Raw genomic sequence first — 56,747 nt, 5'->3', positions numbered from 1 at the left:
TAGCTGGCCCAGTCGAAGCCGCCACCGCCGCCGAAATGGTCTTCGCCGTCGGACATGACCATGATGTCGTCGCCGCCTTCGCCGTCGACTTCGTCGAAGCCGCCGCCGGTGATGAAAACATCGTGGCCGATGACGGTGCCCGCCTCCTGCGGGTCGAAATTGTCGCCGCCCGCGCCATCGGATGTGCCGATCTCGATCCAGTCATCGCCCTCATTGCCGAATGTCGGCAGGTTCATCTGGGCGCCCAGGATGAAGTCGTTGCCGGTGCCGCCGAAGGTCTCGGAAACGTCCTCGCCGGTGATGATGAAGTCGCTGCCACCCCCGCCGAGGATCAGATTGAAGCCATTGCCGCCGTGAATGACGTCATCGCCGTCATTGCCCTTGAGGACGTCATCGCCGCCCAGGTCGGTAATGATGTCGTCGCCGGCGCCGCCTTCGATATTGTCGACACCGTCGCCACCCTCGATCCGGTCATTGCCACCGTCGCCCAGGAGCGTGTCATCGCCAATGCCCGAAATGATAATGTCATCGCCCTCGGTGCCGCCGAGAACCACGTGATCCTCGCCGGTGTAGTGGAGGAAATTCGTATCGACGACCGCAGTCGCCGGGTTGTCGCGAATGACGAGCGGAATGAGGGCAGTGCCGCCGAGAGGATCAGAATTGCCGGAAATCCCGTCCAGGCCGGCGACATCGTCATCCGTACCCTGAATTCCGTCGGCCCCGGGTTCGTTCAGTTCGGTGAACTGCCGGGTCTGGTCGACCTCAAGAATAAAGGTAGGCGTCGAGAACACGTCGGCAGGCAGATGCGTGGCATTGGTGTTGGCCATAATCAATTTGGCGAAGGAGTTGTTCTCCAGCTCGGTGAGGAAATGCATGCCGGCGGTGCGGGCAAGGTAGTAGAAGCGATCGCCATTCTGCAACGCCTCCAACTGCGTCTCGAAGACGAAGTTGAAGGTCGAGCCCAGCAGGCCACCGAACGGCATCTGCTTTTCGGCGAGGCCGCCAACCCACAGGTCGATTGCATCGACACCGGTGGTCGTCACCCCGGTCGGGGAGTTGGCGTAGATGCCGGTGCTGTTGAGGAAGGCAAGCCGGTCGGCCTCGTCCGCAATGAATGTCCTTTCGGCAATGCTACCGGCGTTGATCACCGCGCTTCCGCCCAGAACCAGAGCTGAGGCAATGGCGCGTTTTTCCGCAAGCGTGTCGACGTCGGCCGCCGTCAGGGCGGCATGCGTGCCGTAGGCGGCGATGAAATTGATGACCGACTCGGGATGCTTCAGGTTCTGCACCAAGTCGACCCAGCTCGTATAAGGCTTGAGCTGACTGTCGGAAGTCATTTCGTAGAATTCACGGCGCGCGGCATTCAACGATGGCACGCCGGTATCACGACCACGCGCAAGGTTGATGGTCGGCAGATCAAGCGGCAGGCCAAGAAGGTTGTTGCGCAGCGCTTCCGTGACGAACTCGTCGATCTCGTTGCCGGCCTGGCGCGTTACGCCGCGCACGATGGCGCCGGTCGCCTCTTCCGGCGTTGGACCGCTTGCGGCAAAGGCGAGCGGGTTGAGGAAGGCCGCGATCAGGCCAATTTCGCTTGATACGAAATTGGGATCGAGGCGGTCGATTGTCTCGGTCAGCATCGAGTGCCCGAAGCGGTAGACCGTATGTGCGAACTCGGCAACAATCGCGGGATCGATCGTCGTGTCGAAACCTTCAGGCGCAAGAAACGCATCGACCTGCGGCTGGATCTTACGCGCGAACTCCTCGAACACCAGGTGCTGGTACTGCATTTCGGTGCCGAATTTCGCCGCCTGGAACAGGCGTTCGCCATCCCACTGGAGCGTGGCGATGTCCGCAAGCGCCGGGACCGTCAGCACGTCGACCACCAGCCATTGATTGAGGAAGGCAACCGCCTCAGCCTGCGTCGCGCCACCGGCAAGCAGCGCCTGGGCATCGCTGACAAGGACTTCCATGGTATGATCGGCCAGCCGGTTGTGTTCGGCATGGAAGATCGAATGCACGGCGGTGAGGCCGATATTCTCGTTCACGCGGCCGTCGCCGGCGATGTAGTGCGCGTCGAGCAGCTCGTCATCGTAAAATCCCTGTCCCGGAGGTGTGCCACCTGCGACAAGGTCGACGTCCGGGGTCAATGCCTGAGGGGGGGTTGCCGGATTGCCGTCATGGTCGCCGAAGGGGTTGGCGGCATGCGCGATGTCATCGAGGAAGCCGTGTCCTGTGCTGATCGCCTGGGACGCGTTGACCGGCGATGCCGGATTGCCTTCGACAAGAACCGGGGGAGGGCCGGCCGCGACGACGAGTTGTGGAAAGCCGTTCTGGCCCCTGATGAAGTTGCCATAAGCATCCGTGGCAAGCAGCGGCACGCGAAGCGCGTCGGTGTCTGTCAGGTTGATGCCGAGGATGTCGCGCGCCTGCGCCTTCACGACGGCCCAGGTGGCCATGCCACCGATTTCTACGTCATCGTCCGTGCCGTATATGCCGTCGATTCCGAGGTCGCGATTGGTGATCAGCTTGCCGGTAGGCACCGGCCTGCCATTGGCATCCAGTTCATAGGCGCGCAGGAAAACCTGATGCGAGGGATGCGAGGAATAGGTCTGGTTCTGGTCGACAAACGGCGATGTCGTATTCATCGCTTCGTGGGTTGTGTTGTCGGCGGACTCGTCAACTGCCGTCGTCGGGTCATTGTTAAGAATGCCGTCGGCGCCCGGCCCGGCAAACTGGGTCGCCCGCGTCAGCACCATGAAGTTTGTCGGGCTGCCCACGACAAAGAGCGGATCATCCGGCTGCAGCGGGATGAACACGACATCATTCCCCCCCTTGGTCACGAGGTCGAGACCATGGTCGAAGAACTGGCCGAAAAAGGTGAACCAGGAATTGAATGGTGCGGACAGGCCTTCATCCGGCGTGCTATTGGGAATGAAGAAGACGGGCTTGTCGTCGCCCGTGCCAAACTGGCCATCCAGCCCAGGGCTGGTAACGATATTCAGGCCAAGATTCGTTACCGTTTGATCGAACGCCTGCTGGGCGGCTATCACAGCCGGGTCTGACGTATTGCCGCCGGCATTGGCCTTGGCCGTCTCCAAAGCCTGGAGGGCAGTGAGGAAGGAGGCGCTGTCTCCGGTAATGTCCACAGATCCGGCATTCTGGAGGGCGGCCGCAATCGCCGCCGGATTGTTCAACGACTGGTCGACGATCAAATTGCTGATCGTTCGCGGCTGCGAGTCGATGACCGTGCCACTTGTCTGCGCATATGAGGTTCCAGCTTGGGCATCACGGAACACCGGGTCCGTCAGGCGCGGGAAGATGTTGTCGGCCGCGCCGAATTCGCTCTGATCCGCAAAAAGATTGTTGAATGATCCATCAACCGTCCGCAGACCGAAGGGGACGAACGAGTTCGGGACCAGGGTCCTCGGATCAGATCCGGCCGCGTGGGCCTCCGCGAGGAGAATTTGCTGCAGGATGAATTCCAGGTCCGAGCGAATATACTGTACCATGCCACCCTCCCAATGATTGCCTTCACCTTGGACAAAGCTTCGCCTTCGCACCAAACGAAGTGCGCTGCCGGCTGAACACGCCGCCGAAGCCATGGTTGCGACAGTTGTTAGGCCCTCCACGGACCAATCGCCGATGACTATGCAAGCTTGAGCATCTGTATGCGAGGGTCCTTAGTGTAGCGATTGCTTGGACCAAGGTGCTTAGACCAAGGTCCTCAGACCAAGGTCCTCAGACCAGGGCCCAAGTTTGGATCCCTTTAATTTCAGAGGCCCAATCATCGATGAAAGCTACGGATATCCGGTCCAACCGTTCAATCCCCTTACCGACGCAGTATCTCGCCCACCGTGCTCCTTTCATGGGATGACGCCGACTTGCCCATTTCCAGAGTATTTGCCAGATGTGCGCGTCTATCGATGAGAAGCTCGCTTTCGCCACGGCATGACGGTGATACATAGCCCATCCCCGGATGACTGGGTTCAGTTTCTGTATCAACGCCTCCTGAGTGACGCTCGCGTTGCCTTGGATGATTTCCCTGACCTTGTCGAGGAGCGCCTTAACACTCTTCCTTGACTATCATCAGGCTCGGTGGTGCTGGACCAACGACGCCCACCGCCAAGCATCGTTTCGAGATGATGGAGAGCTGATCAAGGCGATCGCAGAAGCTGGAGGCCGAGACGAAAAGAGCACTGTTCTCGGCGACTGCCAGAGCCACCGCAAGGTCATCATTGAAACCATCACTCATGAGGACCGGCAGCTTTAGCCGCCACGATCATGCGCGCTGGCAGCGGGAGCAGGCATTGGGGCGTCTGACGAATCGAGCTGGCTAGTCGCTAAACGCCGCTGTGCTATCCTCACGTCATTGGACGGGGGCGCAAGATGAATTTCCGACGCGGTTTCTTTCGATTGTGGCTGATCGTCTCTGCACTTTGGGTGCTGACGCTAGTCGTCTACGTCGAAATTGAAGGACGGCGGCGAGACGTGACAGATGGAGGCTCCATCTTCGTCAGGGGCTGGGTAGTGATCACCGACGGCTGGAAAGCCGAGAAAGAGGTAGCCGCCATGAGGGAAAGGGCTGCTGCATCTGGAAGCCCGAGCATTGTCGTGCCGGACGAGATTGGGAGCAGACTTCGAGCCGGCAGGGAGGTACAGAAAGCGGCTTTGCTTTTCGGCGGCATGCTGCTAGGCACACCCCTTGTCCTGCTTGTGCTAGGGGCTTGGGTCATCCGTGGTTAGGGCTCGTCTCCCGCAAACGCCGCCTCTGTGCCAAGCGCGGCTTTGACCTTGCCGCCGAATGAAAGAAAGTATGGCGTTGGTCTCGCGCCAAGCGCTTGCAAACAGGGCGGCGTCTGCCGCCATTGTGATACATTTCATTTTACTCGCATATTTGCGAGAGTTAGCTCCCCCTAGCCTGGCGATTACCGGTGACAGGCTCGCACGGCGGCGCCAGATCGCAAACGCACTCCCTCCGCGCCCGCGCGAACCCTAGCTGGCAAGCGCCGGCTAAGCCGATTGGACGGCGTATGCTCCACGGCTGCCGTCATTTTGGAACAGACGCACCGGGTAGATCGGAATACTCCATCCTTGCGCAGACCGACGGAGCGCAGAAGCCAGCCTTCTCGATCCAGGCCAACCTAGCAAGAGTTCAAAGGCGGTCGCACGCGAACAGTAGATCTGCACCGAAACCACCGGGGATCTGATTGGATTCCATCATCTGAGAACGACAATCTTGCACCAATGCAAGTGCTTTGACGGGACACGCATTATCCACCTCCTAGCCACGGGCGATTTGTCCGGCTAGCTATCAATGGAATGAACGTTCCATTTATAGCTAGTAACAAATCCAACCTGGAGGAGACATTCCCATGACTACCCTGCCCTTCGCGCTTAATCACATGACGACGCCCGCCTTGTCAGTCGGCGCTTTCTTTGCCCTTGCACGATCGCTCGGCATGACTTCCGTCGAGATCCGCAACGACCTGACTGGCAATGCAATCCTGGACGGCAGTCCCGCCGCAGAAGTGGCGGCACTTGCCGTGGAGCATGGAGTGACGATCATCTCCATCAACGCTCTGCAGCGCTTCAATGAATGGAATGAAACCCGCGCAGCCGAGGCCGCGCACCTGATTTCCTACGCGCGAGACTGCGGCGCCAAGGCGCTCGTCCTTGTTCCGGTCAATGATGGCAGCGGCCAGGCCGATGGCGAACGCCAGGCCAATCTGAAGCAAGCTCTTAAGGCACTGAAGCCGATGCTCGATGCTGCCGGCATCATTGGCCTTGTCGAGCCGCTCGGCTTCGAGATCTGCTCGCTTCGCTCCAAGACGGAAGCTGTTGACGGCATTCAGGCCGTGGACGGTGAGGCGACTTTCCGCGTTGTCCATGACACCTTCCACCACCATCTCGCCGGCGAGCCGGCGATCTACCCCGAGATGACCGGCCTCGTGCATATCTCCGGCGTTACCGACCGCAGTGTGGCGATCGCCGATCTGCGCGACTCGCATCGTGTTCTGGTCGACGAAAACGACACCCTCGACAATATCGGGCAGATTCGCCACCTGAGAGCTGCGGGCTATTCCGGCCCCTTCTCCTTCGAGCCCTTTGCCGATGAAGTGCACGGCCTCACCGACCCGGCGACAGCCATCAAATCAAGCACAGCCTACGTCGAAGCCCACGTCTGACTGGCAAAGCCGACCGAGCATTGGAAAACGAAGCGAGGCGTCGAAAGACACCCTTGACGGCGCCCGCATAAAATGGAATACATATTCCGTAATTGCAAATCACTGGTTCTTTTATTCCGTTTTGATTGGAGCGTAGCGGGAGTACCGCTTCCGATCAGAGATGGGCGCGACCCGATGTGGTCAGCGTTTCCGGCTGGAGAAGGTGTGGCCGGGCACCAAATGTGGAGGAGAAAGACAATGAAAAAGTTCCTGCTGGGTACAGCCATGGCCGTGATGATGTCGACGGCAGCGCATGCCGAAACCATCGGCGTGTCCATGGCGCTGTTCGACGACAACTTCCTGACGGTCCTGCGTAACGGCATGTCCGACTATGCAAAGACGCTCGATGGCGTCGATCTGCAGATCGAAGACGCACAGAACGACGTCTCGAAGCAGCAGAGCCAGATCCAGAACTTCATCGCCGCCGGCGTCACCGCCATCATCGTCAACCCGGTCGATACGGATGCCACGGCCGCCATGTCGAAGATCGCCGCTGACGCGGGCATTCCGCTGGTCTACGTCAACCGCGAACCTGTTAACGTCGACACCCTGCCGGAAAAGCAGGCCTTCGTCGCCTCGAACGAGCAGGAATCCGGTACGCTGCAGACCCAGGAAGTCTGCAAGATGCTGGGCGGCAAGGGCAAAGCCGTCGTCATGATGGGCGAGCTTTCCAACCAGGCTGCCCGCATGCGCACGAAGGACATCCATGACGTGCTCGCCACCGAAGCGTGCAAGGGCATCGAGATCGTCGAAGAGCAGACCGCCAACTGGTCGCGTACCCAAGGCTCGGACCTCTTGACCAACTGGCTTTCTGCCGGCCTCGAGTTCGATGCCGTGATTTCCAACAACGACGAAATGGCGATCGGCGCCATCCAGGCACTGAAGGCGGCTGGCCGCTCGATGGACAGCGTTGTTATTGGCGGCATCGATGCCACCCAGGATGCGCTTGCCGCACTGGCCGCCGGCGACCTCGACGTCACCGTGTTCCAGAACGCTGCCGGCCAGGGCAAGGGTTCTGTCGACGCGGCGCTGAAGCTCGCCAAGGGCGAAGCCATCGAGAAGAAGGTCTACATCCCCTTCGAACTCGTGACCAAGGACAACCTTGCCGAATATCAGGCAAAGAACTGATCCGTTGCAACGAGAGCGCGGGATAATCCCGCGCTCCCATTCAAAAACAGTCCCGCTGCAGATGCGCTGATCCCATAGACGAGTGCCTGCGAGGAGAATGGCTGGTTGACCCACCAGTTGCGAGGACTTTTCCGCGAAAGCCGGAATTGACGGGGAGGCAATGATAATGACGCTCAGTCCGACAACGATGGCCGCCGTGCGCGCCAGCGGCGCCGTACCCAACGCCGAGTACCTTCTCAACGTCGAAGGCATTCGCAAGGAATTTCCGGGCGTCGTCGCGCTCGACGACGTGTCCTTCCGCCTGAAGCGCGGCACGGTCCATGCGCTTATGGGCGAAAATGGCGCCGGCAAATCGACACTGATGAAGATCCTTGCCGGGATCTATACGCCCGACAGGGGCGAGGTCCGGCTGAAAGGCGCCGACATCAGACTGAAGTCGCCGCTCGACGCGCTCGAAAATGGCATCGCCATGATCCATCAGGAACTGAACCTGATGCCGTTCATGACGGTCGCCGAAAACATCTGGATCAGGCGCGAACCGAAGAACCGCTTCGGCTTCGTCGATCATGGCGAGATGCGGCGCATCACCGCCCGACTGTTCGATCGCCTGAACATCAAGCTCGACCCGGATATCGAGGTCCGGCACCTCTCGGTCGCCAACCGCCAGATGGTCGAGATCGCCAAGGCGGTCTCCTACGAATCCGACGTGCTGATCATGGACGAACCGACCTCGGCCTTGACGGAGCGCGAGGTCGCGCACCTGTTCGAGATTATCCGCGATCTGCGCTCGCAGGGCATCGGCATCGTCTACATCACTCACAAGATGAACGAGCTGTTCGAGATCGCCGACGAGTTCTCGGTCTTCCGTGACGGCAAATATATCGGCACGCATGCCTCGAGCGATGTCACCCGCGACGACATCATTCGCATGATGGTCGGCCGCGAAATCACCCAGATGTTCCCGAAGGAAGAGGTGCCGATCGGCGACGTCATGCTTTCGGTCAACAATCTGACGCTTGACGGCGTGTTCCGCGATGTTTCCTTCGACGTGCGCGCCGGTGAAATCCTGGGGATCGCCGGGCTGGTCGGCTCCGGCCGCTCGAATGTCGCCGAGACGCTCTTTGGCGTGACGCCGGCAAGTTCCGGCACCATCGCCATCGACGGCAAGACCGTTTCGATCGACAGTCCCAATACCGCAATCCGCAACCGGATGGCGTTCCTGACGGAAGACCGCAAGGACACCGGCTGTCTCTTGATCCTTGACGTGCTCGAAAACATGCAGATCGCCGTCCTGCAGGACCGCTTCGTCAAGGGCGGTTTCGTGACGGAAAGGGACATCACCGCCGCCTGCGAAGAGATGAGCCGCAAGCTTCGGGTCAAGACGCCCAATCTGCAGGAGCGCATCGAGAACCTGTCGGGTGGCAATCAGCAGAAGGTGCTGATTGGCCGTTGGCTGCTCACCAACCCGCGCATCCTGATCCTCGACGAGCCGACACGCGGCATCGACGTCGGGGCCAAGGCGGAAATCCACCGTCTCGTCACCGAACTCGCCCGCAACGGCGTCGCCGTCATCATGATTTCTTCGGAAATGCCGGAAGTACTGGGCATGAGCGATCGCATCATGGTCATGCACGAAGGTCGTGTCACAGGCATCCTCGACCGCGCCGAAGCAACCCAGATCAAGGTCATGGAACTCGCCGCCAGCTAAGCGCGAACCGAACGGACCACAGGGAGGAACGAACAATGGAAACCAATGTCGCAGCACAAGGCACCGGCGCGGCCCTTCCGGGTGCGAAGCGTCGGATGCCGCCCGAATTCAGCATCTTCCTGGTGCTGATCGGTATCGCGCTTGTATACGAAATCCTTGGCTGGATCTTCGTCGGGCAGAGTTTCTTGATGAACCCGCAGCGCCTGACCATCATGATCCTGCAGGTCGCCGTCATCGGCATCATCGCCGTCGGCGTGACCCAGGTCATCATCACCGGGGGGATCGATCTGTCCTCCGGCTCGGTCGTCGGAATGACCGCCATGTTCTCGGCAAGCGTGGCCCAGGCCTCCACCTGGCCACGTGCGCTCTATCCGTCGCTGACGGACCTGCCCGCTATCGTGCCGATCGGGCTCGGCGTCGGCGTCGGCCTACTTGCCGGCTTCATCAACGGTCAGCTGATCGCCCGAACCAAGATCCCACCCTTCATCGCCACACTCGGCATGATGGTCTCGGCGCGCGGCATCTCGAAGTGGTACACCAAGGGCCAGCCGGTTTCCGGCCTCACCGACCAGTTCAATTTCATCGGCACCGGCATCTGGCCCGTGATCGTCTTCCTGGTCGTCGCGATCATCTTCCACATTGCCCTGCGCTACACCCGCTACGGCAAGTTCACCTATGCGATCGGCGCCAATGTTCAGGCAGCCCGCGTCTCGGGCATCAATGTCGAGGCCCATCTGATCAAGGTCTATGCCATTGCCGGCATGCTGGCAGGTCTTGCCGGCGTGGTCACTGCCGCTCGCGCACAGACCGCACAGGCCGGCATGGGCGTCATGTACGAACTCGACGCGATCGCCGCGACCGTCATTGGCGGCACGTCGCTGACCGGTGGTGTCGGGCGTATCACCGGCACGGTAATCGGCACCATTATTCTCGGCGTCATGACCTCCGGCTTCACGTTCCTAAGGGTGGACGCCTACTACCAGGAAATCGTCAAGGGCCTGATCATCGTCGCCGCCGTCGTGATCGACGTCTATCGACAGAAGAACCGCAAGAAAGCCTGATCCTCCAAAGAAGACCTGTTCTCCCGGTGAGCCAACTGGCCGGGATGATGAAAATCATCCCGGCCTTTTTTGTATCCGTGGTGCTACCGGCGCCATTTGGAAGCTGGCAGGCAACCTCGCTCTTGGTGTTTGACAGAAGTGATCGGCAAACCATTTGCCAAACGTGTGTATCACGGTGAATTTCGCGGACACTGCCCCGGCTTGATGCCAGCAAAGCCGTTGGCCCCATCAGGGACGAACAGCGCCTCGACTTAATCGTATTTAATCACTATGATTAAGTCCGATAGGTCGGAGATGTTCGATGGAAACCAAAGTACTGACAGCGCATGTTCCGCTGCCGCTTGCGGAGAGGGTAGATCAGCTGGCTAGCCGGCTGGAACGTTCGCGCGGCTGGATCATCAAGCAGGCACTCACGGCCTGGGTGGACCAAGAGGATGAACGACGCCTGCTCACACTTGAGGCGCTCGCGGACGTGGACGCCGGTCAAGTCATTGACCATCAGGCCGTGCAAGCCTGGGCCGATAGTCTGGACAACGACAAGCCGCTCTCTGTTCCGCTCTGATGCAGGCTAAATGGACAAGCAAGGCCCTCGGTGATCTCGCACGCCTCTTCGAGTTTCTCGCTCCTGTTAATCGGCGGGCGGCCGCACGCACGGTTCTATCGTTGACGACTGCACCGACGCGCCTGATTGAACAGCCGCGACTTGGAGAGAAGCTCGAAGAGTTTGCGCCTCGCGAAGTCCGCCGAATCCTCGTTGGGCATTATGAGATCCGCTACGAGATTCAACAGTCGACAATCTATGTTCTGCGCGTATGGCATACCCGCGAGGATCGTTGAACCAGGGCCAGCTTTGGTTCTTGCACGATAAAAGTGGACGAAGCTCGCGGCGCCGGAACAGATGTTCCGGCCCGACTTGCATAGCCAACGTTCTTGCACACCCGCCTTTCGACGCTTCACCAGCGCATTGCGTTGATCGCCGCTGCCCGTGGCATCCCCGGCATTCTCAACGTCATCCGGCTTCAACTTCCTGCAGATCGACGCCTACTATCAGGAGATCGTCAAGGGCCTGATCATCGTCGCCGCCGTCGTGATCGACGTCTATCGACAGAAGAACCGCAAGAAAGCCTGATCCTCCAAAGAAGACCTGTTCTCCCAATGAGCCAACTGGCCGGGATGATGAAAATCATCCCGGCATTTTATTGTCGGCGCCCACACATTTCACCGTCCCCGGTAGCATTTCGACATATGCTTGCCGCGCAGGGCTGCCACGGCGTCACCGCTCTGGCAATTGCATCTGCGATCGACTATATGTCCGCCATCCAAAACTATCGGAGATTTATCATGTTGTCGCAGCGCAAGCTTGCGAGCCAGTTCCAGCCGCGTTTCGTTCTTCAGCTTTGGAACGCGATGCTTCGGGTCCAGACCCGCGAAACAGCTTCCCTCTTCGGCCAGCGCAGCCGCTAAAGCGCTATTCCAGTCCTTGTCCGGCCTGCCCTATTTTGTCTGCGCTGGATAAGGACTGACCGGCCCGCCTTGCTCATCCGGCCGGAAACAGGATGGCAACCTTAAGCCCACGTCCACCCGCTCCATCGGTCAGACTGGTTCGGGCTCCGTAAAGGGCAGCAATTTCCTCGACGATGGGCAGACCGAGCCCCGTTCCTGGAGCCTCGCTGGCGCCGCGCTGAAAACGTCTCAGCACGCTCTCGCGCAATTCCGGCCTGATGCCTGGTCCGCTGTCCTCGACCTCCAGGGATACGACGCCTTCCTTTTCGCTCACCCGCGTCGTCACCTCCGCGCCCCGCCCCGCGTAGAGCAGCGCGTTGCCGATCAGGTTCTTCAGCATCTCGCCGATCAGCAAAGGCTCGGCGCGGACGAAGGCTTCGCCCTCGCCATCGAACCCCAGATCGATGCCCGCGTCTCCGGCGGCGGGAACATGTTCGGCCGTGATGCCGCGCGTCAATTCGACCAGATCGATACGCTCCAATTTTCGCGCCTCATCCTTGCCGGCGGCGTCGATCTTCGCCATCAGCAGGAGCTGCGCCAGGATGCGCTCGGCGTTCGCCACGGCCTCGTCAGCCTTTTTCACTGCTTTCTTCGTGTCCTCGATCGAGCCTGCGCGCTGCGCCAGTGCCAGCTGCGTGCGGATGATTGCGAGCGGCGTGCGCAACTGGTGACTTGCGTTTCCGGTAAAATTGCGCAGCGCGTCGAGCGCCGACTGCAGACGCCCCATGAACGAGTTGACCGTATCGACAAGGCCCTGGACTTCGTTGGGCACGCGTTCGCCGATCGGATGCAGGTCGTCGGGGCTCCGCTCCGCGATCGCATCACCCAACCGGTAGAGCGGCCTAAGCGAAAAGGTAACGGCAATCCAGACGATGACGGCCGCACCGGCGATCATCAGGCCGAGACGCAGGGCAGATCTGACCAGAATCGTCTGCGCCAGTTGTCGGCGGGCGATCGTCGTTTCAGCCACCGTCACGACGAAGGGAACCGAGTTGATGCCGGTCGAGGCCGAGCGGCGAAGGGCGGCGATCCGGATCGGCTCGCCGCGGAACGAGGAGTCGGCAAAGCTCGTCGAGCTGCCGGGGGCTTCCTCAAGGGAAGGCAGGGTCTGGTAGCCGGTGATGAATTGCCCCGGCGGCCCGTCGACACGGTAGAAGACGCGATCCTGTGCCGCCGATGTCAGCATCTCGAGCGCCACATAGGGGATGTCGACCTCGAGCGAACCGTCCTCGGCCACAACCACGCGCTCGGCGATGGCGAGAGCCGAACCGGCGAGAACGCGATCCGACACGACATTGGCTGTCGCCACCGCCTCGCGGTAGGTATCCGTCAGCGCGATGACGCCGATGACGGCGGTTGAGATCAACAGCCAGCCGAGCAGCCTGCGGCGAAGGGAATAGACCGCCGCCCTCATTCGGGGCCGGCCGTCTTGTCGAGATAGTAGCCGATACCGCGTGCGGTTCTGACCGTCAGGCCATGTGGAGCCAATCGCTTTCTGAGGCGGCTGACATATTGTTCGATTGCATTCGGGCTCAGATCGTCGTCAAAGCCGGTCAGCGATTGCATGATCGCCTCCTTCGCAACCACCTTGCCAGCGCGCATGAACAGAAGCTCGAGCAGGCCCAGTTCGCGCGCCGGGATTTCAATCGGCGCACCGGCGGAGGAAAAGCTGCGCGCATTGAGGTCGAGCGAGACGTTGCCGTAGCTGACGGTCGACGCCCGCAATCCCGCCTGCCGGCGCAGCAGCACGCGCACGCGCGCTTCGAACTCGCCGATATCGAACGGCTTGATCATGTAATCGTCGGCGCCGAGATCGAGGCCTTTCACGCGCTCCTCCGGCGTGCCGCGCGCTGTCAGGATCAACACCGCCGCGCTGTTCTGCCGGGCACGCATCGCCCTCAGCACGTCGAGCCCGTCCATCTCGGGCAAGTTCAGGTCGAGGATCACCAGATCAAACGTCTCGGCGGCGGCAACCGCATGGGCAGACGCGCCGTCACTGACGACGTCGACCGCGTAGCCGCTACCACGCAGGATGGTCGACAGGCCTTCGGCAAGGACCTGATTGTCTTCAACAAGCAAAATGCGCAATTGTCTCTACTCCCCGCTCCACTCTATCCGCCGTTGGCTTGCTTGTGAACGGCGACGCGCTGAGGCATTGTGGATTTATGCGGTACTTGATTTCTCTTCTCTTTTTCGTCCTCTGTCCGCGGCTGCTTCTAGCCGCACCGGTCATTTTCCCCTCTCTTTCGGGCACCCCCGACGCCAGGACGCTCGTCGTCTATTCCTCGCTCGACGAACCGCTCGCCAAGCCGATGATCCTCGGCTTTCAAAAAGCCAATCCGGATGTCGCGGTGCGCTATGAGGATATGCTGACGGGTGAGATCTACGACCGGATCGTCAAGGAAACCGACGCCGGCTTGAAGACCGCAGATTTTGCCTTCTCGTCTGCCATGGACCTGCAAGTCAAGCTGAGCAACGACGGTTATGCCCAGCGCAGCGACCTGCCGATGAGCGGCCGCTGGCCGGCCTGGGCCAACTGGCGCAACACCGCCTATGCGCTGACCTTCGAGCCGGCGGTCTTCGTCTATCACAAGCCGAGCTTTACCAAGGAAGCACCGCCTTCGACGCGCGCCGAATTCGTCGCCTACCTCAAGCGCCAGGGCGCCGATGTCTTCGGCCGGATCGGCACCTATGACATCGAGCGTTCCGGCGTTGGCTTTCTCTTCATGTCGCGCGACCAGGAACAGTTCGGCGACATCTGGGATGTCATCCAGGCCATGGGTGCTGCCGGCGTCAAACTCTATTCCACCAGCCAGGCCATTCTGGAGCGTGTCGCCGACGGGCGGTTCGTGCTCGGCTACAACATCCTCGGCTCCTACGCGGCCGATTGGGCAGCCCGACACCCGGATGTCGGCATCATGCTGCCCAAGGACTACACCGTCGTGATGTCACGGATCGGCCTCGTGCCGCAAGCATCCGCCTCGCCCGACCTCGGCCGCCGCTACCTGGAATTTTTCATGTCCAAGGAGGGCCAGACGATCATGGCGCGGCAACTGCAGATCCCCGCGGTCAGCCCTGAAGTCGCGGGTGAAAACACCGCCAACACCATGCAGGAAATGCTCGGCGCGCAACTGCGTCCGGTGCCCGTCAGCCCCGGACTGATGGTCTATCTCGATCAGGTCAAGCGATCCAGGCTGATTGCCCGCTGGAACGAGGTTCTGCGGCTCCATTAGATCAAGCGTTTCGACCCGGTGAAATGTGTTTCGCTGGCCTCAGCCGACGCGGGATCGCTCAAACGTCCCTGACGACCATGACCGGTCGCACATCGGCGCAACGCCAGTCACTCAAGGCCCGGAATGTCGCTGATCCGCTCGGCAAAAAAATCGACAAGCAACCTCACCCGGGTAATGCCCGCACGCTCCGGCACGATCAGCATGCTCAGCGGCACGGCTGGCAGGAAATAGTCCGGAAAGATCGCCTTTAACCGGCCGGAGGCAAGCAGGTCGTCGACAAGCCATCGGTGGGCGGGGGCGATGCCTCGGCCGGCGACGAGCGCCTCGCGTGCCGCCAGCCCGTGGTCTACGCGTAGACGCCCGTGGAAAGGCACCAAATGTCGCTCACCGGTCTTCCCGTGAAGCTCCAGCAGGTCGCTGCCCGCCACGTTCGACATGCGGACGCCTTCATGCTCCGAGAGGTCCCGAGGAACGATCGGCGTTCCTCGCTTGGCGAGATAGTCCGGCGCGGCAACCAGCAGACGCTGGCTTTGCCCCAGTGCCCGCAATTTCATCGAGCTGTCGGTGAGCGGCCCCAGCCGAAGCGCAATATCGATGCCCTCCCGCACCAGATCGATGCGCTCGTCCGTCAGGCTGAGATCGACGCCGATATCCGGGTATCGCTCCTGAAAGGCAAAGATCAGTCGCGTGGCGTGCAGAACACCGAGGGCCGCGGTGCAGGAGACCCGGATTGTGCCAGCCGAGGCACCACCGGTGGCGCGTGCCTCATCACCCGCCTGCTCCACCAAGCGCAGGATCTGGACGCTGTTGGCATAGTAACGGTTGCCCTCGTCGGTCATCGTCACGCGCCGGGTCGTTCGGCTGACGAGAGGCACACCCAGCGCCTCCTCCAGTTCGCGCAATTGCCGCGTGACCGTAGACTGACCGACCCCAAGCTCCCGCGCAACGGCTGACAGGCTGCCGCGCTCGGCAACGCGCACGAATGTCCGCATGCGTTCGAGCGTGATATCGGATTTATCCATTTTTCGGCGCAATCATATGCATTTCCAAGATGTAGTGAAGCAATTGGCCGTTGTCTACATCAGGGGTCGGTTTCTCATCACAGGAATGCTGACCATGAAAGTTCTGCTTGTTTTCGCCCATCCGGAATCACGTTCGCTGAACGGTGCGCTGCGCGACGTCGCCATCCGCGAACTCGAGGCCCAGGGCCACGAAGTCCAGGTCTCTGACCTCTATGCCGACAAATGGAAATCCGAAGTCGATCGGGCCGACTTCCCTTCGCTTGCAGCCGACACCCAGTTCAAGCCGAGTCGCGCATCGAAAGAGGCCTTCGTGGCCGGCATGCTGACCGAGGATGTGAAGGCGGAACACGAGAAGCTTCTGTGGGCGGACACACTCATCCTGCAGTTTCCGCTCTGGTGGTACACGATGCCGGCGATCCTGAAGGGCTGGGTGGATCGGGTCTATGCCTACGGATTTGCCTATGGTGTCGGCGAGCACAACGACACCTATTGGGGCGACCGGTTTGGCGAAGGCGCGTTCAAGGGCAAGCGGGCGATGTTGATCGTCACCACCGGCGGCTGGCAGGAGCACTACTCCGCCCGCGGGGTCAACGGACCGATCGACGACCTGCTGTTCCCCATCAACCACGGCATCCTCTACTATCCGGGATATGATGTGCTGCCGCCTTTTGTGGCCTACCGGGTCGATCGCATCGACGCGGCCGGCTTCGAGGTGGTTGCGGAGCGCCTGCGCGAGCGGATGCGCTCCCTTTCGACCACGCCGCCTATCCCCTACCGGCGTCAGAACGGCGGCGACTATCTCATCCCCAGCCTTGAGCTCCGTCCAGACCTCGCCAATCCGAGTGATCGCGGCTTCGCCCTCCACATCGATCGGCAAGATGCAGCCGAGTAGCCGTGCAGCGTTGCAGATGAAATTTGCAGAAGCGGCTTCACTAGCTCTTGCGCTTCGCCATTGAACCGTTTCCCGGTCTGACCGGGAAACGGTTGGCGGACGGAACTCCGGCCTCAGCCTTGTGGCGCCGAACGGCCACACGCCGCGTTGCATTCCGGCGACGGTGCCGGGTTCAGGACGCTGGCTGCTATTCAGGACAAGGTATTGGTCAGCTGTCTACGGCTTGGCGTCGTCCCGGCTGGCGATCTCAGGCAACATCGATATCTGTCCGGGAAAAGTCATCGCCTTTGAACAGAAGCGGCACATGCTGGGACTTCGCACAAGCATAAGCGAAACAATCGCCGAAATTCAGCCGCGCCGGATGGCCGACAAAGCGACCATAGTTGCGTGCCGCCTCAATTGCTGCGCGGTGCAGGGATCCGCTGATAGTCATTTCTTGCCCATCGATTGCTTCAAGGAATTGCGCAACACTCTCCTGCGCCAGTTCGATGATATCCGGTGGCGTTGGAGCCTGGTCGCCGTTGTGCGAGATGGCAATGATACGTGCCAGGCTGATCACCGCTTCGAACACAGCAAGTGACGAATAAAAGATTGGCGTCTTTGACATCTCGATTTTGGAGAGATGATAACCAGCATCTTCCTCGCCGGCCAACACCGCCACGATCACAGAGGCGTCCAGAAACATCAGAGTTCCCACATCTCGTCGGTGAAGCGCTTCATGTCAAAGTTGGGCTTGTTCGACCCCATACGCGCTCTGAACTTGTCTTGAATTTTTGCGACGCGCTCGCGTAACGGCACTTCTTGCCGGATGCGATCGAGTTCATGCTGCAAGGCGCGCCGAACGGCCTCTGTCTTGTTAGGAGCCTTGGACAGTTTCTGGAGCTCGGAAGCGAGATCGTCGACTGTATCGTCACGAATATAGAGCGCCATGGCTTTCTACCGAATATGCAGCAAGGAATATTCGAATATTCTATTCCGAATATTCAAGCAACACAAGACAGAACAGTTGGCTTACTATGCGCCATAAAACGAAGAGAATTTGAGCTTCTCGACCCACATCACCGCCGGCGCTCACTTCTTAGTTGGCAAATGACGCGAGAACGTTCGCGATTCGCGCACCAACGGAAACGGCAGGGGCGCTTGCCCCATGGCGAGGCCATTCGCGCCGCAAGCGGCAAGCAACAGCCTAAGATTTCGTAAACACTGCGCTTCATTTTCGCATTGAGGACTTGATGTCAGCTTAATGTCAGCTTTCTATGATGGCTTAGCAGTCGCTGGCGCCCCGTGGAGGCGGGCCCGCCGGTTGCGCACTGGGAGGAAGTCACCAATCCGGTCAGCGACAAGGGTCCTTTGGGCACCGTCGCGTCTTCCCGTTCGCACGCAGAAACAACGTGCGCGTGGAAAATCGCGCCTCATGGAGGACTGACCTTGAAACACTTTTTCCTGGCATCCATTCTCGCCGGCGCAATGGCGCTGCCGGCCTATGCGGCTGACTACACCATCATCGCTCCGGCAAATCCGGGCGGCGGCTGGGACCAGACGGCCCGCTCGCTCCAGACCGTCCTGCAGCAGGAAGGCATCTCCGGCAACGTTCAGGTCCAGAACGTACCGGGCGCCGGCGGCACCATCGGTCTCGCTCAATTCGCAAGCCAGCAGAAGGGCAACCCGAACGCCCTGATCGTCGGCGGTTACGTCATGGTCGGCGCGATCCTGACCAACAAGTCGCCGGTCACGCTCAAGGATGTCACCCCGATCGCGCGGCTCACCGGCGAATATGAAGCGATCGTCGTTCCGGCCGCTTCCGAGATCAAGACGATGGCTGACCTCGTCGAAGCCCTCAAGAAGGATCCGGGTGCTGTGTCCTGGGCTGGCGGCTCTGCCGGCGGTACCGACCACATCGCCGTTGGCCTGATCGCCAAGGCAGCCGGCGTCGACCCGACCAAGATCAACTACATCGCCTACTCCGGCGGCGGCGAAGCCCTTGCAGCCATCCTCGGCAGCCAGGTTACGGCCGGCATCTCCGGCTACGGCGAGTTCGAAGCCCAGGTCAAGGCCGGCACGCTGCGCCTGATCGCGGTTTCGAGCGGCGAGCGCATCGCCGGCATCGACGCTCCGACGCTGAAGGAATCCGGCCTCGATGTCGTCGTTGAAAACTGGCGCATGGTTGCAGCGGCTCCTGGCCTCACCGACGAGCAGAAGGCGGCCGTTTCGGCCGACGTCGAAAAGCTTGCCAAGTCGGCCGGCTGGCAGGAAGTCCTGAAGACCAAGGGCTGGCAGGATAGCTACCTTGCAGGCGACGCATTCGCCGCCCAGCTCGACAAGGACGTTGCGGCCACCGAAGGCGTCCTCAAGGACATTGGACTGGTGAAATGACCAAGGGGCTCAACCCTTCCACCACAACGCGTCGCCCGGATCGGGCGGCGCTCTTCATCGCGGCCGTGCTGGCCGCCATCGCTGGCCTCATTTTCTGGGACGTGTCGCGCCTGGCAGGCGCTGCCGGTTACTCCCAGGTCGGACCGACGACGGTCCCCTATGCGATCGCCTTCTGTCTCGCCGGCCTTTCGGTCTGGACGGTCTTCGAAGCCCTCCGGAACGACTTTCCCGAGCGCGAGCGTCAGGAGTTCGGTCCAGTATTCTGGATCGTCGCTGGCCTTGTCGCACAGATGCTGCTGTTGAACGTCGCCGGCTTTTCCATCGCCACCGGCATTCTCTTTGCGCTCACCGCGCGCGGGTTTGGCAAGCGCAAGCTCTGGTTCTCCCTGCCAGTCGGCATCGCGCTCTGTTTTGCCGTCTGGGTGATATTCGCCAAGCTTCTGCAGTTGTCGCTGCCCGCAGGGCCGCTTGAACACCTGTTCTTCTAAGAGGGCCGTCGACCATGGCTACTTTTGAATTCCTGTTGCAGGGACTGTGGGTTGCTGCCCAGCCGATGAACCTGCTTTACGCGCTGATCGGCGTGACGCTCGGGACCGCCGTCGGCGTGCTTCCCGGCATCGGCCCCGCCCTGACCGTCGCCCTGTTGCTGCCCGTTACCTACCGGCTCGATCCCGCCGGTTCGCTGATTATGTTCGCCGGCATCTATTATGGCGGCATGTATGGCGGCTCGACCACCTCGATCCTGCTCAACACACCGGGTGAAAGCGCCTCGATCGTCACCGCGCTCGAGGGCAACAAGATGGCCCGCGCCGGACGTGGCGGACCTGCGCTTGCGACCGCCGCCATCGGCTCATTCGTTGCCGGACTGATCGCAACGCTCGGCCTTGCGTTCATCGCGCCCTATATCGTCAAGCTGGCCCTGGTCTTTGGCCCACGCGAATACTTCGCGCTGATGGTACTCGCCTTCGTGACAGTTTCCTCGGCTTTTGGCGACTCTACCCTTCGCGGCTTGACGTCGCTCTTCGTCGGCCTGGCGCTGTCCGTCGTTGGCATCGACCAGCTGACCGGTCAGACGCGTCTCTCCTTCGGCGTCCCGGAATTGCTCGATGGTATCGAAGTGACGACACTTGCTGTCGCCATGTTCGCGATCGGCGAAACGCTGTTCATTGCGGCGCAAGGCGACAAGGGGCCGGACAAGGTCGAGGCCGTCCGCGGCTCGGTCTGGATGAGCAAACTCGACTGGGCACGCTCGTGGAAACCCTGGCTGCGCGGCACCTTCATCGGTTTTCCGATCGGCGCCATGCCGGCCGGTGGCGCTGAAATCGGCACTTTCCTGTCCTATGCGACAGAAAAGCGCCTGGCGAAGCATCCGGAAGAATTCGGCAACGGCGCCATCGAAGGCGTCGCAGGTCCGGAAGCTGCCAACAATGCATCGGCTGCCGGCACGCTCGTTCCACTGTTGACGCTCGGCCTGCCGACGACCGCGACCGCAGCGATCATGCTTGCCGGTTTCCAGCAATATGGCCTGCAGCCCGGCCCGCTGTTGTTTGCCACCAACCCGCAGCTCGTCTGGGGTCTGATCGCCAGCCTGTTGATTGCCAACTTCATGTTGCTGGTCCTGAACCTGCCGCTGATCGGCCTGTGGGTTAAGCTGCTGACCATCCCGAAGCCATGGCTCTATGCAGGCATCCTCCTGTTCGCGACGCTCGGCACCATCGGTGCCAACCCGTCGGTCTATGAGCTCGGCATGCTGCTCGCCTTCGGTCTGCTCGGCTATGCCATGCGGGTGTTCGGCTTTCCGATCGCGCCAGTCGTCGTCGGCCTCATCCTTGGGCCGCTCGCTGAGCAGCAGCTCCGCCGGGCACTGGCAATCAGCCAGGGGGACGTGAGCGTGCTCTTCACCTCGCCGATCGCCGCCGTACTGCTGGCCATCGCTGCGGCTGCGCTAATCGTTCCGCTGATCCTGCGGGCGCGCGGACGCGGCCAAGTGCTGGCGCAGCTCGCAGCCAACGAAGACTAAAAAAGCCTTGCAGCGCCGCGCGCCTGCGTCGGCGCCCCGCGCTGCAACCTTTGTTCTTCTGCATAATTTATCCCTAGATCGAGTCCGACTTGGGAATTATGCAGGAGCCTCCCAAGGCTCAACTAGCAGGCTCGGTCGATCGATAGTCGACCGGGCCTGCTTCCTTTGCATGGCTGGAGTGTCCAATTGTGCATTGCAAAAAAACCCGGCAAACCCCATCTTTTGCTCATCAGAGAGAAAACGAAAGCGAGCAAAGAGATGGCTACCACAACTTACCGCAAGGGTTTCATCGGCCGCGCATTCGCAGTTCTCGGCGCCGCTAGCGCCGCTGCCGCTGCTGTCGAGGGCCACCGCCGCCCGAAGGCAAGCGACTTGCGCACCCTCGGCATCGATCCGGCCAACTTCCCGGACGCACGCCGCAGCTAACAGAGATTTCCAGCGCCCGTCACGACAGGGCGCCTTATCCTCCCAAGGATGAAACGGCTCGACCTCGAGAGAGGACGGGCCGTTATTTTTTTGGCCAATTGCGCCTACAGCGCCGCGCATCAAATATGATGCGCAAAGGACGCTGTAACGCTTTAAACTTGCTGGATAATTTTATCCTTAGATCGATTCCGATTTAAGGAATTATGCAGTAGCGCCCCGTAGCCACCCGCACCAAGTCGCGCATGCGTTGCCGCAGGATGCGTCCCCATGGCACCTCGGCATCGATTGCCCGGTAGCCGGCCTGTGTCAGCGAAAAGCGGACGCTGCCGCCGATCTCGCGTCTTGTGATGTACTGCATGTTCAAGGCACGGAAGACCGCCGCGTGAAGCTCCTGCGGCCAATCGATATCATCGGCCGGCACCCGGTGAGCGCCTGCTCGGTAAACCTCTTCCAAAACCCGCTGCAGATCGCCTGAAATCATCAACCTGTTGTCCCTGGATAACCTGTCGTCCCTGGATAACCCGTTATCCAGGGACAACAGCCGTTTGGCAACGCCGGCGGCCGTCGTTGCTGGCCTTCGGCTGCAAAAAGGCCCCGGCGCGATCTGAACTGACCCCCGAAGTTGGAGATCCAACTTTCGGGGGTCAGTTCAGATCGCGCCGGGGCCTTTCAAGAAGTATGCGTGGTCGAGCTGCTTATGCCTCGACGTGGGCCCGCTGATGGCTCACTTCCCCGCTGAGTTCTGCCTCGCGTTCCCGCTTGTTGTAGCGGATCGAGGACCAGAGCGAGATACCGATCAGGGCAGCGCCGCCGAGGCCGGTGACCACCTCAGGAATGTGCACCAGCGTCTGGAAGTACATCACCACCGAGAGGATCAGGATCGCGTAGAACGCGCCGTGTTCCAGGTAGCGGTACTCGTTGAGCGTGCCCTTCTCCACCAGCATGATTGTCATCGAGCGTACATACATCGCGCCGATGCCAAGGCCGATCGCGATGACGAAGAGGTTCTGCGTCAAGGCGAAGGCGCCGATGACGCCGTCGAACGAGAAGCTCGCATCAAGCACTTCCAGGTAAAGGAAGGCACCGAAGCCGCCCTTTGCCGCAGCACTCATCGTCTGCTGCGACGCGTCGAGCAAACCTCCGACCACCTCGACGGCGAGGAAGGTCAACAGGCCGTAGATACCCGAATAGACGAAGGTATGTGCCTCGGCGGGATCGAGCAGGGTTGAGAAACCAAGGATGAGCGCCAGCACGAAGGCAATTTCGATGCCCTTGATCGTGGCGAAACGCGCCATCTTGCTTTCGACCCAGGTGATCCAGTGCACGTCCTTCTCATGGTCGAAGAAGTAGGTGAGGCCCACCATCATCAGGAAGGTGCCGCCGAAGGCGGCGATCGGCAGGTGCGCATCATTCATGATGCGGGCATATTCTTCGGGCTTGGTCGCTGCCAGAACGATCGCATCGATCGGCCCGATGCTCGCCGCGATAACGACGATGAGCAGCGGAAAGACGATGCGCATGCCGAAGACGGCGATGATGATACCCCAGGTCAGGAAGCGGTGCTGCCATTGCGGGGTCATGTCCTTCAGCTTGTTAGCATTGACGATCGCGTTGTCGAAGGACAGCGAGATTTCGAGAACGGCCAGAACGGTGCAGATGAAGAACACCGTGGCCATGCCGCCGAGCGTGCCGGTCGACTGCCAGCCGAGCCAGGCGCCGAGCACAAGGCCGATCGCCGTGACGATGAAGGCCCACTTGAAATAACCAATGGCGGTTGTGTGCGTTTGAGGCTGCGTCATCGACGGACCTCCTTCGCGCGCACGACACCCGGTTCGCAGAAAAAGTGAGGTTTGGAAACGAAAACACGCACGGCCGAAAGGGCACATGCGTTAGGCATGAGATCAGTTTTCATGGTAGCTAATCCGCCGGCTAATTTGCTGGCGGTACCGACATCACGAGAGCGCCGTAAAAACTCTCGCCAGAGGGGCCCGGCACCAGTGTTCATCCCGCGGTCCGATGTCTGGACGGCAGGATCACCCCTTAAGTAGCAGCGCCGCGCGTTACGTCAAGAGGCAACACTACCGCCCACAGATGATCTCGCATCCTCTCGGCAAAAGCCTTGATGGCAGTAAGGTTGTCTGCTCGGCGAGAATCATTCGTAAAACTTATCGTCCCATACGAAGAGCGCGATGGATCGGCGCGCTGGAATGTGTAAAAGGCGCGGGAACACGTTTGAAAGCCGCTCCCATGACCATACTGACCGCCTCTGCAACCGCTCCGAACGCTGCTCGGACAGGTGTCATCATCATGCTTCTCGGCATGCTGATGTTCTCGCTGAACGACGTTATGGGCAAATGGCTGGTGGCGACCTATTCCGTCAGCCAGTTGATGGTGATCCGCAGCATCGCGGCATTGCTCGTGCTTTCGCCCTTCATCCTGAAACGCGGGCTGCGCTCGATGTTGCGCGTCGAACGTCCCTGGCTCCAGGCGCTGCGCTCGCTGCTTTTTGCCGTAGATGCATCGGCGTTCTATTTCGCCGTCGCCTACATGCCGCTCGCCGACACCATGACCTATTGGCTGGCAGCGCCGATTTATGTTGCCGCGGCCTCGCCGTTCCTGCTCGGCGAGAAGGTCGGCTGGCGGCGATGGACGGCGATCCTCGTCGGTTTTGCCGGCGTCGTGATCGCGCTGGAGCCGTCGAAGGACACCTTCAGCCTGCCGGCCCTGATTGCCCTTGTCGGCAGCGCCGCCTTTGCCTTTGCGCTGATGCTCGGCCGAACGCTGCGCTCGACCCCGGATACGACACTGGTCTTCTGGCAGGTCGTCGGCGCGCTCATATTTTCGCTGGTCGGCGTTGCCGCCAACCCTGCCGGCTGGGCGCCCGTCGATGGCGAGGCCGTGCTTCAGCTCGGCATGCTGGGCATCGTTGCGATGCTGGCGCACATTCTGGTCAACCGAGCGCTGAAACTCGCCGATGCGGCGACTGTGGTGCCGCTGCAATACACGCTCCTCCTTTGGGCCGTCGTCTTCGGCTGGTGGTTCTTCGGCGACATGCCGCGCCCGACCGTCATCATCGGCGCCGGGCTGATCGTCGCTTCGGGCCTCTTTATTTTCTTCCGCGAACAGCAGTTGAAGAAGCGGGGCCGAAGCGTCTAGCCGCCGGCAAGCGATCGGAACCTTGGGAGGAGGGTTCCCACCTCCCTTGCCCTCTGATACTTCGCACGCGTCTCAAAGCTGAAGGAGGCCCACTTGGCCAAAGCGATCCATTCGATGATCCGGGTTCTCGACGAGCAGAAAACCATCGATTTCTACGGCGCAGCATTCGGGCTTTCCGTTGCCGAGCGGCTCGATTTCGAAACCTTCACGCTCGTCTATCTCAGCAATGAAGAGAGCGAATTCGAACTCGAGCTGACAATCAACAAGAATCGCACCGAACCCTATGCGCTCGGCGACGGTTATGGCCACCTCGCTTTGTCGGTGAGCGATCTCGACGGCGAGCACAAGCGATTGACCGAGGCCGGGCTTGGCCCGAACAAGATCGTCGAGTTCAATCGCGACGGCGCACTTCTGGCGCGGTTCTTCTTCATCACCGATCCGGACGGCTACAAGATCGAAGTGTTGCAGCGCCATGGCCGCTACAAGTGATCGTCTGACGGCGATCATAATCAATCGAAACAATACCGATTATCGCGACTATCTATTTCGCTTATAGGTGGACCGGACTTAGTGTTCTCCGGAAGCATCAAGAACGATGCGCCAACAAGGGGAACACGGATGAAGACGCAGATTGCAGCAATCATGCTGGCCGTCATGGCGACGGTAACGTCGGCCGGGGCCGCAGACAAGATCAAGATCGGCACCGAAGGCGCCTATCCTCCTTTCAACTTCGTCGATTCCGCCGGCAAGATCGGCGGCTTCGATGTCGATATCGGGCTGGCGCTCTGCGAACGCATGGAGGCGGACTGCGAGGTTGTTGCACAGGACTGGGACGGCATCATTCCCGGCCTACTCGCCAAGAAATACGATCTCATCATCGCGTCGATGTTCATCACCGAAGAGCGCAAGAAGCAGGTCGCATTCACCAATCCCTATTATCTCGCGGCCATGACGCATGTGGCACCGAACGGAGCCGGCATCACCGCCTTCACCAACGACGCCCTCAAGGGCAAGGTGATCGGAGCCCAGTCGGGCACCACGCAGGCGGACTTCATCGCGGCCACCTATCCGGACGCCGAAATCAAGCTCTATCCGACCCAGGATGAAGCCAATCTCGACATGGTCAACGGCCGTCTCGACCTGCAGGTCGGCGACATGCTGCCGCTGCTGGATTGGGTGACGAAGAACGACGACGGCAAGGCTTGCTGCGAAATCATCGGCGAACCGATCACCGACAAGAAGTTCGTCGGCGATGGCGTCGGCATCGCGGTCCGCCAGGACGACAACGACCTGCGCGAAAAGCTCAACAAGGCGCTCGAGGAAATCCGCGCCGACGGCACCTACAAGAAGATCAACGACAAGTACTTCACCGTCGACGTCTATACGATGAAGTAGACGGATCGGCTGCGACCGCCACCAGGGCGGTCGCAGCCAGGCTCCGGGACGCCAGACCAACAGCCATAACTCCTTGTCGTCCTCCCCGCGGCCTCGGCGAAGTCGCACCGTAGGCAACAGGCGAGACTTACGACATTGTCGAGTGCACGGCCACGCTCCCCAATCAGAGCCCGGGCACCGGCCGCATCGAAACGATACCAGCCGATATTCTCGCCGGCTCGACCGTCATCGCGGATGGCGCTCGGACTGAGCCGAATGCGACGATTTCGAAGAGCCTGCGGATCGGGCGAAACGCGAAGGTGACGTTGCGAGCCGTTGTCACACGCGACGTTCCCGACGGCGGACACGTAACCGGCAATTTCGCCGTTCCACACGAGTGCTTCCTTGACCAGCTTCGGCAGGTGCGCTGACCCACTCTTCTGCTCGACGCATTCCGCAGCTTCAATCGGTCACGACGTCCCCAGCGATACGCGCTGGCGTTCCCCACGCCTTCGTTCCGGCCGGGATGTCGCTGTTGACGAAGGACATTGCGCCAATGACAGCGCGATCACCGATCGTCACACCCTTGGCGATGATGGCGTTCGGACCGATATACACGCCGTGGCCAATGGTCGTCGGAGCATAATCGATCGGTGCCCGACCAAGCGTGACGCTCCTTTGAACAGTGTCATGCGAGTAGATCTGAACGCCGGCCGAGATGGAACAATGGTCTCCGATCGCCAGGCCGCCGGAACCATCAAGAATGGTGTTCGGGCCGATCCAGGTGTGGGCGCCGACTTTGACGTCGCCAAGTATCAAAACATTGTCGTAACAGGATGTCCCCTCGCCGAAGCCATACTCACGTGCGTTCTCCCAGCGATCGGTAAGGAGATCCCCGAGAGAGACACGCCGTTTGAACTTTTCGAGCTTCTCCTTCTGCAAGGCCGCTTGCAGCACTCTTAGAGCATTGAACACCAGGCTCCCCCTGACCAATCCGCAATACCTGCACCCTAAATTCCCTTCGGTGGAAACAACAGGCAAGAGTGCCCAGCTCGGAGAGTTATACCCACGTCAGGCCCAAGCAAGCTTTCCTCGCAATATGAACCTACGCGGTTGCTTGAGAGGAATCAGCATGATCAGGGTCGCACTTTGCGGGATGGGGTATTGGGGACGGAATCTTTTTCGGGTGCTGTCGAGCAACCCCGGCATCGAACTCGTCGCCGTCGTCGATCCGAAACCGGAGCTCGCAGACAGGCTCCGCCAATCGCACCCGCAGATCGTGGTTCACGCTGACGCCTGCGCCGTCATGGCCGATCCGACGATCGACGCAGTGGTCATCGCGACGCCGGTGTTTTCACATTACGACCTGGCTCGCGCAGCCCTGGAAGCCCGCAAGCATGTCATGGTCGAGAAGCCGATGTGCGCGTCGAGCGCCGAGGCGAGTGACCTTGTCGCACGCGCCGAGGCTTACGGGTTGACGCTGATGGTTGACCACACCTTCCTCTTCCACCCAGCGGTCCTGAAGCTGGCGGATCTCGTCCACTCCGGCGCGCTCGGCCATGTTTCCTATTTCGACTCACAGCGCATCAATCTCGGCCTTTTCCAGCCGGATGTGAACGTTCTCTGGGACCTCGCGCCGCACGATCTGTCGATCCTCGATTTCCTCTTCGGCATCGAACCGGTCGATGTCGAGGCGACCGGTTACTGCCACGTCAACCAGGGCTCGCCTGATATCAGCTATCTGACGCTGCACTATCCCAATTCGATGGTGGCTCACCTCAATCTGAGCTGGATGTCCCCGGTGAAGCTTCGCCGCGTCGCGATCGGCGGCAGCGAGCAGATGGTCGTCTGGGATGATCTCAATAGAGACGAGCCGCTGAAAATCTACGATTCCGGCATCACCTTCCATTCGAAGCAGGAGCGGGATCTTATCCTGCCGAACTACCGGATTGGATCCGTTTCCTCGCCCCGGCTTGCAGCGTCCGAGCCGCTTGTCGATGTCGTCGAACACTTCCGACAATCCGTCACGAAACAAGTCGCCTGCAGGACAGACGGGCGCCTTGGCCTGCGCGTCGTGCGCACCCTTGAGCGCGCGCAAGCCGCACTTGACCTGAGCCTTCGGCGCGTCCGTGGGTTCATGCCCGCTTCAATCAACGCTGTAGCCGCGGAATAGACCAATGCAGAACACATCATCGCCTAAGACCGTCAACGCCTTGAATGGCAAGCGCATCTTGGTCACTGGAGGAGCCGGTTTTGTCGGCTCGCATATCGTCGATCAGTTGATGCAGCAAGATGTGACAAAGGTCGTCGTCATCGACAACATGGTGCGCGGCAGGTTCGCCAACCTTGCATCGGTTCCCCACCCCGATCGCCTCGAGGTCATCAACGCGGATATTCGCGACCGTGACCTGCTCGACAGCTTGATCGGCAACAGCGACGTTGTTTTCCATCAGGCCGCCCTTCGCATCACCCATTGCGCTGCCGAACCGCGGCACGCCTTCGAAGTGATGGGCCAGTCGACATTCGAACTCATCGAAGCCTGCGTGAAGCACCGCGTCGAAAAGCTCATCGCCGCCTCCTCGGCCTCGATCTACGGCCTTGCACCGGAGTTCCCGACGACCGAAGCCGCAGCGCCCTATGCTGACCGGACCCTATATGGCGGCCTCAAGCTTCTCAACGAAAGCCTGCTCCGTTCGTTCAACGATATGTTCGGCCTCAACTACTGCGCCCTACGCTATTTCAACGTCTATGGCACGCGCATGGATATCCACGGTCGCTACACCGAGGTGCTTATCCGCTGGATGGAGCGTATCGCCGCCGGACAGGCACCGATCATCTTCGGCGACGGGCTGCAGACGATGGACTTCATCGATGTCCGCGACGTTGCGCGCGCCAATATCGCAGCGGCACTCTCCCCGGCGTCCGATCAGGTGTACAACGTCGCCTCTGGCGAGGAAGTATCGCTCAAGCAACTCGCCGATGCGCTTTTGAAGACGATGGGGCGCCCCGATTTGTCGATCGAGTATATGCCGGCTCGAAGCGTCAATCCGGTCGAGCGGCGGCTCGCCGACCCGACCAAGGCAAAGGAACAGCTCGGCTTCGAAGCGACGATCAGCCTCGAGCAGGGACTGTCCGATCTTGTCGCCTGGTGGCAGCAGGAACGGGCGCTCTCGATGGAGGCAGCGCAATGATCCCGCTGATGCGACCTCTTGTCGGCCAGGCCGAAGCCGACGCCGTTGCCGCGGTCATTGCATCCGGCTGGTTGACGCAGGGCCCGCAGGTTCTTGCGTTCGAAAACGAGTTTGCTGCCATGACAGGCGCTGCACATGCCTGCGCCGTATCGAACTGCACGACGGCCCTGCATCTGGCGTTGCTTGCAGTCGGCGTCGGACCGGGTGACGAAGTCATCACCGTCAGCCACAGCTTCATTGCCACGGCCAATTCCATCCACATGTGTGGTGCGACGCCCGTCTTTGCCGACATCGGCCCTGATGGTTTCAACATCGACGCGAGCGCGATCGCCGCGCTCGTCACCCCGCGCACGAAGGCCGTGCTGTGCGTCGACCAGATCGGCATGCCCTGCGACCTTCCCGCCATATGCGAAGTTGCCCGCGCCCACGGCCTGCGGGTGGTGGAGGATGCGGCTTGCGCGAGCGGGGCCGAGATCCAGGCCAACGGCACCTGGACCAAGGTCGGCGGCACGTTCTCCGATGTCGCCTGCTTCTCGTTCCATCCCCGCAAGATCCTGACGACAGGGGAAGGCGGAATGATTACGACGAACGACCCCGAAATTGACGCGCGCTGCCGGCTGCTTCGCCAACACGGCATGAGCGTTTCGGATCTTGCCCGCCACAAATCCAACCGCGTCGTGACCGAAACCTACGATGAATCCGGCTTCAATTACCGAATGACCGACATGCAGGCAGCGGTCGGGCGCGAGCAGTTGAAGCGGCTGGACAGCATCGTTGCCGAGCGCCGTGCCTTGGCGCGACGCTACGCCGAGCAAATCAGTGAAATCGACAGCGTCGCCGTGCCGGCCGAACCCGGGTGGGCGCGCTCGAACTGGCAGAGCTACTGCGTCGGCCTGCCGGAGGCTGCGGACCGGGACGGCGTCATGCAGTCGATGCTGGACAAGGGCATCGCGACCCGTCGCGCGATCATGTCGAGCCATCTCGAGAAGCCTTGGCAAAACGCCCGCCACGGCGGGTTGGAGCGATCGGAGAGGGTTAGCCGCACCCATCTCATTCTTCCGCTGTTCAACGGCATGACGCAAGACGAGCAGGCCATCGTCGTCGAGGCGTTGAAGACGTCGCTTTCCACACAAGGTTTGAATTGATGCCGATTGCCGACACTGTTGTCCTGGGTGAAAACGTCGTCATCTACCATCCGGATCTCGCCAACCTCTACGGCTGCAAGATCGGCGATGGCACACGTGTCGGCACGTTCGTCGAGATTCAGTCGGACGTCGAGATCGGCGCCAACTGCAAAATCCAGTCGCACTGCTTCATCTGCTCAGGCGTCACGATCGAAGACGGCGTCTTCGTCGGGCACGGCGTGATGTTTACCAACGACCGCTACCCGCGAGCCATCAATGACGACGGCAGCCTGCAATCGGCAGCCGATTGGACCTGCCTGCCGACCCGTGTATCCAAAGGCGCCTCGATCGGCAGCAACGCAACGATCCTGCCGGACCTCGTCATCGGTCAATACGCATTGGTGGCCGCGGGTGCCGTCGTGACGCGCAGCGTCCCGGACCACGCAATCGTCGCCGGCAACCCTGCCCGCATCGTCGGCTCAACTTCCCCTTCGCAACGGACATCCGCATGAACGCGCACGCCACCGTACCCTTCGTCGATCTCTCGATCCAATGGAACCAGATCCGTGCCGACGTCATGCCCGACGTCGAGCGGCTGTTCGAGGCAAATGCCTTTTGCCTGGGACCATGGGCCACCGAGTTCGAAAAGCGCATCTCCGACTATCTGGGCGCGCGGCATGCCGTGGCCGTCAGCAGTGGCAGCGCCGCCCTCCATCTCGCCGTCATTGCCGCCGGAATTCACCGTGGAGACAAGGTGCTCGTGCCTGCGCACACCTTCATCGGCACGGTATGGGGCCTTCTCTACGAAGGTGCGATCCCGGTCTTCTGCGATGTGGAAGCAGCTACCGGCACCATCGATCTGGCCGATGCCGAACGCCGGCTCGACGACGGCGTCAAAGCCATCATCCCTGTGCATCTCTATGGGCAGCCGGCCGACATGTCGGCGACGATGGATTTTGCTCGCCGCCATAACCTCACGGTCATTGAGGATGTCGCCCAGGCGATCGGCGCACGCCACGACGACCGCAGCCTCGGGACGATCGGCGATCTCGGTTGCTTCAGTTTCTATCCGGGCAAGAACCTGGGCGGGGCCGGCGAAGGCGGCCTTATCGTCACCAATGACGACGAGCACGCCAAAGCGCTGCGGGCGCTCAGGGACCATGGTCAGTCGCAGCGTTACCTGCACGAGCGGATCGGCTACAACTATCGCATGGATGGTCTCCAGGCGCTCGTCCTTGGCCACAAGCTCGGCCACCTCGACGCCTGGACGGATCAACGGCGCGCAATCGCCGCGCGTTACAGGAACGATCTGGCAACAGCGCCGCTGAAGCTTCCGGAGATCGTGCACGGCGACCATGTCTACCACCTCTATGTGGTGCGGACGGAGCGCCGCGACGAATTGAAGGCCTATCTTGACGGACACGGCATCCAGACGGGTCTGCACTACCCGATCCCGCTGCACCGGCAGCCGTGCCTGCTCGAACTTGCGGCGGGCCAATCGAACTTCCCCGTTGCAGAAGACTTTGCCGCCCAGGGGCTGTCGCTGCCGATGTTTGCGGGCATGCGCGCCGACCAGCAGCAACGCGTCATTGACGCCGTCCTTGCATTTTTTGACGGAGAGAGCCATGGCTGAGACAGCACCGCGTCGCAAGGTCCTCTGCGTACGGCCGCGACCGAACCCGGACTGCGCAGCGGTCCTAGCGACCGTCATCGATGAGTGGGTACATACGCTTGCGTTGCATTGTGACGTCAGCGTCATCGAGCAGGACTTCGACTTTGCTGAGGTCTACGAGCAGCTGAAGCCCGATTTCCTGATCTTCGACTCCGTCCATTGGGGGCGACCTCACCGGTTGAACATCGCCAACGCAAAAGCGCATCCGCATGTACCGCGTGCGCTGTATCTCAACTGCGACCCGCACGACCCGATGCGGCCGCTCATTCTGCAGATGCTCGACAACTACGGCATCGACACGGTTTTCTGCACCGGCAACGAACAAATCCAGCATATGCCGGAACTGCTGCGGATCGCCTCTTTCATACTGCCGAAATTCATCGATCCCACCGTGTTCCACGATTACAAACTCGACAAGATTATCCCCGTCACGGTTTTCAGTGGGCATCTGTTCCCGACCTTCTACCCCTGGCGTGCACAGGTGACGGAAGAGGTCCAACGTCTGTTTCCGACACTGGTCTATACGCATCCCGGTTACGACAAGAACCATCAGACCCCCTTCGAAGTGCGTGACGAGAAATACTCGCAGCTGATTTCACAGAGCTATTTTTCTATCGCCGACACCACACGGATGGATTACGTCGTTCGCAAACATCTGGAGATCCCGGCATCCGGCGCGATCCTCGTCGCGCCGGAATCGGAACCATTGAAGGAATACGGTTTCGTCGATCTTGAGAATTGCGTGCTCGGCTCCGGCCGCGAACTCTATATCAAGATAAATGCGATCTCCCGCAGCCCCGATCTCTATTCCTACATCTGCAAGCAGGGCCACAACCTCGTTCACAGCCGCTACACCCGGCAATCCTGGACGTATTTACTCGATTGGTTCGAATGCCGCATCCGTCGTCAGCCCGGAGAAGTCGTGCAACAGCAAGGCAAGTTCGGACCGTTCAAGAATGTTCGAGCCACGCCCGGTACGCCGTGGATTGCCGACGCTGTCATCTTCGACAGCCCGATGTCCGCCGTGCTGCGGTCGGCGCGTGACACGATCCTCTCGGGAGAAAACCTCGCCACAGCCAAAGCAGGTCTCCACGACCTGACCACCTGGATCGGCCATGTTGCGGAGCCCTGGCTGCTGTTGGGCGTCACCTCGCTTCTCGAGGGTGACCTTGATCAGGCGGCCCTTTGGCTCAGCCGCAGAGGCAATGCCCAGGGCCAATCGGACCCGGAACTTGGCCGCCTCGATCCGGTCGAAATCGCCTGGCTATTGATGCTCGCCGAACTGCTCGAAGACGAAGGCCTGCGCGATCTGATGCTGGAGCGGGCGATCGACGCTCCCCACCTCAGCATCCGTCGCATGCAATGGCTATGGCGTGCCGATGCCGATGGATTCGACGACCACGTGACCGGCGTCGATGGTCCCGAGCCTGGCGACTGCTTGTCGATCCATTGGCTTGGCCAGGAGGATCTCGCAACCTGGATCTCCCTTGCCGAGCGCGTGCTGGCCGCCAATGGCAGAGCCGACCGGATTCGCTACGGTGCCGTTCTAGACGGCCGGTCCAAGATCATGCTCGGGACGAAATGAATAGGCACCGGGCCGCCGATATCGACGGCCTCGTCGCTTCGATAACTTCCGTCGAAGCTTGCCTCCACCTTCCCATCCGGCCAAAGTCCTTCGTACAGCCAAGACGAGCCAGGATATGTTTGATCTGACAGGAAAGACCGCACTGGTCACCGGCGGTGGCCGTGGACTGGGTCTTGAGATGGCGAAGGCACTTGCCAAGGCGGGCGCATCGGTCGCGATCAACGGCCGCAATCGCTTGGCGTTGGAGGCCGCGCGCGATCAGGTCGCGAGCGAAGGCATCACGCTCGATATCGTGCCTGGCGACGTGACGACGGATGCTGCAGCGATCCTGGCGACGGCGGCACGCAGCACCGGAAGCCTGGATATTCTGATTCACGCCGTCGGCGAGCGCGACCGACGCGGCACGGACGATATGGATGCTGCCGGCTTTGCGGCCCTCATCAACACCGATCTGACTGCCGCCTACAGGATGGCCAAGGCGGCGCTGCCCTATCTCCGGCAATCGGACGCCGGGCGGCTGATCTTCGTCACCTCAATCGCGGCCTTTGCAGCCCGCGCCGGTGACCCCGCCTATACCGCAGCAAAGGGTGGACTTGAGGCGTTGACGCGATCGCTTGCGGTCGAACTCGGCTCCGACAACCTCACGGTCAATGCCATCGCACCCGGCTGGTTTGCGACGGAAACCAACGCCGCGCTTGCCGCAGATCCCGTGTTGCAGCAATTCGTCGATGTCCGTATCCCACTGAAGCGTTGGGGCCGACCGGAGGAGATTGCGCCCGCTGCCGTCTTCCTTGCATCGCCGGCCGCAAGCTTCGTCAACGGCGTCACCTTGACGGTCGATGGCGGCATGACGGTTCAGATGTAAGGCCCGCTGCGCCCGTTAGCGCGTAACGTACGGCTCTGAAAGCCCGTCGGCAAGAAGGTCCGCAAGTGTGGTCGCAGCCTTTTCCGCATTCCCCTTGAGACGCAGGCTGAATTCGGCATCGGGTAGGGTCGGCAGCGCGAGCTTTTCAGGTGCGATCGCCACGCCCTCGCCGATGAAGCGTTCGGTTCTTGCCGTCAACGCGATGCCGCTGCGAACTGCGGCCCGCAGGCCGGAGAGGCTCGGGCTTGTCGCTGCGATCCGGTAGGGCCGACCACTTGTCTCGAGCGCATCGACGGCCGCTGAACGGAAACCGCAGGGCGGATCGAGGACGGCAAGCGGCAATTGCTCGTCGGCAAGCATGACTTCAGGCGATGCACACAGCCAGACCATCGGCTCGCGCAGCACCGCAATTTCGTCGACCGCCGTGCCTTGCCGCATGACGATCATCACGTCGACCGCGCCCTGGTCGTATTGGCTCACCAGTTCCTTCGAGCGACCGACCCGCAGGTCCAGCCGCACCCGCGGGTGGGCGCGCGCAAACTGTTGCAGCAGTGCCGGCAACGTACTGTCGGCAAAATCCTGGGTGCAGCCGAGCGACACGCGTCCGTCGGTCCGCGCACCCCTAAGGCTGAGCCACGCGTCGCGATGGGCGTCGATGATCCTGCGGGCATGAACGACCACATCTTCGCCGGCCGGCGTCAGCACCCGGCCGCGACCGGACGGTGCCAGCAACGCTTCCCCGATCAGCGCCTCCAGCCGCTGCATCTGGGAAGTGACGGCAGAAGGGGTTCGTCCGACGACCGTGGCGGCATGCGCCAGCGAGCCGCTTTCGGCAAAGGCCAGGAATGTCCGCAGCAGGTCAGGGTCGAGCGTTTGCATAACTTCATGATAATCGAATTATTGATCAAGAACAATTCGATTTTACTCCACTAAGAGGAGTGCGAGATTGGCTCAACACCAACCGGCGTTCGAAGGAGCCGATCATGCCCATCATCAATATCACCGTCACCGGCAAAGCCGACCCCGCCTTGTCCCAGCGCATCGCCGCCGCCGTCAGCGAACTGACCGCTAGGCATCTGCACAAGGATCCGACGATTACGGCCATCGTCGTCAACTACGCCGATCCGGCGCACTGGTTCGTCGGCGGTCGCTCGCTTGCCGAACAGGGCGCCAACAGTTTCTGGCTCGATATCAAGGTGGTGGACGGCACCAACACCAAGCAGGAGATGGCGAGTTACCTTGAGGCCGTCTTCGCCGGCTTCCAGCAGCTGCTCGGCAATGTGCATCCGGAAAGCTATATCCTCGTGCATGAAGTCTCGGCTGCCGCCTATGGTTTCGAAGGCAAGACCCAGGAGTTTCGCTACATCAGCAACAAGCTCAAAGCTGCGGTTTAGACGTCAGCACTTATGACTGAGCCAATGTGGGTATGCGGCGTCGGTTCGGATCGACGCCGCAAGTCTGTCGCGCAGGATCAGCCGGGCTTCGCGTCTTCGTTACCGCGCAGCAGACGAATGAGCGCGGAAAAGTCTTCGCCGCCATGCCCGAGCTTTTCGAACATCGAATAAAGCTGGGCGGCCTGCGCGCCCATGGGCGTCGAGGCGCCGCTTGTACTTGCCGCCTGCTGCGACAGCTTCAGATCCTTCAGCATCAGGCTTGCCGCAAAACCCGGCTTGTAGTCGTTGTTCGCGGGCGACGTCGGCACCGGTCCTGGGACCGGGCAATAGGTCGTCAGCGACCAGCACTGTCCGGACGAGGTCGACGCAACGTCGAACAACGCCTGATGCGACAGGCCGAGATGCTCGGCGAGCACAAAGGCCTCGCAGACCCCGGCCATGGAAATGCCGAGGATCATGTTGTTGCAGATCTTTGCCGCCTGCCCCGCGCCGACGTCGCCGCAATGAACGATCTTCTTGCCCATGGCGTCGAGCAGCGGCTTTCCGCGGGCAAAGGCATCGTCGGCGCCGCCCACCATGAACGTCAGCGTCCCGGCGGCAGCTCCGCCGGTTCCGCCGGAGACCGGCGCGTCGAGCGACGGGCATCCGGCCTTGTCGGCAAACGCATGCGCCTTGCGGGCGCTGTCGACATCGATGGTCGAGCTGTCGATCAGCAATGTGCCGGGATCGACGAAGCCGAGCAGTTCATCCCAGACATAGAGGACATGGGCGCCGGCCGGCAGCATGGTGATGACGCATTCGGCCTCACGTACCGCATGCGCGATCGAACCCGCAACCGAAACACCCGTCTTGGCCGCAGCATTGCGCGATGCCTCCGACAGGTCGAAGCCGGTCACCGCGTGGCCTGCCTTCACCAGATTGGCCGCCATTGGGCCGCCCATGTTTCCAAGCCCGATAAAGGCGATCTTCGTCATCTTCACTCCTCCTGGATTGCAATTCGACCCGCGCGATCGGAGCGGCTGGCTCCCTTCAGGCGACAAACAGTGGCAGGTGATCTCGGTTCGCAAATCGCGCGCGCATCTCTTCCGTTGCCTCAGACAAGCCCACCGTCCATTTCGGGTTGCGGTCCTTGTCGATGACGGCGGCCCGCACGCCCTCGTAGAAATCGGGATTGGAAAGCATGCCGAGCGTGGCCGAGTATTCGCGCTCGAGGCATTCATTGAGCGAGGCGCTTTTTCGCCCGGCCCGCAAAAGATCGAGCGTCAGTTTCATGCTCAGAGCCGAGCGCGAGCGAAGCAGGGCCAGCGTTTCCCGGCCGAAATCGCTGTCTTCCGCCTCCAGCGCCGAAAAGATCTCTTCGATCGTATCGAAGGCGAAGCATCGGTCGATCGCCTTCAGATGTGGCGCAAGCGGCGACGACGGTGCCTGCTCGGCAACACCTCGGATTGCGGCATCGACATCCGCCGCCTCGGCCGAGGGCGGTAACGCAGCAAGGACGCGGATCAGATCGTCGAGCTTGCCGGTCGGGACGTAATGGTCGGCAAGACGTGCATGGATCGCGTCGGTGGCACCGATATCGCGGCCGGTAAGGCCGAGATAGGCGCCGAACTCGCCGGGGGCATGCGGCAGCAGCCAGGTTGCGCCGACATCCGGGAAATAGCCGATGCCGGTTTCCGGCATGGCGAGCCGGGTGCGTTCGGTCACGACACGGTGGCTGCCATGCGCCGAAATACCGACGCCGCCGCCCATGACGATGCCGTCCATGATGGCGATATAAGGCTTCGGGTAAGCGGAAATCCGGCTGTTGACAATGAACTCCTCGCGCCAGAACTGTGCGCCTTCGGCCGGCCGCTCACGTCCGCTCTCATAAATCATGCGGATGTCGCCGCCGGCGCAAAGCCCGCGCTCACCCTCGCCCGTCACCATGACGGCCGCGACCAAAGGATCATTCTCGAACTCGGTCAGCGCTTCGGCGATCAACCGGATCATCGGAACATTGAGGCTGTTCAGCGCCCTTGTGCGATTGAGCCGGATGCGACCGATCGCGCCCTGGCTTTCAACGATGACTTCCGGTGCCGCCGCCTGCATTTCCATGAAAAGCCCTTCCTATTTCCGGCCGATGATCGAGCGCGCCACGATCAGCCGCATGATCTCGTTGGTGCCCTCGAGTATCTGGTGCACCCTCAGGTCCCTGACAATCTTTTCGACGCCGTAGTCGGCGAGATAGCCGTAGCCGCCATGGAGTTGCAGCGCGTCGTTGGCGATGGCAAAGCAGCGATCGGTGACGAAGCGCTTGGCCATGGCGCAGAGTTTCGTCGCCTCGACGTCGCCGGCATCAAGTGCCGAGGCCGCGCGCCAGAGGAAGGTGCGAGCGATCTCAAGGTCGGTTGCCATGTCGGCCAGGCGAAACTGCAGCGCCTGGAACTCGCCGATTGCCTTGCCGAAGGCTCGGCGCTCCTGAACATAGACAAGGGCCTTGTCGAAGGCCGCCTGCGCGCCGCCGAGCGAAGCTGCGGCAATGTTCAGCCGGCCACCGTCGAGCCCGCCCATGGCAATCTTGAAGCCGTCGCCTTCGGCACCGAGGCGGTTTTCAGCGGGAATCCGTACGCCATCGAGCATCACGGCGCGGGTGGGCTGCACGTGCCAGCCCATCTTCTTCTCGTTCGCCCCGAAGGTGAGGCCAGGCGCATCCTTTTCCACCACGAAGGTTGAGATGCCCTTCGGACCGTCCTCGCCGGTTCTCGCCATGATTACATAGAGACCGGACACGCCGGCACCGGAGATGAACTGCTTCTGGCCGGTGAGGACGTAACTGTCACCGTCCTTGACCGCCTTGGTTTTCAGCGCCGCCGCATCTGAACCGGATCCCGGTTCGGTCAGGCAGTAGCTCGCCAGTGTTTCCATGCTCAGCAGTTGCGGCAGCAACCGATGACGCTGCTCGTCGGTGCCGTAGCGGTCGATCATGCCGGCGCACATATTGTGAATGGAAACGAAAGAGGCGACCGCCGGGCAGCCGGTTGCCAGCGCTTCGATGATGATCGCGGCGTCGAGCCGCGTCAGACCGGTGCCGCCGACATCTTCACGGACATAGATGCCCGCCATGCCGAGTGCGGCTGCCGCTTGTAACTTGTCGACCGGGAAATGCTTTTCCTGGTCCCACTCGATGGCGTTGGGTGCCAACTCGTCACGAGCGAAATCGAGCGCCATCTGACGGATGGCTTCCTGTTCCTCAGACAGGCGAAAATCCATATGCATGTCCTCCCTGACCGCATATTCAACGATTGGGGCTAGTTACACCAAATTCCGTACAGGCACAGGCGCAACTTCTCACAGGTTCTGTTCAAAAACGAACAGAAGCCTGCCAAACTCCATTAGCTCTCACTCAGACGATACGGCAGAGCGCCGCGCAAGTCATGATCGACGATCAGCTTTCGCTTCAACGGTGGCACGGCGCGGCTGGCGCATTTCGTGCGCTCGCAGATCCGGCAGGAAATGCCGATCGGATCAAACGCTGCGCGGTTGCCGAGATCGAGATCGTCGGCATAAACGAAGGCGTCGGCATAGGAGATCTCGCAGCCGAGTGCCAAGGCATAACGCGGCTGCGCCGCGCGGAAGCCGCCGCCACCCTTGGTGATCTGTGTCGCAAGGCAGAGATAGCGCACGCCATCCGGCGTCTCGGCGAGCTGGCGAATGATGCGGCCGGGCGTCTCGAACGCCTGATGCACATTCCAGAGCGGACAGGCGGCGCCGAAACGGGCAAACTGCAGCTTGGCCGCACTATGGCGCTTGGTGATGTTGCCGGCCCGGTCGATGCGGGCGAAGAAGATCGGCACACCCTTCTGCCCCGGGCGCTGCAGCGTCGACAGGCGGTGACAGACCTGCTCCAGCGACGCACCGAAGCGCGCTGCCAGCAGCTCGATATCATGCCTGAGTTCACGCGCCGCCTTGTGAAAGGCCTGGTAGGGCAGGATCAGCGCACCGGCGAAATAATTCTGCAGTCCGATGCGACAGATCTCGTAGGCCTCTTCGGTGCGGAAACCAGCGCCGCCGGCAACCCGGTCGATCTCTTCCCGGGCGTGGAGCTGGGCGATCTGGAGCGCGATCTGGAAGTCGCGCGTCGCGGCGGGCGCATAAGGGTTCAGCGTCAGCAGGCGCGCGCGCGGATCATAGCGGCGGATCGCCTCGTCGCCGGCCGCGCCCCGCAACACGCGCACACCGTGGCGCTGCTCGAGATAGGCTGCCAGCGCCGCATGGTTGTCGCCCTCGCCAAGCCCGAGTTCGCCAGCAAGCCGCTCGGCGAGACGATCGATGTCGTGGATGTAGTTGTCGACAAAGTGGAAGAAGTCGCGAACTTCTTCATAGGGCGTCGTTTCCATCGAGGGCCCGCCACGGCCGATGGTATCGTCGATACTGGCAAGCTGCTCGCTGTTGCGCCGATAGGCCTGATGGCAGCTGATCAAAGCGTGCGCCAGCCCCGGCGCGTTCTGGGTGATCAGCTTCAATTCCTGCAGGCTCGGCGAATAGGTCTCAAACAGCGGATCGCTCAGCGCTTCCGACAGGGCGGAGAGCAGCCTGTCGCCCTCGCCGGTTGAAAGTTCGGCGATATCGATCTGAAACTTTTCGGCAAGCGCCAGAAGAACCGAAGCCGAGACGGGCCGCTGGTTATTCTCGATCTGGTTGAGGTAGCTGGTGGAGATGCCGATGCGCTCGGCAAACTGGCCCTGCGTTGCCCGGTTTGCGTCCCGAAGTTCCCTGACCTTGCGGCCGATATAGAGTTTGCCGATCGCCATGTTCGCAACTTTGCAATTTACATTTCGCAATATTCTCTGTTTCACATTTGCACATGAACGGGCGTTTTGCCATCCGACCTTCGACGCTATTGCGAAGCGACAAACGCCTCTGCACAATCACGGAAAAACCGGGAGGGATTTATGCGCGCCATACTTGAACAGGTCGAAGCTCGCCGGGCGGAGGCAAGGGCCGGCGGCGGCCAGCGGCGCATCGACGCCCAGCACGGCAAAGGCAAGCTGACGGCGCGCGAACGCATCGAGGTTCTGCTCGATGAAGATTCCTTCGAAGAGTACGACATGTATGTCACGCATCGCTGCGTCGACTTCGGCATGGACAGCCAGAAAGTTGCCGGCGACGGTGTCGTCACCGGTTGGGGCACGATCAACGGCCGGCAGGTCTATGTGTTCTCCCAGGACTTCACCGTGCTTGGCGGGTCACTGTCTGAAACCCACGCCCAGAAAATCTGCAAGATCATGGACATGGCAGTGCGCAACGGCGCCCCCGTGATCGGGCTTAACGATTCGGGCGGCGCTCGTATTCAAGAAGGCGTTGCGTCGCTCGCCGGCTATGCCGAAGTCTTCCGCCGCAACGCCGAGGCATCGGGCGTCATCCCGCAGATCTCGGTGATCATGGGCCCCTGCGCCGGCGGCGCCGTCTATTCGCCGGCGATGACCGACTTCATCTTCATGGTGCGCGACTCATCCTACATGTTCGTCACCGGTCCCGACGTGGTGAAAACCGTCACCAACGAGATCGTCACGGCGGAAGAGCTTGGCGGCGCCGGCACACACACGAAAAAGTCCTCCGTCGCCGATGCGGCCTATGAAAACGACATCGAGACGCTGGAGCATGTACGCCTGCTCTTCGATTTCCTGCCGCTCAACAATCGCGAAAAACCGCCGGTCCGGCCATTCCACGATGACCCGTCGCGGCTGGAACGGCGGCTGGACAGCCTCATCCCCGACAGCGCGGCCAAGCCCTACGACATGAAGGAGCTGATCTTCGCGCTTGCCGACGAGGGCGACTTCTTCGAGCTGCAGCAGAGTTTCGCGCGCAACATCGTCACCGGCTTCATCCGCATGGAAGGCCAGACCGTCGGCGTCGTCGCAAACCAGCCGATGGTGCTTGCCGGCTGCCTCGATATCGACAGTTCGCGCAAGGCAGCCCGCTTCGTCCGGTTCTGCGATGCCTTTTCGATTCCGATCCTGACCCTCGTCGACGTGCCCGGCTTCCTGCCCGGCACCGCCCAGGAGTATGGCGGCGTCATCAAGCACGGCGCCAAGCTGCTCTTCGCCTATAGCCAGGCAACCGTGCCGATGGTGACGCTGATCACGCGAAAAGCCTATGGCGGCGCCTATGACGTCATGGCCTCCAAGCATATCGGCGCAGACGTCAACTATGCCTGGCCGACCGCAGAAATTGCCGTCATGGGCGCCAAGGGGGCAACCGAAATCCTCTACCGATCCGAACTTGGCGACGCCGAGAAGATCGCGGCGCGCACGCAGGAATACGAGGAGCGCTTCGCCAACCCGTTCGTCGCCGCGGAACGTGGCTTCATCGATGAGGTGATCATGCCGCATTCCTCGCGCCGTCGCATCGCCCGCGCCTTCGCCTCGCTTCGCAACAAGCAGGTCGATCTCCGCTGGCGCAAGCACGACACGATCCCGCTGTGATGGAGGCAACCATGGAGCCGGAACGCGAACGCATCATGACACCGGAGGAGGCCCGACGCGACCATCGCGAGATGCTGCGTTACCTGGCGGTCAACGCGCTCTACGGCATGGCCACCGGGGCAACCGTCGCCGGCGTGCTGATCTGGCTCAACATCGGCGCCGTCGGCACCCATATCGCCCGCTCCACCAGCCCCATACTCGCCACGGCCATGGTCGTCGTGCCCTTTGCGCTGCTCTTCGGCGGCGCTGTTGCGGCATCGTCCATCGCGCTCCTGCCCTACCGGCGCAAATTCAAACGCTGACGCGACACCAAGGATTTGAAAAAGAGAAACGCATGTTCACGAAGATCCTCATCGCCAACCGTGGCGAGATCGCCTGCCGCGTCATCAAGAGCGCGAAGAAACTGGGCATCCCCACCGTCGCCGTCTATTCCGACGCCGACCGCGACGCCATGCATGTGCGCATGGCCGACGAGGCAGTCCATATCGGTCCTTCGCCCTCGGCGCAGTCCTATATCGTCATCGACAAGATTATCGCGGCGATCCGCAGCACCGGAGCAGATGCCGTCCATCCGGGTTATGGCTTCCTCTCGGAAAATGCCGCCTTCGCCGAGGCACTGGAGAAGGAAGGCGTGGCCTTCATCGGCCCGCCGGTCGGAGCGATCCAGGCGATGGGCGACAAGATCACCTCCAAGAAGCTTGCGGCCCAAGCCGGCGTCTCCACCGTGCCCGGTCACATGGGCCTGATCGCCGATGCCGAGGAGGCCGTGAAGATCTCGGGTTCGATCGGTTATCCCGTGATGATCAAGGCATCGGCCGGCGGCGGCGGCAAGGGCATGCGCATCGCCTGGAACGACCAGGAAGCGCGGGAAGGCTTCCAGTCATCGAAGAACGAGGCAAAGAACTCGTTCGGCGACGACCGCATCTTCATCGAAAAATTCGTGACCGAACCGCGCCATATCGAGATCCAGGTGCTTGGCGACAAGCACGGCAACACGCTTTATCTCGGCGAGCGTGAATGCTCGATCCAGCGCCGCAACCAGAAGGTCATCGAGGAAGCCCCCTCGCCGTTCCTGGATGCCGCCACCCGCAAGGCCATGGGCGAGCAGGCCGTGGCGCTGGCAAAGGCCGTCGGTTACCACTCGGCCGGCACGGTCGAGTTCATCGTCGACGGCAATCGCAACTTCTATTTCCTCGAGATGAATACCCGCCTGCAGGTCGAACACCCGGTCACCGAACTCGTAACCGGCCTTGATCTTGTCGAGCAGATGATCCGCGTTGCAGCCGGCGAGAAGCTCGCCTTCGGCCAGGCGGACGTGAAACTCAACGGCTGGGCGATCGAGAGCCGCCTCTATGCCGAAGATCCCTATCGCAACTTCCTGCCCTCGATCGGCAGGCTGACGCGCTACCGGCCGCCGGCCGAAGGTGCGAATGACGACGGCACGGTGACGCGTAACGACACCGGCGTCTTCGAGGGGGGCGAGATCTCGATGTACTACGATCCGATGATCGCCAAGCTCTGCACCTGGGGACCGGACCGGCTGACAGCGGTCGGGGCCATGGCGGGCGCACTCGACCAGTTCGAGGTCGAAGGCATCGGTCACAACCTGCCCTTCCTCTCCGCCGTGATGCAACAGCAGCGCTTCCGCGACGGCCGCCTGACGACCGCCTATATCGCCGAGGAATTCGCCGACGGCTTTCATGGCGTGACGCCGGGCGAAGCGTCGGCGCGCAAGCTGGCGGCCGTCGCCGTTTCGATCAACAAGGTCCTGCAGGAGCGCGCCAGCCAGATTTCCGGCACCATCGGCAATCATCGCCGGATCGTCGGCAACGATTGGGTCGTCTCTCTGGCCGACATGGACTTTCCGCTGACATCGGGTGCATCGGCCGACGGCGCATACGTCCGCTTCGAAGACGGCACGTCCGCCTCGATCGCCGGCGACTGGACACTTGGCCGCACGCTCGCCACGTTCAACATCGACAATCAGCCGATGAGCGTGAAGGTCGAACTGACCGGCACCGCGATCCGACTGCGCTGGCGCGGCATCGACGTCATCGCCCGGGTCAGAAGCCCGCGCGTCGCCGAGCTTGCCAAGCTGATGCCGAAGAAGCTGCCGCCGGACACCTCCAGGATGCTGCTCTGCCCGATGCCCGGCGTCATCACCTCGGTCTCGGTCAAGGCCGGCGACACGGTGGAAGCCGGCCAGTCGCTCGCGATCGTCGAGGCGATGAAGATGGAAAACATCCTGCGCGCCGAAAAGCGCGCCACCGTCAAGCGCGTCGCCGTTGCCGCCGGCGCGAGCCTCGCGGTCGACGAGTTGATCATGGAATTCGAATGATGGTTGCCGAGCAATCACGCCCTCATTCCTGTGCCTGGCACAGGAATCCAGCAGCGCCGCGTTGGCGGCGCATGAAGTCCATTCTTTCACGCGAAGGACTTCGCGTGGCTGGATCCCCGTGCCTGTCACAGGGATGAGGTCCGGAAGAAGCCCTTTGGGCCAAGGAGTTACCGATGAGCGATAAGACCGTAAAAGACTGGGAGACCCTCGCCGAGCGTGAACTCCAGGCGCGCCCTGAAAGCCTCACCTGGCAGACGCCGGAAGGCATCGCCGTAAAGCCGCTCTATACCGCCGATGATCTCGCCGGCATCGGTCATCTCGAATCCCTGCCGGGTTTCGCACCGTTCCTGCGCGGCCCGCGCGCGACGATGTATGCCGGTCGCCCCTGGACGATCCGGCAATATGCCGGCTTCTCGACGGCCGAGGCCTCGAACGCCTTTTATCGCAAGAACCTCGCAGCCGGCCAGAAGGGCCTTTCGGTCGCCTTCGACCTCGCCACTCATCGCGGTTACGACAGCGATCATCCGCGTGTCGAGGGCGACGTCGGCAAGGCGGGTGTGGCGATCGATTCGGTCGAGGACATGACGATCCTGTTCGACGGCATTCCGCTGGAAGAAATGTCGGTGTCGATGACGATGAACGGCGCGGTGATCCCGATCCTCGCCTCCTTCATCGTCGCCGGCGAGGAACAGGGCGTTTCGCGCGACAGGCTGTCGGGGACCATCCAGAACGATATCCTCAAGGAGTTCATGGTCCGCAACACCTACATCTACCCGCCGGAACCCTCGATGCGCATCGTTGCCGATATCATCGAGTACACGGCAAAGGAGATGCCGAAGTTCAACTCGATCTCCATCTCCGGCTATCACATGCAGGAGGCGGGCGCGACGCTGGTGCAGGAACTCGCCTTCACGCTGGCCGACGGCCGCGAATATGTGCGCGCCGCACTTGCTAAGGGCTTGAACGTCGATGAGTTCGCCGGCCGCCTTTCCTTCTTCTTCGCCATCGGCATGAACTTCTTCATGGAAGCCGCCAAGCTTCGGGCAGCCCGGCTCTTGTGGACGCGGATCATGACCGAGTTCGAGCCGAAGAAGCCGTCATCGCTGATGCTGCGCACCCATTGCCAGACATCAGGCGTCTCGCTCCAGGAGCAGGATCCCTACAACAACATCATCCGCACCGCCTTCGAGGCGATGTCGGCAGCCCTTGGCGGCACCCAGTCGCTGCACACGAACTCCTTCGACGAGGCGATCGCGCTGCCGACCGAGTTTTCGGCGCGCATCGCCCGCAACACCCAACTCATCCTGCAACATGAGACGGGCGTGACCAAGGTCGTCGATCCGCTGGCGGGCTCCTATTATGTCGAGAGCCTCACCAACGAACTGGCGGAGAAAGCCTGGGCTCTGATCGAGGAAGTCGAGGCGATGGGCGGCATGACCGAGGCGGTCAATGCCGGGCTGCCGAAGCGGCTGATCGAAGAGGCGGCCACCCGCCGGCAGGCGGCGGTCGACAAGGGTGAAGAAGTCATCGTCGGCGTCAACAAGTACCGGCTCGACAACGAAGAACCGATCGACATCCTGGAGATCGATAACACCGCCGTACGCGCAGCCCAGATCCGCCGGATCGAGGAGACCAAGCGTCGGCGCAATTCGCAGGATGTGGCAAAGGCGCTGGCCGTAATCACCGAGTTCGCCCGTACCGGCGAAGGTAACCTGCTGGCGGCTGCGGTCGACGCAGCCCGCGCCCGCGCGACCGTCGGCGAGATATCGGACGCCATGCGCGCGGCCTTCGGTGACCACGCTGCCACACCCAAGGTGGTCAGCAAGGTCTATGGCAAGGCCTATGAGGGCGAGCCTGAACTTGCGTTGCTGACCGAACGGCTCGATGAGGTCTCGGAAAAACTCGGCCGCAAGCCCAGAATCATGGTGGCGAAACTCGGCCAGGATGGCCACGATCGCGGCGCCAAAGTGATCGCCTCGGCCTTTGGCGATATCGGCTTCGACGTTCTGGCCGGGCCGCTGTTCCAGACCCCTGAAGAGGCGGCCGACATGGCACTTGCCAGCAAGGTCAACGTGATCGGTGTGTCGTCGCTTGCGGCCGGCCACAAGACGCTGATGCCGCAGCTTGCCGAAGCGCTGAAAAAACGCGGTGGCGAAGATATCATCGTCATCTGCGGCGGTGTTATCCCGCGGCAGGATTACGAATACCTGATGGACAACGGCGTTTCCGCCGTCTTTGGTCCCGGCACCAACGTGCTCGATGCCGCCCGCGCCGTGCTCGACCTGATCGAAGGCAAGCGGCGGAACATTTGAAGCCTGATCGCGACCGGGATTCCGCCGGTGCCTTGGTCAAAAGACGGGAGGGGCAGCGCGCAAGAGCGCTCCTTCCAGTCCATTCCCGTGTTCGACAAGCAAGAGCCGAAGTCGAAACAGGTGTAATATTGCTTTCTGAAACCGAGCGGAGCGCACTGTTGTCCAAGGGCCGCCGGCGTTCAATCTGCGGGAGGACGGCAATGCGCAAACTTCAATCGCAAGGGGTCCATCACATCACGCTCGTCGGCGCGGACCGACAGACGTCGATCGACTTCTGGGAGGGCGTGCTCGGCATGCCCTTCATCTTCGAGCAACCGAACCTCGACAGGGCGGCGGAAAGCCATCTTTATTTCGACCCGGGCGATGGCCGCCTGATCACCGTCTTCACCGACGAGGCCCGCAAGCCCGATCCGAAGCGGACATCGACGGATATCGGCTGCGTGCATCACATCGCCTTCGCCGTCTCGCGCGCGACGTTCCAGCAGGCGGTCGATCGTCTCAACGAGCGGGAGATCCACAACAGCGGCGTCAAGGATCGCGGCTTCATGGATTCGATCTATTTCGAAGACCCGCTTGGCCTGCTGATCGAGCTTGCGTCCTATCGCTTCGAGCCGCCGGCCGGCCACACACATGCCGAGGTGCTGATGGACGCACACCGGATCCGCGTCGCCCGCGGCGACTACGCCATTGCCGAAGTGCATCTCGCCGATGCGATCGAGGCCCTGATCGCGCGGAGCCGGCCTTCATTGTCAACCGATCGCGCGCCCAGGGATCCGTACTGAGCGCGGGCACGGAAAGGGAGGATCACTCATGTCTGCAATCAAACTCAATGTCATCAAGCCCAGCGTCAACAACCTGACCGCGCGTGTGTTCGTTCGCGCCGCAGGCCTCAATTTCAGCGAGCATGACGTCTATGGCCAGACGCGCTCGGCCGAGTATCTGGCGAGGGCACCTTCGCACCTGACGCCGATGATCGAAACGGCAGATTTGCCCAAGGGTGCGCTGTGGGAGAGCTGCGCGATCATGCAGTATCTCTGCAACAAACACGGGCTCGACGACTTCTATCCGAAGGATCCCGAGACGCGTGCGATGATCGACAGCGCCATGTTCTACCTGATCGGCACCTTCTACCCCTATGTCGCACGCGGCACCTATCCGGTGCTCAAGTTCCCACAATATCCGGGCGAAGTCGGCTATAGCGACGCCGACGCTGACACCAAGGAGCACGCGCGCAAGGAAGCTGCGGAGGCGCTGGCCGAGCCGCTCGAAGTCTTCCACAAGTTCTATATGGGCGAGAAAGCCTTCATCGGCGGCACCAAACCGTCGATTGCCGACATAAGGCTTGCCGCGACGCTCGAATTCCTCGCGGTGATCGATTATCCCCTGCCGGCCTGGGCGGCGACCTATATGGCGGCGATCGAGAAATCGCTCGGCAACGCCTACTCCGAACCCGCCGCAGATGTTCGCGGTTATATCGATTACGTGAAGGCCCAGAGGCAAGAGGAATTGACAGGGACCGCCTAGACCGGTGATTTACGTTCATTGAACAAGAAGGACGATACCGGTCGCGCCGAGCGCCAGTGTCCAGAGGCGATCGAAGTTGATCCACGCCGAGCGCAGGGGCGCAAGGCCAAGCCACTCGAAGACGGCGAGCGCCACCGCCGCGGTGACCGCTAGCATTGCCCCGCTATGAACCGCAACGGCGGCGAGCGAGACCGGCAGCGAACTCGCGATCGCGAGGTCGCCGGAGTGATCCGCAAGGCAGAGGCTGAGGACCGCGGGCACCAGCATCAAACCCGCCCCGTGGCTCGTTGCCATCAGGAAGGACCAGAGCGTAAGGCCGGCCATGCCGGTTCGCATTCCGACTCTGACGCGGTGGCTGTGTCCGTAAAGGGCACCGTAAGCGGCGAGGCCGAGAAGGAGCAAGGCGGCGGCAAGCCTGAAGCTGTGCAAATCCATGGCCGCGCCGAATGCGACAACGACCGCCAACACGGTCGCGATGGAAATGGCGTGGCCAATCGCAATGGGCACAAGCGACAGCCAGACGATCCGCCGGCTCTGGCGGTGAAGCCCCAACGCCACGGCGAAGAGCCAGCCCATCGCCGGATTGAAGCCGTGAAAGGCGCCAAGCCCCGCAAGCGAAAGCCATGGCCAGAAGGTCGTCATTCGCCCTGGTAGGGCCGCACGGCCGCACCCTCCTTACGGATAACAGTAGGAATCGGACGAACAGTCCCCGCCTTCGAGGCGAACCTGATGCGGGCGATGACCTTTTGGCCACTCGACGAAGAAATTCTCGTCGAACGCGATTCCGCCGCCGTCATTGACATCCAGCTTGACCATCCACCCGTCGATGCCGTCGGGATAGAATTGCGGGTCGATCGCCCCGTAGAGCGAATTGGTGAAATAGACCCGCTTGCCGTCCCGGCTGATCTCCACCATCTGCGGCCCGCCGTTTAACGCTCCGTTTGCAGCCTTCGGATGGGTCGCGCGCGAGACGATCCCACCGATCCGTACCCGGCCCGTTTCCTTCGGCGCGAGGGGGTCGGAAACGTCATACTGGATCATGTCACCTGTGCCCCAGCAGGAAACGTACAGGAACCGATCGTCCATCGACAGGTCGATGTCGGTGACGAGCGGCGCGACCGCGCTGAAGCCCTTGAGCACCGGCGGCAGGAGATCCGGATCGGCGGGCTCCGCCGGGATCTCGATCACCTTCTTGACCGCCCATTGGTCGTTGTCGCGATACCAGGTCCAGATCGACGCGGAGAGGTCCTTTAGGCTGATGACACAGCCGACGAAGCCATAGGCCCTGGTCGGATCGTGGGCCGGGCGCAGTTCGAAGACGAGCTGGTGCTCCTCGCCGAAGTCGATCTCCTGCAGGTGCTTGCGCTTTTGCAGATCCCAGAAATGCAGCCTGCGGCCGTATTTCGAGCCGAGCAGCACCTCCGGAACCAGCCCGTCCTCGAAGGTATCCGGCGTCCCCCATTCGCTGGTGATCATCGTGTCGTGGCCGAGATGCCACCAGAAATCATAGGCGAGCTTTTGCGGCCCACGATCCATTTCCCATTGGCCGAGCACGTCGAAACTCTGGTGATCCAAGAGGAAGATGCCGCCGGGTGCATTGCCGTCGCGGTCCGCGAGCGCATTGACGTAGATGCCCTCGGGCCCGCAATGGACGGTGTGCAACCGCGAATAGTTCGCCCTTTCGGCAATTTCCGAAGGCTCGATCACACGGATGATCTGCGGACTGCGCGGGTCCGGCTTGGTGTCGATGATGTGGAGCCGCGAGGATCTCAAGCCCGGCACCACCAGATAGCGACGCTCGACATGCGGGTGCGGCGCATTGGGGCAAAGACAGGAGGAGCAGGCATTCCAACCGAAATGGTGGAGCTCGTCGCCAACATTCGGCATGTCGACCTGTCCGACGATTTGCGAATAGCTCGGCGACGTCGGGTCGACATCGACCACGGCGATTGCGTCCGGCCTCGCTCGCTCGGGATCGAACGCCGCGACATAGGCGACGGTTTCCCTTGGAGCCTTGGCCGCCATGCGTGGTGATGGATAAAAGGAAGGATCGGGTCGCCACGTCGCCATTTCCATTCTCCCCGGAGAATTCCCAATGCGTGGATCCTGATGCAGGCTTTGGTGATGCGGCAAAATCGCGTCGGAAATGCGGCATATTGCCTTATTTCCTCGAAAGAGAAATGAGACTTCCACTGGGGAATTGCGTCGACCATCGTCCTGGGCTTACCGCCGGACCTGTCGCGCTATCTTATGTCTCGATCTTCAGCTTCATTCGGTCCGCGGCAAAGCGCGTACGGGAGAATTCGACCGGTCGGCCCTCGAGATCGGCGTTGACCGACTGCGCCTCCATGACGATCGCCCCGGGTGAGAGCTTCAGCAAGGCGAGCTCGTCGGCATCGGCATGCCGCGCCACCAACTCGGTCGTCACACGGACATAATCGTCCAGCCCGTGGGTGGCGAAAGCTTTGGTCACCGAGCCGAGCCGCGCATATTCTTCCGCCATCCGGGGAAACCGATCGGCGGGAAAATAGCTGGCGGAAACCGACAGCGGTCGCCCGTCGCCGCTGCTGACGGTGCGGAGCTCCACCAGGCGTGCTCCGGGCGAAATGCCGAGAGCCGCGGCGATCTCGCCGCTCGCCGGCACCTCTGCATGGCCGATAAGCTGGGTGCCGATCTCCTTCACCTGGCGGCCAAGCCCCTGTGAGAAGCGCGTGCGCTTCGAGATCGGGTAGCTCACCCTTTCCTTGCGCTCGATCATCGTGCCGCGGCCCTGCACGGCGCGAACCAGCCCCTCCTCGGCAAGGGCTGCCAACGCACTTCTGACCGTATGCCGGTTGACGCCGAACTCGCCCGCAAGGACCGTTTCGGGCGGCACCATGCCGGCAGCATCGTAATCGCCGTTGCTGATCGCCAGTCGAATCCGATCTGCAATCTGCCGCCAGAGCGCGACGCCTGTCTGCCGTTCAACCACTTTTCGCATTGCCATGTCACAAGCCTGTCATTTGCGGACGCTATGGAAAAGTATAAGATGTACACTTGTCTAGATCAATAGACATTTGAGGTGAAAGTGATGGATGCGAAGCTGAAACAGGAAAGTCCGCCGGACCTGGCGCGCAAGGAAGGCATGCGGCTGCTGGCCCGTGCTTCTTCGGACGAACTCAACGCAGCCTGGGAGGCGCTTGCCGACAAGCCCGATATCTCGCCCGTTCGCGGACCGGAAACGGGCCTCGTCATGGTTCGCGGCCGCATCGGCGGCGGCGGCGATGCCTTCAATCTCGGCGAAGCGACCGTCTCGCGCGCAACGATCCGGCTTTCGACCGGCGAAATCGGCCATGGTCAGTTGCTTGGCACCGACAAGCAGCGTGCGCGCCTTGCCGCCATTTTCGATGCGCTCTTCCAGCGTGAAGCCGACCGCGCCGCCGTTCAGGCTCTTCACCGGGCGATTGCTTCGCGCATTGAGGCGGAGGATCGCCGCACGGCCGAGGAAACCGCAGCGACACGCGTCGACTTTTTCACCATGGTTCGCGGAGACGACTGATGGCCAGCCAATCGCAAATCTACGCCGGCGCCTTCGCCGACCCGGTCTTTTCCGCCCAGTCCGTCTTCAAGAGCCTGATGGACGGGTTTGCCCGCCCGGGGCAGATCGTCCGCCTGGAGGCGTCGAGCATGCCGCCGGCACCATTGGGCGCGGCTGCCGGGGCCGTGGCCCTGACGCTGTGCGATCATGATACGGCCGTCTGGCTGACGCCGGCCCTTGCCAAATCCGCCGTACCGCAGTGGATCGCCTTCCACACCGGCGCGACCGTGACCAACAGCAAGACGGACGCCCGCTTTGCCTTTGTCGAAAAAGGCGCGCCGGTCCCCGGCTTCGACCAGTTTTCGCTCGGCACGCAGGAGTATCCGGATCGCTCGACGACGCTCGTCATCGAGATCGAAGCGCTGACCGGCGGCAAGCCGCTGGTCGCTCGCGGACCGGGCATAAAGGATGACATGACCATCGCAGTGCGTGGACTGCCTGAAGTCTTCCTCGACTTCTGGAGCACCAATCGGGCGATCTTCCCGCGCGGCATCGACCTCGTGCTGACGGCAGGCGACAGCGTCCTCTGCTTGCCGCGCACATCAAGACTTGTCCGAAAGGAGGCATAACCCATGTATGTTGCAGTGAAGGGCGGCGAAGCCGCCATTGCCAACGCCCACCGCCTCCTTGCCGATCGCCGTCGCGGCGACCGCACGCTACCGTCGATCACGATCCAGCAGGTCGTCGAGCAGCTTGGCCTTGCCGTCGACCGCGTCATGGCCGAAGCCTCGCTCTATGACCGCGAGCTCGCAGCGCTTGCCGTACGCCAGGCGCGCGGCGACATGATCGAGGCGATTTTCATCCTGCGCGCCTACCGCACGACTTTGCCGCGCTTCGGCTACTCCGAACCGGTTGATACCGCGACCATGAAGGTCGAGCGCCGTGTCTCGGCCACCTACAAGGACTTGCCCGGCGGACAATTGCTCGGGCCGACCTTCGACTACACCCATCGTCTGCTCGATCCCTCATTGATCGATGACGCGGCGGTCGAACAGCCAGCCGTCAAGGAGCCAGGCGAGCATGTGATGCGCGTCTCGGACATTCTCGACGGCGAAGGCCTGATCGAAGGTGACGGCCGCATGCCTGAGGGCCACGTCATGGGCGACCTTACCCGGGAACCGATGGAGTTTCCGATGGCCCGCGACCTGCGGCTGCAGGCTCTGGCACGCGGCGACGAGGGTTTCCTGCTGGCGCTCGCCTATTCGACCCAGCGCGGCTATGGCCGGACGCATCCCTTTGTCGGCGAAGTCCGCATCGGTGAGGTCGAAGTCGAGTTGGACCTGCCCGAACTCGGCTTTGCCGTCTCGCTCGGCGTCATCCGTGTGACCGAATGCCAGATGGTCAACCAGTTCATGGGCTCGGCGAAACAGCCGCCGCAGTTCACCCGCGGCTACGGCCTCGTCTTCGGCCAGAGCGAGCGCAAGGCCATGTCGATGTCGCTCGTCGACCGGGCGCTGCGCACCGACGAATTCAGCGAAGATATCGTCGCCCCGGCACAGGATCAGGAATTCGTGATCTCGCATGCGGACAATGTCCAGGCGACCGGCTTCGTCGAGCACCTGAAACTGCCGCACTATGTCGATTTCCAGGCTGAACTCGACCTCGTTCGGCGCATGCGCCGCGACTACGACGCTGCCCGCGCCGGCAGCCAGGACGGCATGAAGGAGGCCGCCGAATGACCGACCTCGCCACCTACAACTTTGCCTATCTGGATGAGCAGACCAAGCGGATGATCCGCCGCGCCATCCTGAAGGCGATCGCCATCCCCGGCTATCAGGTTCCCTTCGCCTCGCGCGAAATGCCGATGCCCTACGGCTGGGGTACCGGCGGCGTGCAGGTCACCGCCTCGATCCTCGGCCCGAAGGATGTGCTCAAGGTCATCGACCAGGGTGCCGACGACACTACCAATGCCGTGTCGATCCGCGCCTTCTTCCAGAAGGTCGCCGATGTCGCCGTGACGACGAAGACCAAGGAGGCGACGATCATCCAGACGCGCCACCGCATTCCCGAGGAAGGCCTGCGAGAGGGCCAGACGCTCGTCTATCAGGTGCCGATCCCGGAACCCTTGCGCTTCCTGGAGCCGCGCGAGACCGAGACCCGCAAGATGCACGCGCTCGAAGAATACGGGCTGATGCATGTGAAGCTCTATGAGGACATTGCCCGCAACGGCCACATCGCCACCACCTATGCCTATCCGGTGAAGGTCGAGGGACGCTATGTCATGGATCCCTCACCGACGCCGAAGTTCGACAATCCTAAGATGCACATGTCGGAAGCGCTTCAGCTTTTCGGCGCCGGCCGCGAGAAGCGCATCTATGCGGTTCCGCCCTATACCGAGGTCGTCAGCCTCGATTTCGACGATCATCCCTTCGAGGTGCAGAAGTTCGACAAGCCCTGTGCGCTCTGCGGCGCCGAGAACGTCTACCTTGACGAAGTGGTGCTCGACGACAAGGGCGGACGCATGTTCGTCTGCTCGGACACCGACCATTGCGAAGACCGCCGCGACTGCGGCCATGCTGGACACATGCTTGCCCGCCAGGAGGCTGCAGAATGAGTGCCGTACCGCTCCTTAAAGTCAATGACGTCTCGAAATTCTACGGCAGCCGTATAGGATGCCGGAATGTCTCCTTCGACCTTTTCCCCGGCGAAGTGCTGGCGATCGTCGGCGAATCCGGCTCGGGCAAGACGACGCTTCTGTCCTGCCTTTCAACCCGGCTGATGCCGACGTCGGGCATCGTCGAATACCATATGCGCGACGGCCAGTACCGGGACCTCGCGCGCATGGGCGAGGCAGAGCGGCGCTTCCTGATGCGCACCGACTGGGGCTTCGTCCACCAGAACCCGGCCGATGGCCTTAGGATGACGGTCTCGGCCGGCGCCAATGTCGGCGAGCGGCTGATGGCCGTCGGCGACCGGCACTACGGCAATATCCGTACCGCCGCCAGCGACTGGCTCGAGCGCGTCGAGATCGGCATCGACCGCATCGACGACCAGCCCCGCGCTTTTTCCGGCGGCATGCGCCAGCGCCTGCAGATAGCCCGCAACCTCGTCACCTCCCCTCGCCTCGTCTTCATGGACGAGCCGACCGGTGGCTTGGACGTTTCGGTCCAGGCGCGCCTGCTCGATCTGGTGCGCGGCCTTGTGCATGATCTTGGCCTTGCCGCCATCATCGTCACCCACGATCTCGCCGTCGCACGGCTCTTGTCCCACCGCATGATGGTGATGAAGGACGGCGCCGTCATCGAGCAGGGCCTGACCGACCGCGTGCTCGACGATCCGCGCGAGCCCTATACCCAACTCCTCGTCTCCTCCATCCTGCAGGTATGACGCATGATCCCGAAAAGTGAAAATCGGTTTTCGGTCAAGATCATGCGCAAAGGAAAGTAAGAATCATGGCTACGCCCCTTGTTGTTTCCGAAGTCGCAAAAAGCTTCACCATGCACCTGCGCGACGGCGTCCGCCTTCCTGTTGTCGCCAACGTCTCGTTCTCGGTCAAATCAGGCGAACGCGTGGTGCTCGGCGGCCCCTCCGGCGTCGGCAAAAGCTCGATCCTGAAAATGCTCTACGGCAATTACGGCGTCGACGAAGGCCAGATCCTGATGGAGCACGACGGCAAGCTGGTGAACCTTGCTACCGCCGAACCGCGCACGGTGCTTGAAGTCCGGCGCGCAACGCTCGGATATGTCAGTCAGTTCCTGCGCGTCGTGCCGCGTGTCTCCGCACTCGACATCGTTGCCGAGCCACTGCAGGCGCGCGGCGTCGCCATCGAAGATGCCCGCGCACGGGCCGCCGAGCTTCTGTCGAAGCTCAACCTGCCCAGGGAATTGTGGTCGTTGCCACCAGCAACCTTCTCCGGTGGCGAGCAGCAGCGCGTCAACATCGCCCGCGGCTTCATCACCGACCACAAGATCCTGCTCCTCGACGAGCCGACGGCCTCGCTCGACGCGAAAAACCGTGCGGTTGTCGTCGAAATGATCGCCGAGAAGAAAGCGAAGGGAACGGCACTGATCGGCATCTTCCACGACGAGGAAGTCCGCGACGCGGTTGCCGACCGCATTCTCGACGTCTCGGCCTTCTCGCCGCGAAAGGTTGCCGCATGAGCCAGAAACTCGGGCTCGAGCCCTTCATCCACCCGACCGCGAGCGTCAACAACTCGACGCTCGGCCGTTACACCGAAGTCCAGGAGCGTTCGCGCCTGGAAGAGGTCGAGTTCGGCGACTACTCCTACATCATGCAGGACGGTTCGATCTGGTGCGCGTCGGTCGGCAAATTCGTCAATATCGCCGCCGCGGTGCGCATCAACGCCACCAACCATCCGACCTGGCGCGCGACCCTGCACCACTTCACCTACCGCGCCCCGAACTATTGGGACGATTCCGAACTCGATCACGATCTTTTCGCCTGGCGCCGGTCCAACCGGGTCACCATCGGCCACGACGTCTGGATCGGCCACGGCGCAACCCTGCTGCCCGGGGTCAATGTTGGCAATGGTGCGGTGATCGGCGCGGGCGCTGTCGTCTCCAAGGACGTCGCCCCCTATACGATCGTCGGCGGCGTGCCTGCCAAGCTCATCCGTGACCG

The 56,747-nt window shown here is 61.7% G+C and carries 55 protein-coding genes and 2 pseudogenes (1 of these 57 running past the window's edge); 39 read left to right on the top strand and 18 right to left on the bottom strand.

What is annotated here, in order from left to right:
- Together BC360_RS18025 and BC360_RS30905 are read right to left on the bottom strand one after the other, a co-directional pair.
- Positions 1-3,509 carry part of the coding region annotated (locus tag BC360_RS18025) for a peroxidase family protein (protein ID WP_065796374.1) on the bottom strand (this coding region is incomplete at its 3' end). 9,138 nt of the annotated region lie to the left of the window's left edge, so 3,509 of the 12,647 annotated nt are shown.
- Between the two features lie 229 nt (positions 3,510-3,738).
- A pseudogene (locus BC360_RS30905) lies at positions 3,739-4,056 on the bottom strand (group II intron maturase-specific domain-containing protein); the annotation flags it as partial.
- Positions 4,057-4,386: 330 nt separating this feature from the next.
- On the opposite strand from BC360_RS30905, the gene BC360_RS18015 reads away from it, so the two are divergent.
- The 9 genes and pseudogenes from BC360_RS18015 to BC360_RS31670 all read left to right on the top strand — a co-directional run bounded on the left by BC360_RS18015 (position 4,387) and on the right by BC360_RS31670 (position 11,585).
- Positions 4,387-4,743, top strand: coding sequence for a hypothetical protein (locus tag BC360_RS18015; protein WP_065796372.1), 357 nt, complete (start codon positions 4,387-4,389; stop codon positions 4,741-4,743).
- 629 nt (positions 4,744-5,372) lie between these two features.
- A complete protein-coding gene (locus BC360_RS18010; RefSeq protein WP_065796371.1) occupies positions 5,373-6,185 on the top strand; it encodes a TIM barrel protein in 813 nt (270 codons plus the stop codon).
- A gap of 237 nt (positions 6,186-6,422) precedes the next feature.
- Positions 6,423-7,352 carry a sugar ABC transporter substrate-binding protein gene (locus BC360_RS18005; protein ID WP_065796370.1) on the top strand — a complete coding sequence of 310 codons (930 nt, stop codon included), beginning with the start codon at positions 6,423-6,425 and terminating at the stop codon, positions 7,350-7,352.
- 166 nt (positions 7,353-7,518) lie between these two features.
- Positions 7,519-9,060, top strand: a complete 1,542-nt coding sequence (locus BC360_RS18000) for a sugar ABC transporter ATP-binding protein (protein WP_065796369.1) — start codon at positions 7,519-7,521, stop codon at positions 9,058-9,060.
- 35 nt (positions 9,061-9,095) lie between these two features.
- A complete protein-coding gene (locus BC360_RS17995; protein ID WP_065796368.1) occupies positions 9,096-10,121 on the top strand; it encodes an ABC transporter permease in 1,026 nt (341 codons plus the stop codon).
- Positions 10,122-10,422: 301 nt separating this feature from the next.
- Entirely contained in the window at positions 10,423-10,683 is a 261-nt protein-coding gene (locus BC360_RS17990) for a CopG family ribbon-helix-helix protein (protein ID WP_025429011.1), read from the top strand.
- Positions 10,683-10,958 carry a type II toxin-antitoxin system RelE/ParE family toxin gene (locus BC360_RS17985; protein ID WP_065796367.1) on the top strand — a complete coding sequence of 92 codons (276 nt, stop codon included), beginning with the start codon at positions 10,683-10,685 and terminating at the stop codon, positions 10,956-10,958. Before BC360_RS17990 ends, BC360_RS17985 begins: the two co-directional genes overlap by 1 nt.
- Before the next feature lie 172 nt (positions 10,959-11,130).
- Positions 11,131-11,250 (top strand): annotated as a pseudogene (locus BC360_RS31675) (ABC transporter permease); the annotation flags it as partial.
- Between the two features lie 26 nt (positions 11,251-11,276).
- The gene (locus BC360_RS31670) at positions 11,277-11,585 is read left to right on the top strand and encodes a hypothetical protein (protein WP_139110099.1); all 309 of its coding nucleotides are present in this window, start codon (positions 11,277-11,279) and stop codon (positions 11,583-11,585) included.
- A 73-nt stretch (positions 11,586-11,658) separates the two neighbouring features.
- Here the strand turns inward: BC360_RS31670 and BC360_RS17975 are convergent, their stop codons facing one another.
- Complete coding sequence (locus BC360_RS17975; RefSeq protein ID WP_065796366.1) at positions 11,659-13,038, bottom strand: sensor histidine kinase; 1,380 nt, start codon at positions 13,036-13,038, stop codon at positions 11,659-11,661.
- A complete protein-coding gene (locus tag BC360_RS17970; protein ID WP_065796365.1) occupies positions 13,035-13,712 on the bottom strand; it encodes a response regulator transcription factor in 678 nt (225 codons plus the stop codon). The genes BC360_RS17975 and BC360_RS17970 overlap by 4 nt, the downstream gene beginning before the upstream one ends.
- 77 nt (positions 13,713-13,789) lie before the next feature.
- On the opposite strand from BC360_RS17970, the gene BC360_RS17965 reads away from it, so the two are divergent.
- Positions 13,790-14,857: an ABC transporter substrate-binding protein gene (locus BC360_RS17965; protein ID WP_065796364.1), complete on the top strand. Its 1,068-nt coding sequence runs from the start codon at positions 13,790-13,792 to the stop codon at positions 14,855-14,857.
- Positions 14,858-14,964: 107 nt separating this feature from the next.
- Here the strand turns inward: BC360_RS17965 and BC360_RS17960 are convergent, their stop codons facing one another.
- Positions 14,965-15,879 (bottom strand): LysR family transcriptional regulator, encoded by a 915-nt coding sequence (locus BC360_RS17960; protein WP_065796363.1) that lies wholly within the window; start codon positions 15,877-15,879, stop codon positions 14,965-14,967.
- Between the two features lie 94 nt (positions 15,880-15,973).
- On the opposite strand from BC360_RS17960, the gene BC360_RS17955 reads away from it, so the two are divergent.
- Complete coding sequence (locus BC360_RS17955) at positions 15,974-16,771, top strand: NAD(P)H-dependent oxidoreductase (RefSeq protein WP_065796378.1); 798 nt, start codon at positions 15,974-15,976, stop codon at positions 16,769-16,771.
- 247 nt (positions 16,772-17,018) lie between these two features.
- Here the strand turns inward: BC360_RS17955 and BC360_RS17950 are convergent, their stop codons facing one another.
- On the bottom strand, positions 17,019-17,456 hold the full coding sequence (locus BC360_RS17950; RefSeq protein WP_083222616.1) for a type II toxin-antitoxin system VapC family toxin: 438 nt from the start codon (positions 17,454-17,456) through the stop codon (positions 17,019-17,021).
- Complete coding sequence (locus BC360_RS17945; protein WP_065785027.1) at positions 17,456-17,701, bottom strand: type II toxin-antitoxin system VapB family antitoxin; 246 nt, start codon at positions 17,699-17,701, stop codon at positions 17,456-17,458. Before BC360_RS17945 ends, BC360_RS17950 begins: the two co-directional genes overlap by 1 nt.
- A 498-nt stretch (positions 17,702-18,199) precedes the next feature.
- Here BC360_RS17945 and BC360_RS17940 point away from each other — a divergent pair, with 498 nt between their 5' ends.
- From BC360_RS17940 to BC360_RS17925, 4 genes are all read left to right on the top strand, one after another.
- Positions 18,200-19,144: a Bug family tripartite tricarboxylate transporter substrate binding protein gene (locus tag BC360_RS17940; RefSeq protein ID WP_065785025.1), complete on the top strand. Its 945-nt coding sequence runs from the start codon at positions 18,200-18,202 to the stop codon at positions 19,142-19,144.
- Positions 19,141-19,632: a tripartite tricarboxylate transporter TctB family protein gene (locus BC360_RS17935; protein WP_065796362.1), complete on the top strand. Its 492-nt coding sequence runs from the start codon at positions 19,141-19,143 to the stop codon at positions 19,630-19,632. The genes BC360_RS17940 and BC360_RS17935 overlap by 4 nt, the downstream gene beginning before the upstream one ends.
- 14 nt (positions 19,633-19,646) lie before the next feature.
- Positions 19,647-21,164, top strand: a complete 1,518-nt coding sequence (locus tag BC360_RS17930) for a tripartite tricarboxylate transporter permease (protein ID WP_065796360.1) — start codon at positions 19,647-19,649, stop codon at positions 21,162-21,164.
- 258 nt (positions 21,165-21,422) lie between these two features.
- Entirely contained in the window at positions 21,423-21,590 is a 168-nt protein-coding gene (locus tag BC360_RS17925; RefSeq protein WP_139110098.1) for a hypothetical protein, read from the top strand.
- A 193-nt stretch (positions 21,591-21,783) separates the two neighbouring features.
- On the opposite strand, the gene BC360_RS17920 is transcribed toward BC360_RS17925, so the two are convergent.
- Both BC360_RS17920 and BC360_RS17915 read right to left on the bottom strand, forming a co-directional pair.
- Positions 21,784-22,071, bottom strand: a complete 288-nt coding sequence (locus tag BC360_RS17920) for a hypothetical protein (RefSeq protein WP_065796355.1) — start codon at positions 22,069-22,071, stop codon at positions 21,784-21,786.
- 214 nt (positions 22,072-22,285) lie between these two features.
- Positions 22,286-23,389 carry a DUF475 domain-containing protein gene (locus BC360_RS17915; protein WP_065796353.1) on the bottom strand — a complete coding sequence of 368 codons (1,104 nt, stop codon included), beginning with the start codon at positions 23,387-23,389 and terminating at the stop codon, positions 22,286-22,288.
- A 448-nt stretch (positions 23,390-23,837) separates the two neighbouring features.
- Between BC360_RS17915 and BC360_RS17910 the strand changes: the two genes are divergently transcribed.
- From BC360_RS17910 to BC360_RS17900, 3 genes are all read left to right on the top strand, one after another.
- Complete coding sequence (locus BC360_RS17910) at positions 23,838-24,746, top strand: DMT family transporter (RefSeq protein WP_065796351.1); 909 nt, start codon at positions 23,838-23,840, stop codon at positions 24,744-24,746.
- A 93-nt stretch (positions 24,747-24,839) separates the two neighbouring features.
- Positions 24,840-25,235: a VOC family protein gene (locus BC360_RS17905; protein ID WP_065796349.1), complete on the top strand. Its 396-nt coding sequence runs from the start codon at positions 24,840-24,842 to the stop codon at positions 25,233-25,235.
- A gap of 129 nt (positions 25,236-25,364) precedes the next feature.
- Complete coding sequence (locus BC360_RS17900; protein WP_065796347.1) at positions 25,365-26,141, top strand: ABC transporter substrate-binding protein; 777 nt, start codon at positions 25,365-25,367, stop codon at positions 26,139-26,141.
- Positions 26,142-26,582: 441 nt separating this feature from the next.
- Here BC360_RS17900 and BC360_RS17895 read toward each other — a convergent pair whose 3' ends face one another.
- Positions 26,583-27,095, bottom strand: coding sequence for an acyltransferase (locus BC360_RS17895; RefSeq protein ID WP_244512773.1), 513 nt, complete (start codon positions 27,093-27,095; stop codon positions 26,583-26,585).
- Positions 27,096-27,219: 124 nt separating this feature from the next.
- Between BC360_RS17895 and BC360_RS17890 the strand changes: the two genes are divergently transcribed.
- The 7 genes from BC360_RS17890 to BC360_RS17860 all read left to right on the top strand — a co-directional run bounded on the left by BC360_RS17890 (position 27,220) and on the right by BC360_RS17860 (position 34,557).
- The gene (locus tag BC360_RS17890) at positions 27,220-28,293 is read left to right on the top strand and encodes a Gfo/Idh/MocA family protein (protein ID WP_065796345.1); all 1,074 of its coding nucleotides are present in this window, start codon (positions 27,220-27,222) and stop codon (positions 28,291-28,293) included.
- Between the two features lie 40 nt (positions 28,294-28,333).
- Positions 28,334-29,311 (top strand): NAD-dependent epimerase/dehydratase family protein, encoded by a 978-nt coding sequence (locus BC360_RS17885; RefSeq protein WP_208858195.1) that lies wholly within the window; start codon positions 28,334-28,336, stop codon positions 29,309-29,311.
- On the top strand, positions 29,308-30,456 hold the full coding sequence (locus BC360_RS17880) for a DegT/DnrJ/EryC1/StrS family aminotransferase (protein WP_065796341.1): 1,149 nt from the start codon (positions 29,308-29,310) through the stop codon (positions 30,454-30,456). The genes BC360_RS17885 and BC360_RS17880 overlap by 4 nt, the downstream gene beginning before the upstream one ends.
- On the top strand, positions 30,456-30,947 hold the full coding sequence (locus BC360_RS17875; protein ID WP_065796339.1) for an acyltransferase: 492 nt from the start codon (positions 30,456-30,458) through the stop codon (positions 30,945-30,947). Before BC360_RS17880 ends, BC360_RS17875 begins: the two co-directional genes overlap by 1 nt.
- The gene (locus BC360_RS17870) at positions 30,944-32,068 is read left to right on the top strand and encodes a DegT/DnrJ/EryC1/StrS family aminotransferase (RefSeq protein WP_065796337.1); all 1,125 of its coding nucleotides are present in this window, start codon (positions 30,944-30,946) and stop codon (positions 32,066-32,068) included. The genes BC360_RS17875 and BC360_RS17870 overlap by 4 nt, the downstream gene beginning before the upstream one ends.
- Positions 32,061-33,692, top strand: a complete 1,632-nt coding sequence (locus BC360_RS17865) for a glycosyltransferase (protein WP_065796335.1) — start codon at positions 32,061-32,063, stop codon at positions 33,690-33,692. The genes BC360_RS17870 and BC360_RS17865 overlap by 8 nt, the downstream gene beginning before the upstream one ends.
- Before the next feature lie 115 nt (positions 33,693-33,807).
- Positions 33,808-34,557 carry an SDR family oxidoreductase gene (locus tag BC360_RS17860; protein ID WP_065796333.1) on the top strand — a complete coding sequence of 250 codons (750 nt, stop codon included), beginning with the start codon at positions 33,808-33,810 and terminating at the stop codon, positions 34,555-34,557.
- Positions 34,558-34,572: 15 nt separating this feature from the next.
- Here the strand turns inward: BC360_RS17860 and BC360_RS17855 are convergent, their stop codons facing one another.
- Complete coding sequence (locus BC360_RS17855; protein ID WP_065796331.1) at positions 34,573-35,436, bottom strand: LysR substrate-binding domain-containing protein; 864 nt, start codon at positions 35,434-35,436, stop codon at positions 34,573-34,575.
- A 104-nt stretch (positions 35,437-35,540) separates the two neighbouring features.
- Here BC360_RS17855 and BC360_RS17850 point away from each other — a divergent pair, with 104 nt between their 5' ends.
- Positions 35,541-35,951, top strand: a complete 411-nt coding sequence (locus tag BC360_RS17850) for a tautomerase family protein (RefSeq protein WP_065796375.1) — start codon at positions 35,541-35,543, stop codon at positions 35,949-35,951.
- A 77-nt stretch (positions 35,952-36,028) separates the two neighbouring features.
- On the opposite strand, the gene mmsB is transcribed toward BC360_RS17850, so the two are convergent.
- The 4 genes from mmsB to BC360_RS17830 all read right to left on the bottom strand — a co-directional run bounded on the left by mmsB (position 36,029) and on the right by BC360_RS17830 (position 40,741).
- Entirely contained in the window at positions 36,029-36,925 is an 897-nt protein-coding gene (mmsB, locus tag BC360_RS17845) for a 3-hydroxyisobutyrate dehydrogenase (protein WP_065796329.1), read from the bottom strand.
- Between the two features lie 55 nt (positions 36,926-36,980).
- On the bottom strand, positions 36,981-38,045 hold the full coding sequence (locus tag BC360_RS17840) for an enoyl-CoA hydratase/isomerase family protein (protein WP_065796327.1): 1,065 nt from the start codon (positions 38,043-38,045) through the stop codon (positions 36,981-36,983).
- A 12-nt stretch (positions 38,046-38,057) separates the two neighbouring features.
- A complete protein-coding gene (locus BC360_RS17835; RefSeq protein WP_065796325.1) occupies positions 38,058-39,200 on the bottom strand; it encodes an isobutyryl-CoA dehydrogenase in 1,143 nt (380 codons plus the stop codon).
- 122 nt (positions 39,201-39,322) lie between these two features.
- Positions 39,323-40,741: a helix-turn-helix domain-containing protein gene (locus BC360_RS17830; protein ID WP_065785005.1), complete on the bottom strand. Its 1,419-nt coding sequence runs from the start codon at positions 40,739-40,741 to the stop codon at positions 39,323-39,325.
- A 141-nt stretch (positions 40,742-40,882) separates the two neighbouring features.
- Between BC360_RS17830 and BC360_RS17825 the strand changes: the two genes are divergently transcribed.
- From BC360_RS17825 to BC360_RS17800, 6 genes are all read left to right on the top strand, one after another.
- Positions 40,883-42,415 carry an acyl-CoA carboxylase subunit beta gene (locus BC360_RS17825; RefSeq protein WP_065785004.1) on the top strand — a complete coding sequence of 511 codons (1,533 nt, stop codon included), beginning with the start codon at positions 40,883-40,885 and terminating at the stop codon, positions 42,413-42,415.
- 11 nt (positions 42,416-42,426) lie between these two features.
- Complete coding sequence (locus tag BC360_RS17820; protein ID WP_083223591.1) at positions 42,427-42,717, top strand: hypothetical protein; 291 nt, start codon at positions 42,427-42,429, stop codon at positions 42,715-42,717.
- A gap of 32 nt (positions 42,718-42,749) precedes the next feature.
- Entirely contained in the window at positions 42,750-44,753 is a 2,004-nt protein-coding gene (locus tag BC360_RS17815; RefSeq protein WP_065796323.1) for an acetyl/propionyl/methylcrotonyl-CoA carboxylase subunit alpha, read from the top strand.
- 173 nt (positions 44,754-44,926) lie between these two features.
- On the top strand, positions 44,927-47,065 hold the full coding sequence (gene scpA / locus BC360_RS17810; protein WP_065785002.1) for a methylmalonyl-CoA mutase: 2,139 nt from the start codon (positions 44,927-44,929) through the stop codon (positions 47,063-47,065).
- Positions 47,066-47,265: 200 nt separating this feature from the next.
- Positions 47,266-47,847 (top strand): VOC family protein, encoded by a 582-nt coding sequence (locus BC360_RS17805; RefSeq protein ID WP_065785001.1) that lies wholly within the window; start codon positions 47,266-47,268, stop codon positions 47,845-47,847.
- Positions 47,848-47,875: 28 nt separating this feature from the next.
- Positions 47,876-48,589, top strand: a complete 714-nt coding sequence (locus BC360_RS17800) for a glutathione S-transferase family protein (RefSeq protein WP_065785000.1) — start codon at positions 47,876-47,878, stop codon at positions 48,587-48,589.
- 15 nt (positions 48,590-48,604) lie between these two features.
- Here BC360_RS17800 and BC360_RS17795 read toward each other — a convergent pair whose 3' ends face one another.
- The 3 genes from BC360_RS17795 to phnF all read right to left on the bottom strand — a co-directional run bounded on the left by BC360_RS17795 (position 48,605) and on the right by phnF (position 51,569).
- Positions 48,605-49,231: a hypothetical protein gene (locus tag BC360_RS17795; protein WP_065796321.1), complete on the bottom strand. Its 627-nt coding sequence runs from the start codon at positions 49,229-49,231 to the stop codon at positions 48,605-48,607.
- Between the two features lie 33 nt (positions 49,232-49,264).
- A complete protein-coding gene (locus BC360_RS17790) occupies positions 49,265-50,659 on the bottom strand; it encodes a selenium-binding family protein (RefSeq protein ID WP_065796319.1) in 1,395 nt (464 codons plus the stop codon).
- A gap of 178 nt (positions 50,660-50,837) precedes the next feature.
- Positions 50,838-51,569 (bottom strand): phosphonate metabolism transcriptional regulator PhnF, encoded by a 732-nt coding sequence (gene phnF, locus BC360_RS17785; RefSeq protein ID WP_139110100.1) that lies wholly within the window; start codon positions 51,567-51,569, stop codon positions 50,838-50,840.
- Between the two features lie 90 nt (positions 51,570-51,659).
- Here phnF and phnG point away from each other — a divergent pair, with 90 nt between their 5' ends.
- The 7 genes from phnG to BC360_RS17750 form a co-directional block, all read left to right on the top strand.
- Positions 51,660-52,127: a phosphonate C-P lyase system protein PhnG gene (phnG, locus tag BC360_RS17780; RefSeq protein ID WP_065796315.1), complete on the top strand. Its 468-nt coding sequence runs from the start codon at positions 51,660-51,662 to the stop codon at positions 52,125-52,127.
- On the top strand, positions 52,127-52,735 hold the full coding sequence (gene phnH / locus BC360_RS17775) for a phosphonate C-P lyase system protein PhnH (protein ID WP_065796314.1): 609 nt from the start codon (positions 52,127-52,129) through the stop codon (positions 52,733-52,735). Before phnG ends, phnH begins: the two co-directional genes overlap by 1 nt.
- 3 nt (positions 52,736-52,738) lie before the next feature.
- A complete protein-coding gene (locus BC360_RS17770; RefSeq protein WP_065796312.1) occupies positions 52,739-53,845 on the top strand; it encodes a carbon-phosphorus lyase complex subunit PhnI in 1,107 nt (368 codons plus the stop codon).
- A complete protein-coding gene (locus BC360_RS17765) occupies positions 53,842-54,720 on the top strand; it encodes an alpha-D-ribose 1-methylphosphonate 5-phosphate C-P-lyase PhnJ (protein ID WP_057204658.1) in 879 nt (292 codons plus the stop codon). The genes BC360_RS17770 and BC360_RS17765 overlap by 4 nt, the downstream gene beginning before the upstream one ends.
- A complete protein-coding gene (gene phnK / locus BC360_RS17760) occupies positions 54,717-55,493 on the top strand; it encodes a phosphonate C-P lyase system protein PhnK (protein WP_065796310.1) in 777 nt (258 codons plus the stop codon). Before BC360_RS17765 ends, phnK begins: the two co-directional genes overlap by 4 nt.
- Before the next feature lie 65 nt (positions 55,494-55,558).
- On the top strand, positions 55,559-56,266 hold the full coding sequence (gene phnL, locus BC360_RS17755) for a phosphonate C-P lyase system protein PhnL (RefSeq protein ID WP_065796308.1): 708 nt from the start codon (positions 55,559-55,561) through the stop codon (positions 56,264-56,266).
- Positions 56,263-56,747, top strand: a 485-nt coding sequence (locus BC360_RS17750; protein ID WP_065796306.1) for a DapH/DapD/GlmU-related protein, incomplete at its 3' end; no start/stop codon positions are given. The genes phnL and BC360_RS17750, both read left to right, overlap by 4 nt.

The sequence above is a fragment of the Ensifer sp. LC163 genome, from assembly GCF_001695855.1.
GTDB lineage: Bacteria > Pseudomonadota > Alphaproteobacteria > Rhizobiales > Rhizobiaceae > Ensifer.
Note: the sequence above shows the minus strand (reverse complement) of the source record. Positions and strands in the feature narration are given on the sequence as shown.

Excerpts from the sequence above, each read along its gene's own strand:
- BC360_RS18015 (WP_065796372.1), top strand. The coding sequence starts at position 4,387 with ATGAATTTCCGACGCGGTTTCTTTCGATTGTGGCTGATCGTCTCTGCA.
- BC360_RS18010 (WP_065796371.1), top strand. The coding sequence starts at position 5,373 with ATGACTACCCTGCCCTTCGCGCTTAATCACATGACGACGCCCGCCTTG.
- BC360_RS18005 (WP_065796370.1), top strand. The coding sequence starts at position 6,423 with ATGAAAAAGTTCCTGCTGGGTACAGCCATGGCCGTGATGATGTCGACG.
- BC360_RS18000 (WP_065796369.1), top strand. The coding sequence starts at position 7,519 with ATGACGCTCAGTCCGACAACGATGGCCGCCGTGCGCGCCAGCGGCGCC.
- BC360_RS17995 (WP_065796368.1), top strand. The coding sequence starts at position 9,096 with ATGGAAACCAATGTCGCAGCACAAGGCACCGGCGCGGCCCTTCCGGGT.
- BC360_RS17990 (WP_025429011.1), top strand. The coding sequence starts at position 10,423 with ATGGAAACCAAAGTACTGACAGCGCATGTTCCGCTGCCGCTTGCGGAG.
- BC360_RS17985 (WP_065796367.1), top strand. The coding sequence starts at position 10,683 with ATGCAGGCTAAATGGACAAGCAAGGCCCTCGGTGATCTCGCACGCCTC.
- BC360_RS31670 (WP_139110099.1), top strand. The coding sequence starts at position 11,277 with ATGAGCCAACTGGCCGGGATGATGAAAATCATCCCGGCATTTTATTGT.
- BC360_RS17975 (WP_065796366.1), bottom strand. The coding sequence starts at position 13,038 with ATGAGGGCGGCGGTCTATTCCCTTCGCCGCAGGCTGCTCGGCTGGCTG.
- BC360_RS17965 (WP_065796364.1), top strand. The coding sequence starts at position 13,790 with ATGCGGTACTTGATTTCTCTTCTCTTTTTCGTCCTCTGTCCGCGGCTG.
- BC360_RS17960 (WP_065796363.1), bottom strand. The coding sequence starts at position 15,879 with ATGGATAAATCCGATATCACGCTCGAACGCATGCGGACATTCGTGCGC.
- BC360_RS17955 (WP_065796378.1), top strand. The coding sequence starts at position 15,974 with ATGAAAGTTCTGCTTGTTTTCGCCCATCCGGAATCACGTTCGCTGAAC.
- BC360_RS17950 (WP_083222616.1), bottom strand. The coding sequence starts at position 17,456 with ATGTTTCTGGACGCCTCTGTGATCGTGGCGGTGTTGGCCGGCGAGGAA.
- BC360_RS17945 (WP_065785027.1), bottom strand. The coding sequence starts at position 17,701 with ATGGCGCTCTATATTCGTGACGATACAGTCGACGATCTCGCTTCCGAG.
- BC360_RS17935 (WP_065796362.1), top strand. The coding sequence starts at position 19,141 with ATGACCAAGGGGCTCAACCCTTCCACCACAACGCGTCGCCCGGATCGG.
- BC360_RS17930 (WP_065796360.1), top strand. The coding sequence starts at position 19,647 with ATGGCTACTTTTGAATTCCTGTTGCAGGGACTGTGGGTTGCTGCCCAG.
- BC360_RS17925 (WP_139110098.1), top strand. The coding sequence starts at position 21,423 with ATGGCTACCACAACTTACCGCAAGGGTTTCATCGGCCGCGCATTCGCA.
- BC360_RS17920 (WP_065796355.1), bottom strand. The coding sequence starts at position 22,071 with ATGATTTCAGGCGATCTGCAGCGGGTTTTGGAAGAGGTTTACCGAGCA.
- BC360_RS17915 (WP_065796353.1), bottom strand. The coding sequence starts at position 23,389 with ATGACGCAGCCTCAAACGCACACAACCGCCATTGGTTATTTCAAGTGG.
- BC360_RS17910 (WP_065796351.1), top strand. The coding sequence starts at position 23,838 with ATGACCATACTGACCGCCTCTGCAACCGCTCCGAACGCTGCTCGGACA.
- BC360_RS17900 (WP_065796347.1), top strand. The coding sequence starts at position 25,365 with ATGAAGACGCAGATTGCAGCAATCATGCTGGCCGTCATGGCGACGGTA.
- BC360_RS17890 (WP_065796345.1), top strand. The coding sequence starts at position 27,220 with ATGAACCTACGCGGTTGCTTGAGAGGAATCAGCATGATCAGGGTCGCA.
- BC360_RS17880 (WP_065796341.1), top strand. The coding sequence starts at position 29,308 with ATGATCCCGCTGATGCGACCTCTTGTCGGCCAGGCCGAAGCCGACGCC.
- BC360_RS17875 (WP_065796339.1), top strand. The coding sequence starts at position 30,456 with ATGCCGATTGCCGACACTGTTGTCCTGGGTGAAAACGTCGTCATCTAC.
- BC360_RS17870 (WP_065796337.1), top strand. The coding sequence starts at position 30,944 with ATGAACGCGCACGCCACCGTACCCTTCGTCGATCTCTCGATCCAATGG.
- BC360_RS17865 (WP_065796335.1), top strand. The coding sequence starts at position 32,061 with ATGGCTGAGACAGCACCGCGTCGCAAGGTCCTCTGCGTACGGCCGCGA.
- BC360_RS17860 (WP_065796333.1), top strand. The coding sequence starts at position 33,808 with ATGTTTGATCTGACAGGAAAGACCGCACTGGTCACCGGCGGTGGCCGT.
- BC360_RS17855 (WP_065796331.1), bottom strand. The coding sequence starts at position 35,436 with ATGCAAACGCTCGACCCTGACCTGCTGCGGACATTCCTGGCCTTTGCC.
- BC360_RS17850 (WP_065796375.1), top strand. The coding sequence starts at position 35,541 with ATGCCCATCATCAATATCACCGTCACCGGCAAAGCCGACCCCGCCTTG.
- mmsB (WP_065796329.1), bottom strand. The coding sequence starts at position 36,925 with ATGACGAAGATCGCCTTTATCGGGCTTGGAAACATGGGCGGCCCAATG.
- BC360_RS17840 (WP_065796327.1), bottom strand. The coding sequence starts at position 38,045 with ATGGAAATGCAGGCGGCGGCACCGGAAGTCATCGTTGAAAGCCAGGGC.
- BC360_RS17835 (WP_065796325.1), bottom strand. The coding sequence starts at position 39,200 with ATGGATTTTCGCCTGTCTGAGGAACAGGAAGCCATCCGTCAGATGGCG.
- BC360_RS17830 (WP_065785005.1), bottom strand. The coding sequence starts at position 40,741 with ATGGCGATCGGCAAACTCTATATCGGCCGCAAGGTCAGGGAACTTCGG.
- BC360_RS17825 (WP_065785004.1), top strand. The coding sequence starts at position 40,883 with ATGCGCGCCATACTTGAACAGGTCGAAGCTCGCCGGGCGGAGGCAAGG.
- BC360_RS17820 (WP_083223591.1), top strand. The coding sequence starts at position 42,427 with ATGGAGCCGGAACGCGAACGCATCATGACACCGGAGGAGGCCCGACGC.
- BC360_RS17815 (WP_065796323.1), top strand. The coding sequence starts at position 42,750 with ATGTTCACGAAGATCCTCATCGCCAACCGTGGCGAGATCGCCTGCCGC.
- scpA (WP_065785002.1), top strand. The coding sequence starts at position 44,927 with ATGAGCGATAAGACCGTAAAAGACTGGGAGACCCTCGCCGAGCGTGAA.
- BC360_RS17805 (WP_065785001.1), top strand. The coding sequence starts at position 47,266 with ATGCGCAAACTTCAATCGCAAGGGGTCCATCACATCACGCTCGTCGGC.
- BC360_RS17800 (WP_065785000.1), top strand. The coding sequence starts at position 47,876 with ATGTCTGCAATCAAACTCAATGTCATCAAGCCCAGCGTCAACAACCTG.
- BC360_RS17795 (WP_065796321.1), bottom strand. The coding sequence starts at position 49,231 with ATGACGACCTTCTGGCCATGGCTTTCGCTTGCGGGGCTTGGCGCCTTT.
- BC360_RS17790 (WP_065796319.1), bottom strand. The coding sequence starts at position 50,659 with ATGGCGACGTGGCGACCCGATCCTTCCTTTTATCCATCACCACGCATG.
- phnF (WP_139110100.1), bottom strand. The coding sequence starts at position 51,569 with ATGCGAAAAGTGGTTGAACGGCAGACAGGCGTCGCGCTCTGGCGGCAG.
- phnG (WP_065796315.1), top strand. The coding sequence starts at position 51,660 with ATGGATGCGAAGCTGAAACAGGAAAGTCCGCCGGACCTGGCGCGCAAG.
- phnH (WP_065796314.1), top strand. The coding sequence starts at position 52,127 with ATGGCCAGCCAATCGCAAATCTACGCCGGCGCCTTCGCCGACCCGGTC.
- BC360_RS17770 (WP_065796312.1), top strand. The coding sequence starts at position 52,739 with ATGTATGTTGCAGTGAAGGGCGGCGAAGCCGCCATTGCCAACGCCCAC.
- BC360_RS17765 (WP_057204658.1), top strand. The coding sequence starts at position 53,842 with ATGACCGACCTCGCCACCTACAACTTTGCCTATCTGGATGAGCAGACC.
- phnK (WP_065796310.1), top strand. The coding sequence starts at position 54,717 with ATGAGTGCCGTACCGCTCCTTAAAGTCAATGACGTCTCGAAATTCTAC.
- phnL (WP_065796308.1), top strand. The coding sequence starts at position 55,559 with ATGGCTACGCCCCTTGTTGTTTCCGAAGTCGCAAAAAGCTTCACCATG.